The sequence below is a fragment of the Selenomonadales bacterium genome, assembly GCA_018335585.1.
Classification (GTDB): domain Bacteria; phylum Bacillota; class UBA994; order UBA994; family UBA994; genus UBA994.
The window spans coordinates 1-43,432 of sequence record JAGXRZ010000002.1; the positions used below are offsets into that span (position 1 = coordinate 1).

General features: G+C 56.3%; 40 protein-coding genes and 2 tRNA genes. 7 read left to right on the forward strand and 35 right to left on the reverse strand.

Annotation, left to right across the window (positions count from 1 at the left end):
- Positions 1 to 455 precede the first annotated feature (455 nt).
- The 9 genes from hutH to KGZ66_00450 form a co-directional block, all read right to left on the reverse strand.
- The gene (gene hutH / locus KGZ66_00410) at positions 456 to 1,997 is read right to left on the reverse strand and encodes a histidine ammonia-lyase (protein ID MBS3984059.1); all 1,542 of its coding nucleotides are present in this window, start codon (positions 1,995 to 1,997) and stop codon (positions 456 to 458) included.
- A 190-nt stretch (positions 1,998 to 2,187) separates the two neighbouring features.
- Positions 2,188 to 4,011, reverse strand: coding sequence for an ATP-dependent zinc metalloprotease FtsH (gene ftsH / locus KGZ66_00415; protein ID MBS3984060.1), 1,824 nt, complete (start codon positions 4,009 to 4,011; stop codon positions 2,188 to 2,190).
- Positions 4,012 to 4,116: 105 nt separating this feature from the next.
- Complete coding sequence (gene hpt / locus KGZ66_00420; protein ID MBS3984061.1) at positions 4,117 to 4,656, reverse strand: hypoxanthine phosphoribosyltransferase; 540 nt, start codon at positions 4,654 to 4,656, stop codon at positions 4,117 to 4,119.
- A complete protein-coding gene (tilS, locus tag KGZ66_00425) occupies positions 4,644 to 6,077 on the reverse strand; it encodes a tRNA lysidine(34) synthetase TilS (GenBank protein MBS3984062.1) in 1,434 nt (477 codons plus the stop codon). Before tilS ends, hpt begins: the two co-directional genes overlap by 13 nt.
- Before the next feature lie 60 nt (positions 6,078 to 6,137).
- The gene (gene spoIIE / locus KGZ66_00430) at positions 6,138 to 8,543 is read right to left on the reverse strand and encodes a stage II sporulation protein E (protein ID MBS3984063.1); all 2,406 of its coding nucleotides are present in this window, start codon (positions 8,541 to 8,543) and stop codon (positions 6,138 to 6,140) included.
- A gap of 140 nt (positions 8,544 to 8,683) precedes the next feature.
- Positions 8,684 to 9,916 (reverse strand): [FeFe] hydrogenase H-cluster maturation GTPase HydF, encoded by a 1,233-nt coding sequence (hydF, locus tag KGZ66_00435; protein MBS3984064.1) that lies wholly within the window; start codon positions 9,914 to 9,916, stop codon positions 8,684 to 8,686.
- Positions 9,913 to 10,989, reverse strand: coding sequence for a [FeFe] hydrogenase H-cluster radical SAM maturase HydE (hydE, locus tag KGZ66_00440; protein ID MBS3984065.1), 1,077 nt, complete (start codon positions 10,987 to 10,989; stop codon positions 9,913 to 9,915). The genes hydF and hydE overlap by 4 nt, the downstream gene beginning before the upstream one ends.
- Positions 10,982 to 12,337 carry a [FeFe] hydrogenase H-cluster radical SAM maturase HydG gene (hydG, locus tag KGZ66_00445; GenBank protein MBS3984066.1) on the reverse strand — a complete coding sequence of 452 codons (1,356 nt, stop codon included), beginning with the start codon at positions 12,335 to 12,337 and terminating at the stop codon, positions 10,982 to 10,984. The genes hydE and hydG overlap by 8 nt, the downstream gene beginning before the upstream one ends.
- 20 nt (positions 12,338 to 12,357) lie before the next feature.
- Positions 12,358 to 12,612: an iron-only hydrogenase system regulator gene (locus KGZ66_00450; GenBank protein ID MBS3984067.1), complete on the reverse strand. Its 255-nt coding sequence runs from the start codon at positions 12,610 to 12,612 to the stop codon at positions 12,358 to 12,360.
- 287 nt (positions 12,613 to 12,899) lie between these two features.
- On the opposite strand from KGZ66_00450, the gene KGZ66_00455 reads away from it, so the two are divergent.
- From KGZ66_00455 to KGZ66_00480, 6 genes are all read left to right on the forward strand, one after another.
- Complete coding sequence (locus KGZ66_00455) at positions 12,900 to 14,090, forward strand: DNA cytosine methyltransferase (protein MBS3984068.1); 1,191 nt, start codon at positions 12,900 to 12,902, stop codon at positions 14,088 to 14,090.
- Positions 14,091 to 14,144: 54 nt separating this feature from the next.
- Entirely contained in the window at positions 14,145 to 15,089 is a 945-nt protein-coding gene (locus KGZ66_00460; GenBank protein ID MBS3984069.1) for an HNH endonuclease, read from the forward strand.
- 85 nt (positions 15,090 to 15,174) lie between these two features.
- Entirely contained in the window at positions 15,175 to 15,510 is a 336-nt protein-coding gene (locus tag KGZ66_00465; protein MBS3984070.1) for a cupin domain-containing protein, read from the forward strand.
- Between the two features lie 323 nt (positions 15,511 to 15,833).
- Entirely contained in the window at positions 15,834 to 17,282 is a 1,449-nt protein-coding gene (locus KGZ66_00470; protein MBS3984071.1) for an Msr family ABC-F type ribosomal protection protein, read from the forward strand.
- A 198-nt stretch (positions 17,283 to 17,480) separates the two neighbouring features.
- Positions 17,481 to 18,083, forward strand: coding sequence for a hypothetical protein (locus KGZ66_00475; protein ID MBS3984072.1), 603 nt, complete (start codon positions 17,481 to 17,483; stop codon positions 18,081 to 18,083).
- Between the two features lie 4 nt (positions 18,084 to 18,087).
- A complete protein-coding gene (locus tag KGZ66_00480; GenBank protein MBS3984073.1) occupies positions 18,088 to 18,471 on the forward strand; it encodes an FtsX-like permease family protein in 384 nt (127 codons plus the stop codon).
- Here KGZ66_00480 and KGZ66_00485 read toward each other — a convergent pair.
- The 19 genes from KGZ66_00485 to spoVG form a co-directional block, all read right to left on the reverse strand.
- Positions 18,415 to 18,831 carry a nucleotidyl transferase AbiEii/AbiGii toxin family protein gene (locus tag KGZ66_00485; protein MBS3984074.1) on the reverse strand — a complete coding sequence of 139 codons (417 nt, stop codon included), beginning with the start codon at positions 18,829 to 18,831 and terminating at the stop codon, positions 18,415 to 18,417. The two genes, KGZ66_00480 and KGZ66_00485, sit on opposite strands and share 57 nt — an antisense overlap.
- Positions 18,832 to 19,014: 183 nt before the next feature.
- Positions 19,015 to 19,626, reverse strand: a complete 612-nt coding sequence (locus KGZ66_00490) for a type IV toxin-antitoxin system AbiEi family antitoxin domain-containing protein (protein ID MBS3984075.1) — start codon at positions 19,624 to 19,626, stop codon at positions 19,015 to 19,017.
- A 145-nt stretch (positions 19,627 to 19,771) separates the two neighbouring features.
- Positions 19,772 to 19,847 (reverse strand) — tRNA-Lys (locus tag KGZ66_00495).
- A gap of 5 nt (positions 19,848 to 19,852) precedes the next feature.
- Positions 19,853 to 19,929: transfer RNA gene (locus KGZ66_00500), tRNA-Met, on the reverse strand.
- 55 nt (positions 19,930 to 19,984) lie between these two features.
- Positions 19,985 to 20,353: a S1 RNA-binding domain-containing protein gene (locus tag KGZ66_00505; GenBank protein MBS3984076.1), complete on the reverse strand. Its 369-nt coding sequence runs from the start codon at positions 20,351 to 20,353 to the stop codon at positions 19,985 to 19,987.
- Between the two features lie 327 nt (positions 20,354 to 20,680).
- Complete coding sequence (locus KGZ66_00510; GenBank protein ID MBS3984077.1) at positions 20,681 to 21,046, reverse strand: septum formation initiator family protein; 366 nt, start codon at positions 21,044 to 21,046, stop codon at positions 20,681 to 20,683.
- A 28-nt stretch (positions 21,047 to 21,074) separates the two neighbouring features.
- Positions 21,075 to 21,491, reverse strand: a complete 417-nt coding sequence (locus KGZ66_00515; protein MBS3984078.1) for a hypothetical protein — start codon at positions 21,489 to 21,491, stop codon at positions 21,075 to 21,077.
- Positions 21,492 to 21,544: 53 nt separating this feature from the next.
- Positions 21,545 to 21,829, reverse strand: a complete 285-nt coding sequence (locus KGZ66_00520; protein ID MBS3984079.1) for a YabP/YqfC family sporulation protein — start codon at positions 21,827 to 21,829, stop codon at positions 21,545 to 21,547.
- 64 nt (positions 21,830 to 21,893) lie between these two features.
- Positions 21,894 to 22,859, reverse strand: a complete 966-nt coding sequence (locus tag KGZ66_00525) for a SpoIID/LytB domain-containing protein (GenBank protein MBS3984080.1) — start codon at positions 22,857 to 22,859, stop codon at positions 21,894 to 21,896.
- A 58-nt stretch (positions 22,860 to 22,917) separates the two neighbouring features.
- A complete protein-coding gene (locus KGZ66_00530; protein MBS3984081.1) occupies positions 22,918 to 23,175 on the reverse strand; it encodes an RNA-binding S4 domain-containing protein in 258 nt (85 codons plus the stop codon).
- Between the two features lie 57 nt (positions 23,176 to 23,232).
- On the reverse strand, positions 23,233 to 23,508 hold the full coding sequence (locus tag KGZ66_00535) for an HU family DNA-binding protein (GenBank protein MBS3984082.1): 276 nt from the start codon (positions 23,506 to 23,508) through the stop codon (positions 23,233 to 23,235).
- 84 nt (positions 23,509 to 23,592) lie between these two features.
- Positions 23,593 to 25,038, reverse strand: coding sequence for a nucleoside triphosphate pyrophosphohydrolase (gene mazG, locus KGZ66_00540; GenBank protein MBS3984083.1), 1,446 nt, complete (start codon positions 25,036 to 25,038; stop codon positions 23,593 to 23,595).
- A gap of 190 nt (positions 25,039 to 25,228) precedes the next feature.
- A complete protein-coding gene (spoVT, locus tag KGZ66_00545) occupies positions 25,229 to 25,822 on the reverse strand; it encodes a stage V sporulation protein T (protein ID MBS3984084.1) in 594 nt (197 codons plus the stop codon).
- Positions 25,823 to 25,862: 40 nt separating this feature from the next.
- Positions 25,863 to 26,831 carry a peptidylprolyl isomerase gene (locus tag KGZ66_00550; protein ID MBS3984085.1) on the reverse strand — a complete coding sequence of 323 codons (969 nt, stop codon included), beginning with the start codon at positions 26,829 to 26,831 and terminating at the stop codon, positions 25,863 to 25,865.
- A 131-nt stretch (positions 26,832 to 26,962) separates the two neighbouring features.
- Entirely contained in the window at positions 26,963 to 30,457 is a 3,495-nt protein-coding gene (gene mfd, locus KGZ66_00555) for a transcription-repair coupling factor (protein ID MBS3984086.1), read from the reverse strand.
- A gap of 82 nt (positions 30,458 to 30,539) precedes the next feature.
- The gene (pth, locus tag KGZ66_00560; GenBank protein ID MBS3984087.1) at positions 30,540 to 31,109 is read right to left on the reverse strand and encodes an aminoacyl-tRNA hydrolase; all 570 of its coding nucleotides are present in this window, start codon (positions 31,107 to 31,109) and stop codon (positions 30,540 to 30,542) included.
- A gap of 251 nt (positions 31,110 to 31,360) precedes the next feature.
- Entirely contained in the window at positions 31,361 to 32,308 is a 948-nt protein-coding gene (locus KGZ66_00565; GenBank protein MBS3984088.1) for a ribose-phosphate pyrophosphokinase, read from the reverse strand.
- Between the two features lie 37 nt (positions 32,309 to 32,345).
- Positions 32,346 to 33,743, reverse strand: a complete 1,398-nt coding sequence (gene glmU / locus KGZ66_00570) for a bifunctional UDP-N-acetylglucosamine diphosphorylase/glucosamine-1-phosphate N-acetyltransferase GlmU (protein MBS3984089.1) — start codon at positions 33,741 to 33,743, stop codon at positions 32,346 to 32,348.
- A gap of 129 nt (positions 33,744 to 33,872) precedes the next feature.
- Complete coding sequence (gene spoVG / locus KGZ66_00575) at positions 33,873 to 34,142, reverse strand: septation regulator SpoVG (GenBank protein ID MBS3984090.1); 270 nt, start codon at positions 34,140 to 34,142, stop codon at positions 33,873 to 33,875.
- A gap of 171 nt (positions 34,143 to 34,313) precedes the next feature.
- On the opposite strand from spoVG, the gene KGZ66_00580 reads away from it, so the two are divergent.
- On the forward strand, positions 34,314 to 34,844 hold the full coding sequence (locus KGZ66_00580; GenBank protein ID MBS3984091.1) for a hypothetical protein: 531 nt from the start codon (positions 34,314 to 34,316) through the stop codon (positions 34,842 to 34,844).
- Positions 34,845 to 34,903: 59 nt separating this feature from the next.
- Here KGZ66_00580 and KGZ66_00585 read toward each other — a convergent pair whose 3' ends face one another.
- The 7 genes from KGZ66_00585 to KGZ66_00615 all read right to left on the reverse strand — a co-directional run bounded on the left by KGZ66_00585 (position 34,904) and on the right by KGZ66_00615 (position 42,358).
- Complete coding sequence (locus tag KGZ66_00585; GenBank protein ID MBS3984092.1) at positions 34,904 to 35,653, reverse strand: nucleotidyltransferase family protein; 750 nt, start codon at positions 35,651 to 35,653, stop codon at positions 34,904 to 34,906.
- 14 nt (positions 35,654 to 35,667) lie between these two features.
- Positions 35,668 to 36,336 carry a GntR family transcriptional regulator gene (locus KGZ66_00590; GenBank protein MBS3984093.1) on the reverse strand — a complete coding sequence of 223 codons (669 nt, stop codon included), beginning with the start codon at positions 36,334 to 36,336 and terminating at the stop codon, positions 35,668 to 35,670.
- On the reverse strand, positions 36,333 to 37,172 hold the full coding sequence (gene ispE, locus KGZ66_00595; protein ID MBS3984094.1) for a 4-(cytidine 5'-diphospho)-2-C-methyl-D-erythritol kinase: 840 nt from the start codon (positions 37,170 to 37,172) through the stop codon (positions 36,333 to 36,335). Before ispE ends, KGZ66_00590 begins: the two co-directional genes overlap by 4 nt.
- Before the next feature lie 44 nt (positions 37,173 to 37,216).
- On the reverse strand, positions 37,217 to 39,823 hold the full coding sequence (gene cphA / locus KGZ66_00600; protein ID MBS3984095.1) for a cyanophycin synthetase: 2,607 nt from the start codon (positions 39,821 to 39,823) through the stop codon (positions 37,217 to 37,219).
- Complete coding sequence (locus KGZ66_00605) at positions 39,820 to 40,638, reverse strand: cyanophycinase (GenBank protein MBS3984096.1); 819 nt, start codon at positions 40,636 to 40,638, stop codon at positions 39,820 to 39,822. Before KGZ66_00605 ends, cphA begins: the two co-directional genes overlap by 4 nt.
- 129 nt (positions 40,639 to 40,767) lie before the next feature.
- Positions 40,768 to 41,031: a Veg family protein gene (locus KGZ66_00610; GenBank protein ID MBS3984097.1), complete on the reverse strand. Its 264-nt coding sequence runs from the start codon at positions 41,029 to 41,031 to the stop codon at positions 40,768 to 40,770.
- A gap of 145 nt (positions 41,032 to 41,176) precedes the next feature.
- On the reverse strand, positions 41,177 to 42,358 hold the full coding sequence (locus KGZ66_00615; GenBank protein ID MBS3984098.1) for an N-acetylmuramoyl-L-alanine amidase: 1,182 nt from the start codon (positions 42,356 to 42,358) through the stop codon (positions 41,177 to 41,179).
- Between the last annotated feature and the right edge of the window lie 1,074 nt (positions 42,359 to 43,432).

The following is a 43,432-nucleotide window of genomic DNA, read 5'->3' on the forward strand; positions in this document are numbered from 1 at the left end:
CCCCGGGGAGCTTGCACCTAACTCGCTATCACGCTAGATGCAATCTTGCCTTCTGCCGCACTGAAAGCATCGGCACTCCCATCGCTGCACTATTTCGGGGCTCAATACCTTCACCTTTCGATTTCGGCCTGCTAGCTTGCTTGCCTACGCTTAAACGCAGTGGTTACCCCTTGCGCTCCAAGGCTAGCTATGGGTGGTTAGCTATTCCTTTCCCAGCGGGATTCGCACCCGCTATGTAGTGCGACCTTGCTCGGTCGCTCCAGTGCTTAGTGCTCAGTGCTCAGTAGCTTACGGCGTACGGCTTACAGCGTACAGCTGAAAGCCACTCGCTGGCAAATTGAAAGACCTCTCCTCTAACGCCTAAAGCCTATAAGCTGAGTGCTGACCGCCGAGAGCCGATAGCCCTCTCCCCGCAGTTCACGATTCATGATTCATGATTCACGATTGCTCACAGCTCACTGCTCACTGCTCAACCTCACCAACTCGCCCGTGAAGCGCTCTACCTCTGCCTGTAGTTCACCGGACTGCAGGAGAGCGTAGGCGGCGTTAAGGTCGGGGTACAGGACGCGGTCTTCTTTAAGCGTAGGTACGACTCGCCGTAGGCAGTCGTAGGCTAGGCTGCTCGCGGGAGATAACTCGCCACCTGCCTGTAAGTCTATCGCCTGGCAGGCGGCCAATAACTCGATGCCTAGCACGCGCATAGTGTTCTCGGCAATTTGGCGCACTTTGCGGCAAGCCACCCCACCCATGCTCACATGATCCTCCTGATTAGCGCTTGAAGGAATGGAGTCCACACTCGCAGGGTGACTTAGTACTTTGTTCTCAGATACTAATGCCGCCGCTGTGTACTGAGTAATCATTAGGCCCGAGTTAAGGCCGCCGTGCCGTGTCAGGAAGGCAGGGAGTCCCGAAAGCTGCGGGTTAACCAGGCGCTCTATCCTGCGCTCGGAGATGTTCGCGAGTTCGGCCACAGCCAGCGCGAGGTAATCCGCGGCCAGCGCCAGAAATTCGCCGTGGAAATTGCCGCCGGAAATAACTTCGCCGTCGGCCGGGAAAACCAGTGGATTATCGGTCGCGGAGTTGCACTCGATAAGGAGAGTGTTGGCCACGTGCGCGAGCGCGTGCCAACACGCCCCATGCACCTGCGGGATACACCTTAGCGCGTATGCATCCTGCACACGCACCTCTCCCGGTAGGGTGACAAGCGTGCTGCCAAGCAGCAACGTGCGCATCACCTCGGCCGCCTGCGCTTGTGTCGGGTGCGGGCGCACGGCACAGAGGCGCGCGTCAAAAGCGGCGGTAATGCCGCGCAAAGCCTGGTGACTAAGGCTCGCGGTAATAAAGCTGGCTTTAAGGGCCGTAAGGGCATCCAAAACGGCGAGGCTAAGATTCGCGGCCATGGCCTGTGTGCCGTTAATTAGGGCGAGGCCTTCTTTGGCTGCCAAAGCGATAGGAGTTATGTTACGAGTAGCAAGTGCTTCCCGGCCCGACATGACTTGGCCGTCAACTTCTGCTTCGCCCTCGCCAATCATCACGAGCACAACGTGCGCTAAAGGCGCGAGGTCCCCGCTTGCCCCTAATGACCCTTGGGCGGGCACAATGGGGTGAACACCCGCATTGAGCATGGCCAGCAGGCTCTCGACTGTACTCATGCGCACGCCGGAAAATCCTTTCGCCAGCGCATTCGCGCGCAGCAGCATCAGCGCACGCACCGTCTCGGTCGGCAGAGGCGGCCCGACTCCGCAAGCGTGGCTGACGATAAGGTTGCGCTGTAGGGCAGCCGTCTGCTCACGACTGATGGACACTTCGGCAAACTTACCGAAGCCGGTCGTAATCCCATAGACCGGGCGGCCCTCTTGTACGTACGCGTCGACTAAGCGCCGCGCGGCATCAATGCGCTCTGGCGTGCCGGGGCCAAGCGACACCGGCGCGCGCTCGCGGCTGACGGCCCTAATCTCGGCGAGCGTCAGGGAATCTCCGGAAATAGTTACCTTCATAGCTACACCCCAGTCAAATGTGCGTGTTCTGTTCCTCTGTCCTAGCTAATTATAGCGAGGCAAGAGCAGGGGGGCAACCGACGGGGGAGACTTTTCACCACAGAGGCGCAGAGAACACAGAGAAAGGACGAACTACCGTTCTCCCTCTGTGCCCTCAGTGACTCTGTGGTGCATAATCCAGTTCTTCGCGTTAGGCTTCAACTAACGGTGGCAAGGAGCCAGTCTTGAGCAGCATCTCAAACTCTTCACCCTTGAGCGTCTCGCGCTCTAGCAGGGCGTTGACTATTAGGTCTAGTTTATCGCGATTGTTTTTTAGAATTTCCTCCGCCCGGTGGTAGCAGCGGTCAACGATGCGCCGCACCTCGCGGTCGATGCTGTGCGCGACGGTTTCGCTAAAGTTGCGGTGACGCGAGATGTCGCGCCCTAGGAACACCTGCTCTTCTTTCTCGCCGTAAGTGACGGGGCCTAGCTCTTCGCTCATGCCGTATTCCATAATCATGCGCCGCACCATGCGGGTGGACTTGTCGAGGTCGTCTTGTGCCCCGGTGGAAATCTCGTTAAACACCAGCTGTTCGGCCACACGACCGGCCAAGGCATAGGTGACGTTGTCTAGTATCTCTGTCTTGGTCATAACGAAGCGGTCTTCCGTCGGCAAAGAGATGACGTAACCGCCGGCCATGCCGCGCGGGATGATGCTGACGAGGTGCACAGGGTCGGAGCCCGGCGTGAGGTAGCGGCTTAGCGCGTGGCCTGCCTCGTGGTAGGCAAAGACCTTCTTCTCGTGCTCGGAAATTACGCGGGACTTCTTCTTTGGCCCGGCAATCACGCGGTGAATGGCTTCTTCGAGGTCTCCCATGGCGATAGTGCGCCTGTCCTGACGGGCGGCTAACAACGCGCCTTCGTTGACAAGGTTCTCGAGGTCGGCGGCGGTAAACCCTGGCGTTAGTCCAGCTAGCACCGCGAGCCTTACCTCGGGGGCTAGGGGTTTGTTGCGCGTATGCACCTTGAGGATGGCTTCGCGTTCCCTGACGTCAGGGCGACCAACAGTCACCTGCCGGTCGAAACGGCCGGGACGCAGTAAGGCGGGGTCGAGGATGTCGGGCCGGTTAGTGGCCGCCATGATGATAACCCCTTCGTTGCCCTCAAAGCCGTCCATTTCTACGAGCAGTTGGTTAAGCGTCTGTTCGCGCTCGTCATGCCCGCCGCCAAGCCCGGCGCCGCGCTGCCTGCCTACCGCATCAATCTCGTCGATAAACACGATTGCCGGCGCGCTCTTTTTTGCCTGGTCAAACGTGTCGCGGACGCGGGAGGCGCCCACACCCACAAACATCTCTACAAACTCGGAGCCGGAAATACTGAAGAAGGGAACGCCGGCTTCTCCCGCTACGGCTCTGGCCAGCCATGTCTTACCGGTACCCGGAGGCCCGTATAACATTACGCCTTTAGGTATACGAGCCCCAATTTCGCTAAATTTCTTAGGGTTCTTAAGGAACTGGACGATTTCGTCGAGTTCTTCTTTTACTTCTTCATACCCCGCCACATCGGCGAAAGTAATGCGTCTGCGGGCTTCGCTGTGCAGTTTTGCGCGCGATTTGCCAAAGCTCATTACTTTGTTGCCGCCGGACTGCGACTGCTGCATAAAGAAGTACCAAATGCCGGCGAATGCAGCAAACATCAGCCCATAGGACAGCAGGGTTGTCCACCACGGTGGTTCCGCAGGTGGGCGATAGCTGTACTGCGTATTAGCGCGCAGCAATGGAATGAGCTCCTCATCGTCAGGCGGGACGATGGTGCGATACTTTGTCCCATCTCTGAGTTCCCCCGTGACGGTGCTCCCTACCTGGTCGGCCGTGCGCACCTCGCCTGTCTCGACCAAGGCAAAGAACTCGCCATAGGTAAGCTCGCGCGGCGCTGCGGTGCGCGCGGCGAAATATTGAATTAGTGATAACCCGATGAGTATCACCAACAGATACATGCTGGCGGTTCTAAGATTTCGATTCAAATGTAAGCTCATCCTTCCGGTCAAAATACGTTTTACGCTATTTACCTTGGATTGGTTCGTTTATTTCGCATACCATAACTCAGCATATCTTATCACAGTGAACTATATTCTGTAAAACTATATTGAGCCTGACCCCTCCTGGTGGATGCAGATATCCGGCAGGTGGCGATAGCGCTGGTCCCAGTCTAGCCCGTATCCGACGACAAACAGGTCGTCTATCGTGAAACCGACGTAATCTGGGCGTATATTGACGCGCCTGCGGCTAGGCTTGTCTAGCAGAGCACAGGTCTTTAGGCTCATTGGGCGACGGGACTTAAGGTTCTCAATCAAGTAAGTGAGGGTAAGCCCTGTGTCCACAATGTCTTCCACCACCAGCACGTGTCTCCCCTCTACCGATTCATCGAGGTCCTTTAGGAATCTCACGACGCCGGAGGTGGAGGTAGACGACCCATAGCTTGAAACGGCGATAAAGTCCAGCACGACATCCGTAGAGATATGGCGGCACAGGTCGGCGGCAAACAGCGCCGCGCCGCGCAGCACTACTACCAGCAATACTTCTTGCCCGTGGTAGTCGCGGCTTACGGCTTCGCCCATCTCCTGCACTTTGGCGGCAATGTCTTGGCGCGGGATAAGCACGCGCAAATCTAGTTGTTGCATGTATTCTTCCCCCCATGCAGGTACGTTAACTTAAATACGTACCCTAATCTAGTTTCCGGCACGCGAAATTCCTCGGCAATGCGGAGCCCAGGCACCCACACCACCCTGCCGTCGGCGACGACGACAGGGAGCCTATCCCGCCAGGGCAAGGGAATCTCGGCCTCACTCATGGACCGCTTGAGCTTCTTATGTCCTGACGCTCCTAAAGGTATGTACGTGTCGCCGGGCCGGCGGTTTCGCACCTTAAGCAAATGATTTAATCCGGCAACATAAGCCACCGGGGCAGAGGGCGGCGGGTAGCCTGCCGGCAGATGCTCCACCGGCTCCGCCGTAAGCGTGCTGCCGTCCGGCAAAGTCACCTCGCCGGGCAGGGTCAGCTCTAGCTCAAAAGGCGTGTCCGGCTCGCGCCGCTCGCGATAGAACACAAGGCAGTCGCGCGTGCGCAGTGCGGTAATATGGCCCGGCAAGTGGATTCTGCGCCCGGTCTGGCTGTTAAGCAGCCTCCGGCACGCTTCAATATGCACGGTCTCTAGGTCACCCTCCCCCTCGCGCTCCTTTGCGTATGCCCACGCGAGCAGACGCGCTCCGAGCGCGCGATGGCAAGCGAGCAGAACATCCGCCCGCAACCCCGTGCCATAGGGCAACGACCGATACGACTCCTGCCAAGGCGAAGCTGCCTGCAGAGAGATATAGTCGTCGGCCGCGCGGGCGTGGTCCCCCACCCTAAGCAGGGCTCCCGCTACGTCACTGTTTATCCCGCTAAGCAGCGGCAAAACCTCGTGGCGCACCAGATTGCGGCGGTACTTGGTATCTAAGTTTGTGTAATCCTCCCTATATCCTTGCCCACGCTCCGCCAAAAAAGCCAGAATATCCACTCTGTCGACAGAGAGCAGAGGGCGAATAAGCGTAAGGCCAAAAAGTCCGCGCTCAAGCGGCTTCATGCCGGCAAGTCCCTGCAGGCCGGTGCCCCGAATCAGGTTAAGGAGTATTGTTTCGACTTGGTCCCCCTGATGGTGGGCCAACGCAATTTTATTCTGTCCTTGTTCGCGACAGATTGCGGCAAAGAAGCGAAAGCGCTCCGCACGCGCCGCCTGCTGCAGGGATTCATGACTCTCTTTGCGTCGCGCGGCTACGTCAACTTTGCCTATCATTACCGGGATTGCCAAGCGGGCGCACAAATCAGCCACAAAGTGCGCATCTTCATCTGCCGCTTGCCCTCGCAACCCGTGATTAAGATGCGCAACGGTTAGCTTAACAGCCAAGGGCGCGGCAAGTTCGCAGAGGCACAGCAACAAGGCGACTGAGTCTGCCCCGCCGGAGACTCCGACGAGCAGGTGGTCGCCATGGCTGATGATACTCTGCTCCGCGACAAACTGCCTTACCGCCTGCGCTACGTCCGCACGTGCTTTAGTCCTTTCCATATAACCTACTATAACACTAACCACGGGGTAGTAAAAGCGCGGATGAGGCCGCACGCGGCCTCATCCGACCAGAGGTATACTGACTGTCTTATCTAGGACTCGCAAGACGACTACCGTCATATCGTCGGGAATACTGCCGCCAAGGTTGTTTTTGGCGCGGTTGAGAATATACTCCGCTAGGTCTTGCGCTTTTTCCAGCGCGGCCTGCCTGAGAATGCGGCAGAGCCATTCTTCTTTGTCAGCAATGCCTTGCTGCCCCTCCAGGACGCCGTCTGACACCAAGACATAGATATCGCCGCGTTGGAAGGTCAGTTTCCTAGTCTCAACCTCTATGTTCGCCAAGATTCCGGCCGGCAACGAGTCTGCCCGAATCACCTCGACGCGGTCGCCGCGGCGCAGGTACGATGAGCTGGCGCCAATCTTCACGACTTCCACGTTCCCGTTGTAAAGGTCTACTAACGCCATATCTAGCGTGGCAAACGTCTCCGCATGTGACCTAAGAGATAGAACGGAGTTTATGGTCTGCACGGTAACTTCTTTGTCAAAACCGGCGCGCAGCATCTGCTCTAGCAAATTAACGACTGTGCGACTCTCCTGATGCGCCAGAGGGCCGTTGCCCATGCCGTCACTGACCATAAGGGCTAGTTTCCCGCCGATAATTTCCGTAACGCGGTAGCTGTCGCCCGAAATTTTAGGCGAGGCCGCCAGCTGCGCGATTCCCGTCTCGGTCGCCAGCACATGCGCTGTAGACAAGTGAACGGAGCACTTTGTCTTGCGCTGCAATGAGGCGCACCTTCCCTCGCGCGACACCTGCCTACCCACCAGGCTCGTGACCAAGGGCACGAGGACGGCAGCGCAGTGATTCTCGCCGTTGCCGCAGGCATGCTTGGTAATAGATACTCCTATTCTGCCGTTTTGGCTCTTTACTACTTCTACCTGTGGGGAGTAGATGCCCTGTGCGGCCAGCTCACGGATGATTCGTTCCTCGATATCGCGCAGATATTCCACACTTAAGTTAAGGTCTCGCGAGAGAGCGGCCATAATCTTGGCGACGCCCTGCAGCTGTATGCCCACTAAGCGGCGCGTGTCAGAGGCTCGCCTTTCCCAGTACAACCCCTGCCGGCACAACTCCGCGAGCGAGTTGACGCACCTAATTAGCTCACGCGGCCTTTGACATCGTCGTCGCAAGTGTGGGGGAAGGTGCTCCATGCTAATCTGACCGTGCGCATCGGTAAACGCTAAGAGCCCAAGCATATCCTGATAAGTCTTGTAGAATTCTTTGTCCCAGCACATTTGTTTGCCTTGGCACTCTTCACACACGTCGCAAGCGAGGCGCTCCATGAGTTTGTGTGCGGCCTCGGTTTGGTCGGGGCTGCGGCTTGCGTGTGCCGGTTCGCTAAACGTCTCGGACAGCTCGGTAAACACGGCACAAAGGTCGCTTAGCCTCTGTCCGGCTAACTGCTGCAGACGGGCAGAATACGTGGGTGCCGGGTCTGTCTCCTCGCGGGCCGCGAGCGGCAACAGCCGGTAAATCTTAGAGCAGGTGCCGCGGGCTGTTAAAACAAGTAGTATTCCGGCTACTCCCACCCCAAGTAGCATGCGCCAGATGTAATCTCGTCCGCCCATACTTGCCGCGGTCACGGCAGTAGCAGCGAAAAAGCCGAGGATTACGCCTGCTTTGCGCCATTCTCGCAGCGCCCCTCCGGCTAGTCCGGCGAAGGTGTACGCACCGACGAAAGACAGCGATAACGGATGGCCGAAGTAAGCGACGAACGGCACGGCTCCGCCTGCGGCTGCACCCCACGTGGCACCGCCTGTGTAGGCCGCGAGTAGCACGACGTAGTTTAGTGCTACGCCCCTGAGAGACATCCCACCGACATACACTCCGCCGAGTCCCAAAGCCAGAATGCCGCCTGTAATGGCTAAAGACAACATTTCTTCCGTCCGCCAGCTGCGGGTAGAACTTGCCGTCCCTACAATCTTGACGGCGTGAAAGAAGACTAAGGCTAACACCGCGGTGAGGCCCGCTTCCAGCAGGGTCACTATGCCCTCAAACAGTGTGGGTGTCTGCCACAAAAACAAAGGGATTCTAACGACTATCACCGCCAGGCCGGCAAAGCCCGCACGCAAGACGCTGCTGCGTGCCGCGACCATGGATTTTTCACAGGCGATATAGGCGAGAATGGTAGCCATAAACATCACTGTGGCCATAAAGCCGCCTCGCCACAGCACACCAAGGGTAAGAAACCCTCCTGTCAGCCATTCGCTGCCCGGCAAGGCCAGGCGCACAGCCGCGAGGAAACTAAGCGCAAATGGCGACAACTCCCCATAAACCTCGGCACGCGCGAGAAAGAAGCCCAAGGCCCACAGCGGTGCCATACGGCTTAGTCCCGCCCGCCAGGACTTTGGCAGAACAAGCATGTTGTTTACTGCCGCTACAGATGCCCGCATCGCGTTAGCCTGCAAATCTACACCCCCCGCAATTGCTTGTTGTGGGAATAGTGTAGAGGTGCGGCGGCGCGTAATCTGTCGCTTTGAGGCCTAGTTTTAGACAAAAATGACGACAAATTTGGCATGCATCTGGTAGTGTCCGCAAAGTACCCCTACTAGAAGTTGTAGGTGTGGGAGGTGGGAGAGAAAAATGTGTCGGATGGCTTTTTTGACATAAGCGGAGCCAAACTGCGCTGCAGGATGCCGCTAAAATGTGCCAGTAACACCCCGTAGTTTACGATGGGAACCCCCGCTTCTCTTGCTACCTCTAGCCGAGACAGCATCTCGCGGCGGTTTAGCATACAGGCGCCGCAGTGGACGACTAGCCGATACGCGGCAATGTCAGCGGTAAAGTTCGGGCCCATAGCCCACGTAAAGCGCAGTTCGCCGCCGGCCTTGCGCTCAAGCAGCCGCGGGACTTTAACGCGGCCGATATCGTCCTCCTGACTATGGTGAGTACACCCCTCCACAATTAACACGCGGTCCTGTGGCTGCAAGCCGTCGATGGCGCGAACTCCTTGCACCAAGACTGGCAAATCTCCTTTGTAACGGGCCATCAGGAGAGAAAAAGAGGTTAGGGGGACATCGCCAGGCAAGATTTGCGCCACCAGAGAAAAGACCTGGCTGTCGGTAATAACCAGCTCCGGCGGTTCACTTAAGCGAGCTAGCGCTGCGGCTAGTTCTGTTTCGCGGCAGACCAGCGCTATTTGGCCGCCGTCTAGGATGTCGCGCAAAACTTGCACCTGCGGGAGAATCAGCCTGCCCTGAGGCGCGGCTTTATCTATTGGGGTGACAAGTACTACCGCACCTTGGCCGGTCAGCAAATCGCGCACTAACGGCACTTCCGCGACTGCGCTCTTGAGTGCTGCCGCAATGCGTTCCCTGAGCGCACGCACACCTTGCCCGCTTAGGGCATTGACCGCCATTACAGGCGCGGTGCTCCCGATTAGAGTCTCGCTGCTTGGTTCGGTGTGACAGTTTACGACCACTAAGACATGCGTGCCGCGTTTATTTAGGCGCGCCAGCATTTCTTGTTCGAGAGGATAGAGCGCGTGCGTTTCTACCACTAACAATACTAAGTCTGCTTTGCGTAGCGCACGTTCCGTGAGTTTAACCCGCTCTCTGCCGAGAGCTGTCTCGTCGTCTAGCCCCGCCGTGTCTACAAGCACGACCGGCCCGTAGGGCAACAACTCCATGGATTTACTCACCGGGTCGGTGGTAGTGCCGGGGTGTGCCGATACGAGTGCCACGCTCTGCTCGCACAGCGCGTTAATTAGTGTAGATTTGCCTACGTTGCAGCGACCCACAAGGACAACATGCGGCCTTACCGCCTGCGGCGCCTTGTTCATGCTTGCGCCCCCTTCCGCAGGAGCCGTAACGCAGTGCCCCGCCCTTGACCGATAACTCTCCCGACGCTCCCGATGCGCCGGCCTAGGCAACCGCGGCAGTGTTCGAGCGTGTCGTCGATGCAGCGCTTGTTCTTGTACAGCTCGTATTGCGCCCGGTAAGGTGCGGGCGTAGCGTTAGGCATGACGATGTTCGCACCGCGCATCCACCCCTTTTCTCTGCCGTCTTCTTCTAGGGTAGACAGCGCCGTCGTCACCGGGATATGCACGTCGCGCAGCACCAGGCGCGCTACAGCAATCATTTTGTAGGTCATTAGGGTACTTCCGGGGAGGGCAGCGGCCAAAGGCGTGGCAGGATGGGGAACAAACGGGCCTACGCCAAACATATCTACGTCAAGTTCCCGCGCGAGGGCAATGTCGGCCGCGAGGTCTGCGACAGTCTGCCCGGGCAGACCGACGAGACAGCCGGAGCCTACTTCGTAGCCAAGCTCGCGCAAGTCGTTTAACTGCCGCACGCGGTCGGCAAGCGCGGACTCCGGATGGAACGCTCCGTAGAGCGTCTCATTAGCCGTTTCATGGCGAATAAGAAAGCGGTCTGCTCCCGCCTGCTTGAAGGCGCTAAGCTCAGACTTAGGCCGATAGCCGATGCTTAACGTAATAGCCATATCGAAGGAGTGCTCTTTAGACTCCTTCTTTATGGCTTGCAGCAGCCGGACTAGCCGCTCCTCAGTAAAGAAAGGGTCCTCACCCGACTGCAAGACCACCGTGCCGATACCGAGGCGCCCTAACCTTGCAACCGCTGCGAGGATTTGCTCCTCGGTCAAGCGATAGCGTGGCAGCTCCTTATTGTCGCGGCGCAATCCGCAGTAAAGGCAGTTGCAGCGGCATACGTTCGAGAACTCAAGCAACCCGCGCAGCCAAATCTCCTCGCCAACTTCCCGGCGACGCACCGTGTCTGCGGCTTGCCAGAGCAGCTCCAGTTCACTGTCGGCGGCAAGAGCAAGTAGCTCCGCGATTTCGGCAACGCTAAGTTCCCCGCCCGCATTCTCGGCACGCTCGATTAGTGTACTAGACATAGACATCACTCTCCCCGGCTAGCGCCTGTTTGAGCTTCTCGCGCGCGGCATGACGCATAGCGCCGACGGGAATGTCACTTAGCCAGCGTTCCCATTGTGCCTCGGCAGCTTCCCGCGTCGACGGGGAGGCAAACTGCAGGACAAATTCGGCCAGCGTCAGGAGCGCATTGGTCTGGCACATGTCCTTGATCTGCCCGTGCTCCACCAGATGCATAAACGTTGCACCGCGGCGCTCTTTGCGGTAACACCCGGTACAAAAGCTAGGCACGTATCCCCGCCTGATAATGCCCTCCACTACTTCGTCAAGCGAGCGGTGGTCTACCCCTTCAAACTGACGGCTGTCGGTCTCTCTGCCGTACCCGCCCGGTGCGGTAGATGATGCCGCGCTCATCTGCGACACGCCTACGTCTAGCAGGAAGTCACGCATCAAGGGAGCTTCGCGCGTGGAGAGAATAATGCCTGTGTACGGCAGTGCGAGGCGCAACACGGCGACAACGCGCGCAAACTGCTGGTCGTTCAATAGGTAGGTATCCGGCAGATGCGTGTTTTTGGCCGGGCGTAGGCGCGGCACGGAGACGGTGTGCGGGCCTAGGCCGTATTTTGACTTAAGTTCGCCGGCATGCGCGATTAAGCTTTGTACCTCTTGCCGATAGTCGTAGAGGCCAAACAACACGCCTAGGCCATAGTCCTCGATGCCGCCCTGTATTGCCCTGTCCATAGCCGTAAGGTGATAATGATAGTCGGCCTTTGGGCCGCGTGGGTGCATACGCTCATACGTGGGCAGGTGATACGTTTCCTGAAAGAGCTGGTATGTGCCGATGCCGGCCGCCTTAAGCTCACGATAATCCTCCACGGTGGTGGCGGCAATGTTGACGTTAACACGCCTAATCTCGCGCCCCGGACAGCCAGCGCGGTAGATGGTGTGAATGGACTCTAGCACGTAGGCGAGGGGTGCGCCGGCTGGGTCTTCTCCCGCCTCAAGCAGTAAGCGTTTATGCCCCATGTTGATGAGGAACTCTGTTTGCTCGGCGATTTCTGCTTGGCTGAGTTTCTTGCGCGTCAACTGCGTGTTCTCTTGTCTAAACGAGCAGTACAAACAGCCGTTAGTACACAGGTTAGAGATGTAAAGCGGCGCAAACAGCACCACGCGCGCGCCGTATAGCCTTTGCTTGACGCGCTTAGCGCTGGCAAAGAGGCTGTCGTCAAAAGACGCGGGAAGAGCTAGCAATTCTGCCGCTTCCTCAGCAGAAAGCCCTGCGCAGGCCTCGGCTTTGGCTAGGATATCCGCGACGCGACCTTTATCTGGGTAGGGCTGCTCATTTATGCCTATATGCACGGTTGTCTGCATGGTTGTCTCCCCTTCCCCGGTTACAGAGTCATGGCGGCTTTTACTTTTACGCCTTCTATGTTGCCAAGCTTCCCCGTCAGTGCCCCGATTTCGTCTGTCGTAGCGTCGACAATCAGCGCGATTACCGATAGCTCCCTCTCGCGATATGGCACGCCCATGCGGCCGACAATAACCTCGCCGTGCTCGCTTAACACTGCGTTGACGCGCTTTGCCGCGTCGCTGCGGCGCAACACCACTATGCCAATCACGGCAATGCGATTCTCCGATGCGTTCATGTACTATTCCTCCTCTGCATAAAGCAAAAAACCTGCTCGCGAAAGCAGGCGTCAACCACGCATTGGTTTTCCCCTGCCCTCAGACTGCTCCTTGGACTTAGGCCTTTAGTTTTGCCCACAGCATCAGGTCGCCCCTTTGCTTCAGGCAACTATATTTTACACCGTGTTAAGTACTTTGTGAAGGGCTTATCATGACCACGCACCGAGTTCCCTCAGAACCCTTGAGTGGAGAACAAATGTTTGATAAAATGAGCTCAGCGATGCTTTGGTGGTGAGGAGGGATGCCTGTGGCGACGGGTGCAATCAGTTTAGTTAGGGAAGATGAACTTGTGTACCAAGAGCGTGCCTCTGGCACGCTCTCGTCTAAGCGCCATCAGTTCGCCTTAATTGACTTGTTTTGCGGGGCGGGAGGAATGACGCTCGGCTTCACGGCAGGTCTTGGCCATGCCTTTAGACCGGTATGGGCAAATGACTTTAATAAGCATTGTGTGGCGACCTACAACCGAAACTTCGGCGAACACTGCGTCTTGGGGGACATCAATGACATTCTGGCCGACAACCGACATGAAATACCTCAAGCAGATGTCGTTATTGGTGGGCCGCCTTGCCAAGGGTTCAGCCTATTGAATAAAAACCGGCATGGCGATCCCCGCAATGAGCTGTGGAGGCCATTTCTTGAGGTGGTCAAGAGGTGCGGCGCAAAGGTTTTTGTTATTGAGAATGTGCCGCAGCTACTGCAGTCCGACGAATATAGCCGCATTGTGGAGGCTGCAGGGCAGTTAGGCTTTAGCGTCGTGTCGGACAAGCTATGCGCTGCGGATTATGGGGTGCCGCAAACGCGTGTACGAGCGGTCATAATTGGAGCCAAGTTAGACCCATCTGGCCTTTTCCCTCCTAGGAAGACCCATTTTAACCCTGCCAAGCGATTACAGAGCGAGCTGGCGTTCTTGTGGCCGGATGCATACTTGCCAACGGCCCAACCTTGGCGGAACGTCAGACATGCCATAGGCGATTTGCCGGATCCCCAGGGGACTGACCTTAGAGGGGATGAACCACCCCTAGACCTGCATTTTGGGCGGACTCCAACACAAATTAGCATCCAGAGATATATGGCGATTCCGGAGGAGGGGATGAATCGCTTCGATTTGCTGCGAGTAGCCCCTGAGCTTACCCCCGACTGCTGGATAAGAAAGGAATCTGGTGGGACAGACCTCTTTGGCAGGCTGTGGTGGGACAGACCCGCATTCACCATTCGCACTGAGTTCTTTAAGCCGGAGAAAGGGCGCTATCTCCACCCCGTGCAGCATCGGCCAATTACACACCGGGAAGCTGCCCGTCTTCAGAGCTTCCCCGACTCCTTTCGTTTTTCCGGCACAAAGACAGAGATTGCAAAGCAGATTGGTAACGCCGTCCCACCCTTGTTGGCAGCTAGAATCGCCGACATAGTATATGTGCTTCTCACACAGGAGCACGCTTAACTGAATCCCAGCGTAAGGGAGCGTGGCCGCTTGAAGAGGGTATGTTCGGAGGGTTTGCGACGAGAACTGCAGCAGTTGATGAGCAACTATGAAGATGAGTTGCGTGGGGACGAGTTGAGGCCCAAAGTGCTTTGCCTTGTCCACGTTTTGGTTAAGTTGCGGGAGCTCGGCAGTTCACTGTCTATTTCGGAGTCCGACCCCGAGCAGAATAGTGCCCGACATAGGATTCTCTCCTATTTTAGAAAGTATCCGCTCACCGTTATTGACGGCGATGAGCTGCTAATCATTTCTGGCATACAGGAATATGCACGACGCGTGCGGGAGCTAAGAGTCCAGTTTGGCTGGTTGATAGTCAGCGGATTGACTTTAAAGGAAATGCTTTCGGAGAATGAGTTTATCATTAGAGACCTGATTGTTAAGGATGTCAGGCCAAATCAGTATGTTTTAATGTCGCAAGTCCAGGACACTGAGGCGGCATTCAGATGGCACGTCGCCAATGAAATTCGTAAAAGTACAGGCCCTGTCAGGAACAAGCTGTTGCGGTACTTGCAGCATAACGTAGGAATGCCTGTTTCCGGCGAAGAACTCCGATACGTCTCCGGTGATAAAACGGAGTGGGCGAGGCGTATTCGAGAACTGAGAACGGAGTTCGGTTGGTCGGTCATAACAAAGCACACGGGACGCCCCGACCTGCCTATAGGTACCTACCTTCTAGAGTCCCTGAGGCAAAGCCCTGAACATGACCGAGTTATCTCGGATTTTGTCAGGGGCAGAGTGTTGAGGAGAGACAACTACCAGTGTACTGCGTGTGGTTGGAATAAAGACCTCTGGGACAGGTCAGACCCGAGACACCTAGAACTGCACCACAACAGCCCCCATGCGAGCGGCGGAGAAAATACCGAGGAGAACTTGGTCACACTCTGTACGTTATGCCACGACCAAGTACACAGGAGTGGTGCGCCGTCAGGGAATCGCACTCCGGCGCTGAGCACTTTGTGAAGACGAGAACGATGATTCATCGGCCACTTGCATTTGTCTCCCCATCATTGATACACTGCATGTAAGAGATTAGTGGAGGTGCCTTATGCCGAGGAAGATTCTCAAGAACATTGAGACCTCTAAAGTGCTTAGCATGAAAGACCTAGTGAGTTACCAGGATGGGCAAATCATCAGCAAAACGCTTATCCAGAACCAAAACCTAAGCATCACGCTCTTTGCGTTTGACAAGGGCGAGGAAATTAGCACGCATGCGTCCGGTGGCGACGCTTTGGTGCTGGTACTCGACGGCGTTGTAGAAGTGACAATTGCCGACGAAAAGCATAGGCTATCGGCAGGCGAAGCCATTGTCATGCCCGCAGAAGTGCCGCACGCGGTGCTTGCCGCAGAGAAGATGAAGTTTATGCTGACGGTGGCATTCTAGCCTGCCGAGTGTAATTTTCCAGGCGATTGACAGGAAATCAAAGGCATGCGAGAATGACTTTAAGTCTATGAAGGAGGCCTGCTGTAATCCATGAGTGGTAGACGCGCTAGATAAGCACACAACGACAAGGCCTAATCCACAGCAGTGGGCTTTTTGTTGTGCTTATTTTGCGCATAGTCATGGATACACTTGGTCGGCCGCTTTAGGCTAAGCCCTAGTGTTGCATGCTTATCGTAGAGCAGATCAAGGCCCGCTTCGTGCGTGAGCCCTGGTCTGCTTTTTTTGCGCTGTTCTAAGAGCCATGAAGATTGCAGGAGGTTCATATGGAACTTTTGATAAAGGCTAGTGACATTTATGTGGAATACCACGGGCGTGACGTACTGACCATAGATGAGCTTGAGATTCATGCCTTTGACCGGATTGGACTGGTAGGCGGCAATGGTGCCGGCAAGAGCACGCTTCTAAAGGTGTTGCTTGGAAGCATTACCCCCTCTGGCTGCAGGATTAACCGCCTCGGCAGGTTCGCCTATATTCCGCAGCTAGAAGACGCATGCCTGAGCGATGTAGACACAAGTGCACTAATGAGTCGGCTAGGCGTTTTGGAGCTGCAGCATGATGGACTGAGCGGAGGTGAGGAAACTCGTCAGAAGATCGCACAGGCGCTATCCGAACAGGTACATGGGATTCTGGCGGATGAACCCACGTGTCATCTCGACAGGTCAGGCATTGAATTCCTCATAGGGCAGCTTAAGCGCTTCTCGGGTGCCCTTGTCGTCATCAGCCATGATCGCTATTTCTTGGATCAGGTAGTGGACAAGATTTGGGAGCTAAAGGACGGGAGAATCACCGAGTACTGGGGTGGATATTCTGACTACCTGCAACAGAAAGAAGAAGAGCGGCAGCGCAAGTCCATGCAGTATGAGCTACTAACGACAGAACGGGACAGGCTAACTCGTGCAGCTGAAGAGAAACAGAAGCAAGCCCGAAAGATTGAGCAGAAGGCAAAGAGCACTGAAAGCGCCGGACGCATGGGGCATGAGAAAAGTGCGGGCAGCAAGCAAAAGACTCTCCATAATGCGGCCAAAAACATTGAACATCGCATAGCGAGTCTTGGGAATATACGGGCGCCCGAAGCACTAAAGACCGTTCGCTTCCGGCAGAGCAAGGCCTTGGAATTGCACAACCCCTACCCTATAATTGCATCTGACTTAAACAAGCAACTTGGCGAAAGATTGCTCTTCAAAGATGTAACGTTTCAGATCCCCCTCGGCGCAAAGGTGGCCTTTATAGGCGACAATGGGGTGGGAAAAACAGTGCTATTCAGAATGATTCTAAACCGTGAGGCGGGCATCTCAGTATCGCCCAAAGCGCAAATCGGTTACTTTGAGCAGCAGGGGTACAAAGTGAACCAAGAGCAGGTCGTCATGGAGTTTATGCAAGAGGACTGCGAATACCAGCATTCAGAAATACGTTCCGTGCTGGCGGCTATGGGATTCTCTCAGCAAGACATCCATAAACCCCTAGCAGTATTGAGTGGGGGTGAAATTATTAAGCTGCACCTAGCTAAGATGCTGCTTGGGAAGTACAACATTCTCTTAATGGATGAGCCGAGCAACTTTTTGGACCTGCCCAGTATGGAGGCGCTAGAGACAATGATGAAGCGCTACTCCGGCACCATTCTCTTTGTTTCCCATGACAAGCGACTTATAGAGAACGTCGCAGATATGGTGTATGAGATAACGGATGGGAAGTTGGTGCGGAGGGAGGTCTGATTGCCACATGCTAGTATAATGTCCTTGTGATACTAATAGACTTCCCTTATAATTGGCATGACTGGAGGAGAGTGAGTTGGGGTCGCCTACCTCTGCTTTGCCACAGGGCACCCTTGGGCGTTTGGAGTGGGGCTTCTCTCAGTTGCGGCGACACTTTTGCCTCTTTGGTGGCTACCCACCAAGACGGGGAATGTCGGCATGACGACTCTGAACATGCGCGGGCAGTGGTCGCTGGTGACGAAGCCTATCGTCGTGATTGATTTGCTTATTTACTTGGCCGGTTGCCTGGTGCCGTTGGTTGTCTGGACGCTGTTTGTAGTTAATACCCTGCGCGGGACGTTTCTCTTAGTGGCACTAGTAGAGATTGGCGCTTCGATAGGTGTTATGGTCGCAGCTCGCTTCGTGTCGCAGGCAAATCGGGCCCGAGATGTGGTGCTTGGGCTGCTGCTAATGGGCGTTACCTCTATCGCTCTAATTACGCAGACAACACCCACCATCATGGTTTTGGCCTACGTCGTCAGCAGTATCGGCGCGACGCTCTGGGATCCACACCACACCGATATGCTGTACGCGTCAGTCCCGGCGGCTGAGGCACGGCGGTTTTTTGGCTCCCTGGGCTCCACCAAGAAGCTTGTATCACTGGCCTCCCTCCCTATCGCCACGGCTATCCTAGAGGTTGACGGCCGGATAAACTACGGACTATCTGCTGGCTTTACGATACTGGCTCTAATCCTTTATAGTAGTCTGCTGGCAAACCGACTTACAGACCAAGGGCTAGAAGACATATCGAAAGGGGCATGATCCCATGTTGTGGCTAGGAGTCGTCTCCTTTAGGAACAACTTCAAGAAACACCTCTTAGGCATGATAGCGTTGGCTATGGCGGTTGTTGTCAGTAGCCTTGGCCTGTCTGCCGTTAACCTGATGATATTCGCGCTCTTTTATCTCGCGCTACGTGAGCGATCCTACGAGCTTGGCGTTATGCGAGCCATCGGCCACAGCAAGGCGTTAATGATGGCTGTGCTTGCAGGCGAGGGGTTAGTTATGGCAGCCGCGGCAGCGGGGTTGGGATTGGCCGTAGTGTGGGCAGTGTGCGCCGTCGTACCCCACCTTGCCGACAGGTTTACCCTGGCACTATACCTGCTCGGTAACAGAGCCCCACATCTTTTCCCTGCAACGCCAACATCCTAGCACTTCGGTCTCCTCAACTACTGCCTGCCATACGGGACGCAGGAACTTGTCGATGATAGCCATGACATCTTCTAGCAAAGGTTCCTCCAATTTCATTCGGCGCAGATATTGCCGCCATCGCAGCTGAATGTCTTTGTTTTGCGCCAATGCAATCACCCGTGTGAAACTATCACTTTCATAGGATGTTGCGCGATTCTGCAGCGTTTCGAAAATCGCTTGCTGAAGGGCACGGCCATCAAAGTCGCAAATGTTCGCCAGATAATAAATGTCGTGCATATCCTTCATTCGGCTAGTCAGTTCTAGCCGCTGTAGTAAAGCATCAAACTTCTCGGCAACAGTGCTTTCCAGAGAATATGTCATGACAGCAGGCGGGACAAAAGATAAACAATCCGCCCTTTAACACAAGATTGTCTCTAAATCTCGATGCTGCCAGCCGACGCAGGAACTCCTCCTGACAGAATAGCTGTAGATACAGCTGCAGCGGTTTCCTGGTTTCTTTGGATTTATGCTTCAGCCTCTCGATAACCGATGCACCTACATCCATCAGAGCCATACCCCTATCCGATTCTTTACTTTTTTCAGGACCCTGCGTTTTGTGGCGTGCTCCAGGAGACGAGGCACATTCTTCCTTACATCTGCGACATACCCTTGGACAGCCTTGTTATACGATTCTCGATCCATCTTGTGTTCGTAATAGACGCACTCGCAGATAAGCCTATCCCTGTCGAAAATCTTTAGTGTGCAACCTTCGTATTCCGCCGTCGTTACACCAAAGTTGAGATACTCCGACTTCATGTAATAAGGATGCACAAAAGGGTAATCAAGCTTGAATCGTGATTTAGAGGTATCTCTGTCGAATGCGAGTTCCCACACCAAAGGAGTCCGATCGGAGTATCGGTAATAGAAGAGCGCCGTGTGCATACATAGAACACCGTCGGGAAACAGTTGCGCTATTTGCATCGCTTCTGACACTTCGGTTGCCGACTCGTACAGTCGGTAGTAGCTAGGCTTTATGCGTTCGATAATGCGTTCGGCAAGCAGCTTGCGGATTCCATAAGTGGTATATCCAAGCGCAGCCAGATCCGAGGTTCGAAAGACTCCGCCGGACTGCAGTGCGAGAATTTCTAGTTGCTCTTTATGGACCATGTCATTCACCAACTTTCCGCACGCACATATAGTGTGCGGCAAAATTACAAAGTTGATTATAGCGGCAATGCCAATAATAGTCAATAGTCGGAACTGCCGGTCACAAACGCCAAAAGGCTCTCCGGGCGAAACCCCAGAGAGCCTTGATTTTACATGGTGCGCCAACAGGGACTCGAACCCCGGACCCACTGATTAAGAGTCAGTTGCTCTACCAACTGAGCTATTGGCGCGGGAATGGTGGCGGCGACTGGATTCGAACCAGTGACCTGGCGGGTATGAACCGCATGCTCTGGCCAACTGAGCTACGCCGCCTAGCGACAAGAGCTATTTTAGTACAAAATGCGCGCCAAAGCAACGGTAACTTTCGTTATTGGCCTGATTTTCTAAATGAAGTGCCGCGCCCACCGCGTTTAGCGTCAGTATGCTTGCGCAAATCGGTCTGGCGTTCTTCGCTGTCCTTAAGAAAGCGATTCATGCGCTCTTCAAAAGAAATAGAAGGACGACGTTTTGCCTGGCGAATGGAGAGGCCAATTTTGCCTTTGCTGTCAATGTTGATGACTTTGACGACAATCTTCTCGCGCAGCTTAAGGTGCTCATTGATGTCCTTAACATATGCGTCAGCTACTTCTGAGATATGCACGAGACCAGTTTCGCCTGTCTCCAGCTCGACAAAAGCACCAAAACTAGTAATGCCGGTGACAATACCACTCAAAATGGTGCCTACTCCCAATGCCATGAAAAACTTATTCCTCCTAGAATTGATTGTGTACCTTCAGTATTATACGGAACAAGGCGTGCAAATGTCAATGCATGTAGAGGCCGTCGGCCGTGAGCGGTGGACTGGGGCAATCACGAATCAGGAATCGTGAATCATGAACTGCAATGACGGGAGTGGCTCTCCGCTTTCCGCCCTCCGCTGTACGCCGTACGCCGTAAGCAATCATGAATCATGAATCAGGAATCGTGAACAAGGAAGGGGCACCGGGCACCCCTCCCGTTTCCCCTAAGTGCGAAGTGCCAAGTGCAAAGTGCTAGTGAAGCAAAAAGCTCCGTCCCTTTTGCTTCACTCACTGGGGCCGCGGGGGGTTACGAAAATGGGTGAGAAAATCTTGTCCTGTGGCAAGAGTAGGCCGAGGCGCTCGCGCGCTTCGCGCTCAATGTAGGCGTCGGTACTCTGGCGTGCAATTTCGCGCTGTAGACGAGCAGACTCCTGCTGCAACGCTGCCACTTGGGCGCGCAACTCGGCTTCGGCGCGGCGAAGCTGAAGCATTTCTATTTCTTGGTTAACATACACGACCATAAAGTAGGCCACGATGGCACACAAGCAACACAAAACCCAAGGCACCCGCCTGCGCTGCTTGCGCTTAGCTTTTAACGGTTGCCTAACGGGGAACGACACGATTTTCGGCAGGGCATGTGTGCTTGACATAGCCATCCTCCGCAACTAGGTAAGTGTATTACTTCTCTAGTTCGCGGGCTTTTCCTGCTATGCGCGAGAATATTTTTGCTTTCTGCGCCATGCCTAACAGGACACGTAAAAAACGAACCACGCGCAAGAGAGGCCATGCCATTACCCCTCCCAACACGTCCGCGATGGCGGCAAGAGCCGTGACAACCACGCGCAGCAGTTTGGCTGATAAGCCCAGGGCGGCCAAGCCTAGGCGCCTGACATAATGCCCGATGGCCAGCTGCTCTGCGCCTACGCCGACGGCTAGCGCCAAGCCCATATAAGCCCGAACACCGGCGGAACTTGCCAAGAGATACTGAAAAGCAAGTAGGGCACATACTCCCCAAAAAATGAGGTCGAGTAGCGCCGCCAAGTACTTCCCGGGGTTAAATATGACAGAGACGACCCTATACAGGTCAATGGCCACCCCGAGTACGACGCCGAGCGTAAGAATTTCCGCGAGACGAGCGACTTGTTCCTCTACGAGAAAATCCGTTCAAGCCACCCCCGCCCTTTGCCCTTGCCGGTTCTCAGGCGGTCGTCGAGATAGTCGATGCTCCTTACCGCGCCGTCTACGACCATGCGCCCCTGATCGACGCTGATTTCCTTGATGTTTAAATCCTCGCCGCGAATGGCCATCATGCCAAGGTCGGTCTCAACTACAATCTCGTCCTCGTCAAACTTCTCGACATGCACCACGCCCTCTACTACCGCTTGCTCGCGGTTAGTAAGCAATACCCGGTGATTATAGGTTTCTTCGGCCATGGTTCCCCCTCCTTGCTTCCTTACCCTCTCATGTATATTCAGGCAAAGGAGGAGACATGTCTGGCTAATCCCAAATTTGCGCGAGCTCAGCCTTAGGGAAGTAGTGCTTGACGATTTCTGCGTAGGCATCACCGCGCTCGGCTCTCGCCTTCGTGCCCCACTGGCAAAGGCCAACGCCGTGCCCATAGCCACTGCCGCGAAAAGTAATGCGGTCACCCGCTACGCTTACTTCCTGCCATTTGGTCGACCTAAGCCTGGTGCTGCCAATGGCGATGCGAAATGCAGGTGCCGAAACCTGAGCCCGTCCGATACGCACCGTTACGGCGCGGCCGGCGCGGTCTTTCTTCAAGACTTTAATTTCCGTGAAGTCCCCTGGGGTCTGCCCGATTTGCCTAAGCGCCTGCACTACCTCCGCGCGCGTAAAGGTCACGCTAAAGGTTCGCTCTTCTGCGGGTGTATACTGCGGACATATGTCAGTGACAGGGGTAATAAAAGGTGTGGGGAACTCGCGAAAAGCTAGCCCGTCGGCGGCGGTGCTGGTGTGCCCGTCGCAATAGGCGTGAAACCAGGTACGCACAAACTCGCCGCGATAGCTGAGCACTCTGCCGCGAGTCTTTTGCACGGCCTGCCGTACGTTGTCGTTAATGCGCTCGGCGTTATAGGCCTGAAACTCCTCGATGTTGGTCGAGGCATGGGCGTTGCGATTTGGCACCCCACCCTGGCGCGCAATTTTGTCCAAGGTAAACGTCCTCGCCACAATGGCCTGTGCGGCTAGAGCTTCTATGTGCCAAGTCGGTACCATCTCGGCGGCGACGACACCCAGCAAGTACTCCTCAAAAGGCATGCTTACGATCTGTCCTGTTTCATGCATATACACGCGAATAGTAGGTTCCTGCCTGTCGGCGGCACGAATGGCCTCGGGAATTCTTACCCCTTCTTGACGGCGCAGCATAGGACAGGCAGTTAAAGCTAGCGACGTTATCACTGCCAGAGCGAGCAACCCCAACAACGGTTTCTTAGTGTGCAGCAAAAAAGTTCCCTCCTTGCTTTCACTCCTAGTATCCGCAAGGAGGCACGCTACAACTCGTCTAGAGCACCTTCACTTCCTCTATTATCTCGTACATCAGGGAGGCGTCGGCTTTACGTGCGGAGTCCTCAATTTGCAGGACGCGCGCCTTGATGATGCGGCTGCCGAAATGCAGCGTGATGACGTCCCCTACTTTCACGTCGTGCGCAGGTTTGGCAACTCTACCGTTTACCTCAATGCGACCTGCCTCGCTGACGTCCTTCGCTAACGTGCGGCGCTTGATTAGGCGCGAAACCTTTAGGTACTTATCTAGCCTCATCTGCTTCCAAACTCCCCAAATGCAGTGCAGGTTCGCGTACGAACCTGCACATTTGCTTTATTTGTCTACTGCTTCTTTAAGCGTCTTAAATGGCCTGAAACTTGGCACTTTGCTTGCCGGTACAATCAACTTCTCTTGTGTCTTCGGGTTGCGCCCTTCGCGCTCGCTGCGGTGCTTTACTGAGAAAGTGCCAAACTCGGCGATGGCAACTTTTTCTCCTGCCACTAGGGCCTCGCTCATGCTGTCAAAGACCGCATTTACCACTACCTCGATATCCTTCTTGGTAAAATCCGTGCGCTGTTTAACTACGTCGATGAGTTGAGACTTATTCATGCCAATTTCCTCCCTTAAGAAATATTCGGGTTATGGCTACTTCTGCAGCCTACCACGCTTCTCCTGCTTCTCCGAAGGATTTTTCTAGAATCCTCTGCGTTTGACCTCATCCCATAGCTTATCCAGTGCTTCTAATCCACATGCCGCAGGGTTAAGGCCTTGCTCCCGAGCTAAACGCGCTACCTCGTCGAATCTATGCTTAAAGCGGCGCGAAGCTTCCCGCAGAGCCGTCTCCGGTTCAACTTTAAGGAAACGGCAGACGTTGACTAGCGAAAACAGCGCGTCGCCCGCCTCGCCTGCAATCTCAGCCTGCTTGTGGCTATCGATTGCGCCTTCGAGTTCTCGTAGTTCTTCCCAAAGTTTACTCCAGGCTCCGTCAATGTTTGGCCAGTCAAAGCCCACCTGCTTGGCCTTGTGCTGCAGCTTGTAGGCCTCTGCTAGTGCCGGAAGCCCTTTAGGAATGCCAGCCAGCAAACCCTCCTGCGCTCTGGCCTCCCTTTCACCCTGTTTAATGAGCTGCCAGTTTGCCAGCACTTCATCGGCGCCGCTTACCTGCAGGCCGTCAAACACATGCGGATGACGCCGAATCAATTTGCGGGAAATTGCTTCAATGCAGTCCACTAGGTCGAAACGGTTCTCACGGTGAGCAATGTGCGCGTGAAAGACTACTTGTAACAGCAGGTCTCCAAGTTCCTCGGCTAAGGCCTCGGAGTCGTCGTTGTCAATCGCCTCAAGCACCTCATAGGCCTCTTCAATGAGATAGGGCCGCAAACTAAGGTGGGTTTGTTCGCGATCCCAGGGACAGCCCTGCTCTCCCTGCAGTATATCCATCAGACGCGCAAACGCCTCCATGGCGGAGCCAAGGTGGTGGGCGTCCTGGCAGGGTGGTATGTAGACGGTATCCTCATGTGTGAACTCCCGGTGGTCAAGCTCGGCCAAGGCGACATCAACTCTCACCGCAGCAGCTTGCCCTGCTGCACGCACGACGGACACGCAGTGCTCGGGCGGATAGACCAGAAGCAACTTGAGTTTAAGCTCACTCGCCGTAAACCTGTCGAAGACTTGGGTAATCAATGTCCCCCACTGTGGGTTAAGCGAGAGGCTGTCCTCTAGGGCGTCGAGCGCGACGAGGCCGCGGGTGGGGTCAAGCTCAAGTTCGCCGCATACCGCCTCCAGGCTACTTATGGCCGGTAGGATGCGGATGCTTCTAGCGCACGCTTCTGCTCCCCGCCTAATAAGCGGCACGGTAGCCTCCGCCACCAAGGGACTTCCCGGCACCGCGTATACTACCTCACCGGGCAAGGCTAACACCGTGTCAGCTATACGTCGGTAAACTGCTGCAAAGTCGCTCTCACGCGTATAGAGGGCATCACAGGTCGAGAAATTAACCCCTGCCTCTCGCAGCGCGGCCACCGTTCCGTGCCGACTAGTGCGCAAGACGACGGTGACATTTGGTTTAGTTAAGAGCTCCCACGCACTCCGACTAATAGAGCCGGGGTCGCCCGGCCCTAGACCTACCACATAAATCATGCTGCACCTCTCACTCGTGGGACATGCGTTCGCTTCGAGCGGACGTGCCAGAGGCACGTCCCTACACCGAGTACCGCGTTACAAACGTGGCGTTACGCACGGTCCGGCGTTTGCGCAAGAAGAGTATAGCATACATGGCAAACAAAAGAGAGAGCCTGCAATGCTTGCAGCACTCTCTCGCGAAGAGCTCTTAATCCTGCATTTGCTTGGCGAGAAATCCTGCAGCGGTATCTACCAGTTTGCTTTCCATTTCACCCATGCTCATCCTAGGTTCCCGGCTACACAGTACTACCGCTCCTAACGGGTGCCCATCCGCAACGATCGGGGCAATTACTTGCGCGGTTAAGCGGCACTCTCCTTCGGGGTGAGCGATAGCACAGCTAGCACACGTGCTCCCCGGCTCTGCGTTTACCACGATGCCGCGCCTGTCTTCCATAGCTTGCTCCGCTAACTGGCCCACAGGCTGGTTCAAGAACTCCTTCTTGGGCGCGCCTGCCACTGCAATAACTGTGTCGCGGTCGGTAATAACTGCGATATGCCCTGTGGATTCGTAGAGCGAGTCTGCGTACTCCTTGGCGAAATCTCCTAATTCTCCGATGGGAGAATACTTTTTGAGAATGATCTCGCCATCGCGGTCCACGTATATCTCTAAGGGGTCACCTTCTCTGATTCTCAGAGTGCGACGAATCTCCTTAGGTATGACAACGCGACCGAGGTCATCAATGCGTCGCACGATACCAGTGGCCTTCAAAGCATAACCTCCCTTACTGTCTGCACAGCCCATGCCTATTATTTGGCACGTCGGTTGCTTTTATGCGAGTCGGTTAACGGATGAAAATGAAAACCCGGTAGCGGCGCCTAAGCTCTGTTAGGTGGTTCTCCCACAAGTTCGCTTCTCTCTCTTCCCTGAGTCGTTCGCGCACAAGCTCCTGCACTTCGGCAAAGACACGCTCGCGCGGCGGCAGTTTCCCCTCGAGCCTAATGATGTGGTACCCTTGGGCCGTTTGGACGACCGAGCTTAGGTCGTTAATCTCCGCTAAGGCCCAAGCCGCCGTTTCAAAGGCTTCCGGAAACTCTCCTCGCCGGCGCCAGTTGAGGTCTCCACCAAGTTCGGCGGACACGCCGTCGCGCGACCAGCGCCGGGCCAGCGCCGCAAAATCTCCGCCGGCCCGGATGTTTCGCAGTAGCTCTTCGGCCTGCGCTCTCTCGGCCACGAGAATGTGTCGCAGGCGAATCATCTCCGGCAAGCCAAAGGCCTGACGGTTAACATCGAAATACGCGCGCGCGTCGGCATCGCTGACGGTTATGTCCTCCGCCATTTGACTGCGCAAGCGATAAAGGACTAAGGCGTCCGCCACATACCTGTCGAAGTCGGCGACACTAAGTCCGAGTTCGGCCAGCGCAGCCTGAAAGGCCGTGGGGTCATTGCCGAAGTGCTGCTCCTTAATCCAAGCCCGCACTGTGTTTACGTGGGCGGCGCTTTCTTCGCCTGTTACTGCCACGCCGCGCTCGGCAGCTTCACGCAGGAGAAATCTCTCCACGATAAGTTGTTCGAGAATGCTCTGGGCTCTCTCTTTAGCATAGTCCTTATCCTCTCTGCCTGTACCTCGCGCATGCAAGTTGTAGGCAAATTGCACGTGGCTTTGTTTTTCGGATAGCTCGCGGCGCGAGATAAACCCGTCGGCGTAGGCCACATAGAAGCGACTGACGGCAAACCACGCCGCCGCTACCAAGAGCAGCAGCCCTAGGGCTACGCCTATCCATATCGTTGCCCTGCTGTATCTTTGCACCATTATCACCCTTCCCTCTACGTGAAACCCCAAATCCACTCTTGCTTCTTGCTTGTTTCCTATTGCCTCTTGTATGCTAGCAGCCCCACTTGCTACTGGGCACTGAGCACTGGGCACTGGGCACCCTTCCCAGATCACGCCAACAGCCTAAGCGCCTTAGTTAACCGCTGTACTTGTGCTGCCAGTTCGCCGTGCCCGCGCCAGAGCAGCGCATGCCCCTTGTGGTTCTCTACGGCTATCTCCTTATATTCCTGGAAAGCCCGCATAATGGCGCTCGCGTCAATCCGCGTGGCGGGTGAAAGCTTAAGCGTAATCGCTTGGTCGGTGCCTACTATACTCATGACGCCTAATTTCCCCGCGATAAGCTTTAAGCGGGCGACGTTAAGTAGGTTGTTTACCGGCTCGCTAGGCTCCCCATAGCGGTCAATCAGCTCATCTACCACATCGTCTAGCTCTGCTTCACTGTTTGCTGCGGCCACACGCTTGTACATTTCGATTTTTTGGCGCGAATCGCGGATGTACCGGCCTGGGAAGAACGCGTCTACCGGGAGCTTAATCTCCACTTCTACCGGTTTGACCGGCGTTATGCCGCGCAAGTTCTGAATTTCTTCTTCGAGCATCTGACAGTACAAGTCAAAGCCAACCGAGGCCATAAAGCCGTGCTGTTCCGGACCTAGGAGATTGCCCGCGCCGCGGATTTCTAGGTCCCGCAGGGCAATCTTAAACCCGGCACCTAACTGCGTAAACTCCCTAAGCGCGCTTAGTCGCTTCTCGGCCACTTCGGTTAAGTTCTTCTCCGGATGATAAGTAAGGTAGCTGTATCCTACGCGCGTAGCCCGCCCTACGCGCCCGCGTAGCTGATAGAGCTGCGCTAGGCCGAACTTATCCGCGTCCTCCACAATTATGGTGTTCACATTAGGGATGTCTAGCCCGGACTCAATGATGGTCGTACTTAATAGGATGTCATACTCACCCTCGAGGAAGTCAAGGAAAATGCGCTCTAGTTTCTCTTCCCCCATCTGACCGTGACCGATGGCAATGCGGGCATTTGGCACCAGGTTTTGCAGATGTGCGGCTACACTCTTAATCGTACGCACTCTGTTGTGGACGTAATACACTTGCCCGCCTCGCTCAAGCTCCCTTTCAATCGCGTGTTTTATCGCGCTGTCGTGGTATTCGCACACGTACGTCTGCACGGGATAACGGTCCTCAGGCGGGGTCTCGATTACGCTCACATCCCTAAGCCCCACCATGGCCATATGTAGCGTGCGCGGAATCGGGGTAGCTGACAGCGTCAGGACATCTACGTCGTGCTTAAGCATCTTTACTTTTTCTTTGTGTTGCACACCAAAGCGCTGTTCCTCGTCGATAATCAGGAGGCCTAGGTCTTTAAACCGCACGTCGGCGCCAAGTAAGCGGTGTGTGCCGATAGCTAGGTCGACCGCCCCGGCAGCAATGCGTTTGGCTGTCTGCTTGTTGTCCTTGGTACCTTTAAAGCGGCTAAGTACAGCTACTTCAATGGGGAAACCGGCAAAGCGCTCGCGAAAAGTGTGAAAATGCTGCTCCGCAAGAATGGTCGTAGGCACAAGCACCGCCACTTGTTTTCCGTCTAGGATAGCCTTAAAGGCGGCGCGCACAGCCACCTCGGTCTTGCCGTAGCCGACGTCCCCGCAGAGGAGTCGCTCCATGACCTTAGGCGTCTCCATATCTCGCTTGACTTCTTCGATGCTGCGCAGTTGGTCCGGAGTCTCGACGTAGGGGAAATTGTCTTCCATTTCCTTTTGCCAAGGTTTGTCGGGGCCAAATGCATACCCGGGGACTGAGGCGCGCCCGGCATAGAGAGCAACGAGCTCCGCAGCCATCTTCTGCACAGATTCCTTGACTCTTACCTTAGTTTTGGCCCACTCGGTATTGCCAAGCGAGTGCACTTTGGGTTCCTTGCCCTCGGCCCCCACGTATTTCTGCATTAAGTGCATTTGGTCGGTGGGGACATAGAGTTTGTCTTCCCCGCTGTAGTTTATCTCAATGTAATCCCTCTCTACCCCGCCGACCTGCAAGCTGCGTATTCCTAAGTATTTGCCGATGCCGTGGTGTACGTGCACGACGTAATCTCCGGGGACTAGGTCGCGATGCGACAAGAGACGCGCCCCTTCGGCCGCCGCCTTCGGCTGGCGCCGCCTGCGGGCTCGTGTCTTGCCCGAGACATCTCCCTCGGCTAGAATGAACAACTTGGCGTCAGGAAGCTCAAGCCCTTCTTCTAGCTCCGCGCTGATGACAGCAAATACCCCACGCGGCGGCAATGTGTTCTCTGCCCAGAGTACCGCCTCGATGTCGGCCTCCCGCAGTTGCCGCACCAGTTCACTTTGCCGCTGTGGCGAACTAGCCGCGAGCAACAGCCGATACCCCGACTGCGTGAGCCGGCGGATGTCCTTGCGCAAGAGGTCGAGCTGGCCCCAGTAGCTCGGGGGAGTCTTCTGCAAGACGGCCAGTTGTGCGTTTATGCGAAAACGCGCCGGCCGCTTGGGCAAGGTGGCTAACAACACCGTTGGGAAGCGCTCTAGGGCGTGGATTAGCTCGAAATCTTGCAGAAAGGCTTTATGCTGCGCGGGAAGAATTTGCCCGCCCATTAGCATAGCCGCGTACTGCTCTTTTAGGTCACGCGCCGCACCTTCGGCTTTTTCGATGAGCCGGGTCGGCTCGTCTAGCACCACTACCGTATCGGCCGGCAGGTAATCCAACATGGTGGCTGCGTCGTCAAGGAAGAAAGGCCAGTACCGCATTCTCCCCGGAAACGAGACGCCGTTTTGCAGCCGCTCGCAGTCCTGCTCGATATTCTTTTTCAGCAGCCGCCCGCGCTCGACATCAAGGGAGGCTGAAGCTGTCTTAAGCGATGCTCGAATTTTCTCAAGACCTGCTTTAGTCTGGCTCTCCGGCCAAAACACCTCTACGGCAGGCGGCAAAATAACGCTAGCTTTGTTTAACTGCGAGCGCTGTGTCGTTAAATCGTAGACTCGGATGGAGTCGACTGTGTCCCCAAAGAACTCCAGCCGCACAGGCTCTTGGCCGCTGAGAGGAAAGACATCGACAATGCCCCCGCGCACCGCACACTGCCCCATCGTCTCTACCAGTTCGACACGCTCATATCCGCTGTTGATTAGGCGCAGCACAAGCTCGTCTCTACGCATAGTCTGCCCCACGGAGACGTTTAAGCAATGAGCGCGAAAGAGGTTAGGCGGCACCAAGCGGACAAGCAACGCATCCCATGTAGTTATAACTACCGCCGGGCGCTCGCCGCTCACAAGGCGCGCTAAGAGAGCTAGGCGCTGCCCTAAAAGCTCCGGACTCTGCGCCGTGAGGCCGTAGAGCAAGGCCTCTTCGGCTGGAAAGAGAGCTACGTCAAGCCCGGGCAGCATGCGCTCGAGGTCGGCGCGCAGGCGCTCCGCATGCGAGGCCAAGGGAGCCACGATGAGGAGCGGCACTTTCCACTGCGTTCGCGCCGTCGCCAGTAACAACGCCTTGCCGAGCTGTGTGGCTCCGCTCACATACAGATGGCGATGACCTTCCTTTACGGCGCGCGCGAAATCGTACCAGCTGTCGCTCTCGATGTACTCATTAATGATGTGCTGCACTGCTACCCCTCCAGATTAGCCGCCATTTCAAGCTTCATAAGCCCTAGCTTCTCCGCTAGGGCGTAGTGCGCTTGCAGGCGCGCTATTTTGCACAACTATTATGTCGATTAGCCGCTGTCTCTACCCCATACAGCACAAATGTTTCCACCGCTTCTATGGCACGCTCCACGGTGCGCGCGAACAACGCCTTCTCGTCCTCGCTAAAGCGCTCCAACACATAGTCTTCGGTAGAAACGCCTAAGGGCGGCCTGCCTATGCCAACCCGCAAGCGCGCGAACTCAGTCGTGCCAAGGCAGTCGGCAATGCTTTGCAGGCCCTTCTGCCCACCCGCGCCGCCTTGGGCGCGGATACGCAGGCTGCCTAGCGGCAAATCAAGGTCATCGCTAATCACTAGCATGTCACTTAGGTCGATGTCTAGCCTCGCTACCGCAGCCTTAACGGCCTGCCCCGAGCGATTCATAAAGGTCAGCGGTTGCTGCAAGTAGACGCCGACACCGCAAATCTTGCCGCGCCCAAGCAGCGACTGGTGCGTGTTCATACTTACACGCACACCATGTTTGGCGGCGAGCGCGGCTAGCACAGCAAACCCGGCATTGTGGCGCGTGCCGGAATACTCACTGCCCGGGTTTCCTAGACCGACGATTAGTTTCAAGGGGGCACCTCCGTTTCGTGGAGGGGCTACCAGCCGCCGGCCGCCGGCCGCCAGGAGTAGGGAGCGTGCTCCGTGCTTCGTGCTTCGTGCTCCGTAGCTGATGGCATACGGCGCACAGCTTACAGCGGAAAGCGGAAAGCCGCTCCGCCGTTGCAGTTCATGATTCACGATTCACGATTCATGATTGCCCCGCTCACAGTTCACAGCTCACAGCTCACAGCTCACAGCTGGCGGCTGGCGGCTCACGGCCCTTAATCAAACAACTTACTTACCGATAAATCCTCATAGATGCGCAGTATGGCGTCTCCAAACAACGGGGCCACGGGGAGCACGGTAAATTTGGCAATCTGCTTGTCCGCGGGGAGAGGGATAGTGTCCGTGATTACCACTTCCGTTACCGGTGATGCCGCAAGGCGAGTCACTGCCGGCCCGGACAAGACGGCGTGCGTGCAACAGGCATAAACTTCGCTAGCACCGTGCGCAAGCAGCGCTTCTGCCCCTAAAGTGATTGTGCCGGCCGTATCGATAATGTCGTCAATCATAATGACGCGCTTGCCACGTATGCGCCCGATAATGTTCATAACTTCGGCGACATTAGGCTCGGGGCGCCGCTTGTCAATGATGGCGATATCTACCCCAAGGCGGTTGGCCAAATCGCGCGCGCGCGTCACGCCGCCAAGGTCAGGCGATACGACAACCATATCCTGCAGGCCTTTACTTTTGAAGTACTCGGCTAAGATAGGGACACCCGGCAGATGATCCACCGGAATGTCAAAAAACCCTTGGATTTGCCCGGCATGCAAGTCCATGGCCAATACGCGGTCTACTCCCGCTGTGGTCAATAAGTTGGCTGTAAGCTTGGCGGTAATAGGGTCTCTGGCCCTGGTCTTCCGGTCTTGTCTGGCGTAACCGTAATAGGGAATAACCGCCGTAATCCGGCGCGCCGAAGCGCGGCGCAGGGCGTCAATCATAATCAGGAGTTCCATTAGGTGCTCGTTAACGGGGGTCGAGGTGGGCTGCACGACAAATATATCCGCGCCGCGCACGCTCTCTTCAATCCGCACATGCACTTCGCCGTCGCTAAACCGCATTACCTGCCCCTGCCCTAAGGGTATCCCTAGATGTTCAGCAATTTGTTTGGCCAAGGCGGGGTTAGCATTGCCGGTGAAGATCTTAAGTCGTCTGTCAGGATATGCGATCAATCTGCCCACTCCTCACTACGCTACGCACTGTATTCTAGCACAAACTTTCGCCCGGTGAAACTTCCGTGGTCTTGCGCCGCTTGGCCCAGCCTTCTTTGTTTTCCTGTCGCGCGCGGCCTACCGCCAAAGCACCGGCCGGAACATCGCGCGTAATCGTGGAGCCCGCGGCCACAAAGGCTTCTTCCCCAATATTAACCGGGGCCACCAAGTTGGCGTTACACCCCACAAAAGCGTCGTCGCCTATCGTCGTCGCATGCTTTTTTTGCCCATCGTAGTTGACAACGATGACTCCGGCCCCGAGGTTGGCGCGTTTGCCAATCTCCGCGTCACCTACATAAGCGAGGTGAGGTACCTTAGCCCCCTCGCCAAGCGTAGATTTCTTTATCTCGACAAAATTACCGACGCGCACAGCTTCGCCGAGCTCGCTTTGCGGGCGCAGGTGGGCAAACGGCCCGACGCGCGCGCCGCGCCCGATACAGGATTCTGTCACCACCGAGTGCACTACGCTCGCGCCGTCATCGATGGTGCTGTCACTAATTATGCTGCTCGGGCCGATTTCGCAGTTGCGGCCGATACGCGTGCGTCCTTTAAGCAATGTGTGAGGCCAAATGACGGTATCCTCTAAGATCTCGACATCCGCCGCGATATATGTAGTCTGCGGCGCAATAATAGTCACCCCACGCTGCATTAACTCGAGTTGTTTGCGCTCTTGCCAAGCTTCCTCTGCCTTTGCCAACCAGATGCGGTCGTTAATGCCGATGGTTTCTTCCCACTGCGGCGTCTCTAAGGTGCCGATGTGACCCTGTTTAAGGAGCTCGGCAAAAACGTCGGTAAGCAGATACTCTCCTTGTGCGTTGGCGTTGTTTAGTTTGGCCAGCGCAGGCCACAGGTAGCGAGCAGAAAAGCAGTAGAAGCCGGCGTTTACTTCTTGAATGGCCAGCTCCTGCTCCGTAGCATCGCGTTCTTCGACAATACCGACAAACCTGCCTTGGCTATCGCGTTTGATGCGCCCGAGCCCGCGCGTATCCTTGGGTCGTCCGGTCAAAATTGTTGCCAAGGCGCCAAGGCTGTGGTGTGTGTCCAGCAGGCGCGTTAGGGTGGCAGGAGTAATCAGCGGGGCATCGCCGCACAACACTAAGACTGTGCCGGCAAACTCCCCAAGCACCGGCTCGGCCCGCTGGCAGGCATGACCCGTGCCTAAGCGCTCCGCCTGTACGACAAAAGAGCACCCGGGCCCGGCTGCCTCGCGCACGACATCGGCATCTTTGCCTACAACCACGACTATCCTCTCTGCTTTGGCGGCTGTCGCCGCCCTGACCACATGGCGCACGATAGGCACTCCCGCCACTTTGTGCGCTGTCTTAACCAACTGACTTCGCATGCGCTTGCCCTCGCCGGCAGCCAAAATAACGGCGGCAATGTCATAACCCATAGCGCCCCTCCTCGAGTCAAGGTAACTACTGTCGCCTCCATTATACTGCAGAGCAAGCAAAAGACAAGGCGCAACCTTAGGGTAGGCTGCGCTAAATGGCGGCTTCTTAACTTATGTATCTCTTGGCAGTTACGAGACTACTCTCTCCAACTCCCGGCGATAGGCCTCCAGCACTTCGCTCTGGATTCTCTCGCGCGTCGTAGAGTTGATAGGATGCGCTATGTCGCGGAATTCCCCAGCCGGAGTCTTCCGACTTGGCATCGCTACAAACAGCCCGTTGTTGCCGTCGACAACGCGCACGTCGTGGATGACGAAAGCGTTTTCGATGGTAATCGAAACTATAGCCTTCATACGTCCTTCGTTGCTGACCTTGCGGATACGCACATCAGTAATATTCATGGTCTCACCGCCTTTCTCCACGCTGTCCATTTATTGCCTCAATTCTACCTCCACGCAAGATTTCCTTCTTTTTTGCGCAAAGTTTTGTGATTTTGTGCTATCCCGCGCATATCCCCCTGCTGTTGGCACACACTACTAGCGGTTCCCAAAACAATTTGAGGAGTGGTTAGCATGCAGAGGACAGTAATCGGTCTGTTCAGCACAGAAAGTGAAGCCGAGCGTGCGGTGCGCGCGCTGCGTGACAGCGGCTTCACCGAGCAGGAGATCTCCCTTATCTCCAAAGACAGAGGTCAAGGGAAGACGACAGGCGGCGGGCGCGGCGGCGGTATGGGCCGCGACACCCAGACGTCGATGCGGCAAGACAACATCAGTGACGGCGTTACCTCGGGTGCGGCTTGGGGCGGGTTGGCAGGGCTAGCCCTCGGTGCCGGCGCTATAGCCATCCCGGGACTTGGCCCCATCGTCGCCGCCGGCCCTATAGCCGCCGCTCTCACAGGCGCCGCAACCGGTGGACTGGCGGGGGGGTTGCTTGACTGGGGCATTCCCGAAACACGCGGACGCCAACTGCAGGAAGAAGTCCGTCAGGGCAAAATTCTAGCCGTACTTAGGTGCAGTGACAACAAAGTGGACCGGGCCTCAACCATACTGCGCGAAAACGGTGCGCGCGACGTAGAATCGCATTCCGCCACTACCCGTAGATAATGGTCGCAAAAGGGCTGCTCTGCTTTAGGCGGAACAGCCCTCTTCTTTAGTCACAAACCTTACGCCCCCGCCAGAATGCGGCGCGCAATGTCTAGGTCGCTGTCTTTGTCAATGTCTGTACCAATCTCAGGGTATGGACAGACTACAGCGACGCACTTGCACTCTAAGAGCTCCGACATGCGCGCTTCGACTTCAGCAATGGAGAGCTGTCCGGCCAAAAGCTTAAACAAGAACCGGAGCCCGATCAGCGAGCCTAGGCCCAAGACGCTCTTGCGCAAGGCCACAAACTCCCGCATCCGACTGCCGACGCGCTCGGCGACGGCTGCATTGACTACGCTCAGATTCCCCCCGGTAAAAGTGCCTTCGCGCAGCGTCGCGTAAGTACGCTTGACGCCGGGATATTGGCGTTCGTTGGTCTCCTTGCTGATAATGGGGTAGAAGAAGTCGCCTTCTCTGTCGGCTATACTCGTTAAGTAGCTGTCGAGCACGGGCGTGGTGAGCATGGGTATGTCTGAGGTCACGACAACTACGCGCTCGCTTCCCGGCAGGGCGCGCACTGCCGTCAGGCAGTTAGCCACCATGTCGCCGCTGTCCTCGATTAAAGTGACGCGAGGCCCTCTGTAGTGCACTAGGTCGGCGACAGGACCTACCGCGACGATTGTCTGTATCAACTTAGAACCGAGCAACGCCTCGAGTACGTGCGCAAACATAGGCTTGCTCCCAATGGGGATCAGCGCCTTGTTACTAGCTCCATGCCGACGCGCAAACTCGTCGTGATGAGACCCACCGGCGAGAATAATTGCATTCATAGCAGCCCTCCTGTCTACGCCTTGCGCTCTTTGACCCAGTCCATCAGTGAATGCTCGGCATTCTCGATGTGTTCTCTAGCGAGCGCCTGCGCGAGTGAGCTGTTGCGGTCAGAAATAGCCTCGACAATGCTCTTATGTTCTTGAAACACTGCCTTTATCCTGCCCGGTGTAGACAGGGATGAGCGCCGAAAGCGGGCGATTTGCTCGCGCAAGTTGCTAATAATCTGCGACAGGCGGCTGTTGCGGGTAGCGGCAAAGAGCAAGGCGTGGAACTCCTCGTCTAATTCTACCATGCGTTCGATGGTCCCCTGCTGCTCACACGTCCCAATCTCCACCAAAACGCGTTCGAGTTGCTCTAACTCCTCCGGCACAATGCGCTCGGCGGCAAGGCCAGCCGCTAAGGATTCGAGGGCGGCACGCACTTCAAAAGTCTCGGCGATATCGCGAATGCTCAGGTCGGAAACGTATGCGCCGCGTCGCGCCACCATGCTTACGAGCCCCTCAAGCTCTAGCTTGCGTATGGCCTCGCGCACGGGCGTACGGCTCACGCCCATGTCTTCGGCTAGCTGCAGCTCCATCAGCCGCTCTCCCGGCTTGAGAGCCCCCGAAATAATCGCCGCGCGCAGGTGCTCAAAGACAATATCGCGCAGCGGCTTGTAGTTTTCGAGTTTAATGGGAATCAAATGACCTCACACTCCTTAACTGCGGTAGCTCGGCTGTACTCTAGGCGCGTCATGGTACGCGCAAGAAACTCACAGTAACCGTCGCCTAGCGACAAAACGCCGACCGGAGGCGACGCGTAAAACCCACACACCGCCGAGCCGCTGCCGCAAAGCAGGACTCTCTTAGCTCCGTCTAATCTGAGCACCTGATAGATATCGGCGAGCGGCGGCAAAAGCTCCTGCGCCGCCTGCTCGAGGTCATTATAATACCCGTCGTCCCCACAAACTTCGCGGGTGCCTGTATGGGGACGCCACGCCGCATACACCTCGGCCGTAGACAGGCCGGCGTAGGGCTTTATAATCCGTAGCCACCACTGTCTGGCATCCGGCAACGCTTCAAGCTGCTCACCCCGTCCGCGCGCACGCGCCGTGCCGCCGGCAAGAAAAAAGGGGACATCCGAGCCTAGTCGCGCTGCTAACAGCCCCAGTTCCTCCGTACTTAGGGGGTTGTGGTGTAACTGGTTTAGCCCAAGCAAGACCGCTGCGGCATTGCTGCTCCCGCCGCCTAGCCCCGCTTGCACGGGGATGCGTTTGGTGAGCCAAAGCGTAGCACCGGGAACGCGTCCTAAGCGGGCAAAAAAAGCCTGCGCAGCTTGGTAGCAGAGGTTCCCTTCCCCAGACGGCAAGTGCGGGGGGGCATGGAGGCGCAGGTCTTCATTAGAAAGTGCAATAGTTACTTCGTCGCAGAGGTCCATCGACTGCAGGATTGTGTCTACTTCGTGGTAGCCGTCTGCCCTCTTTCCGAGAACTTTCAGGCGCAAGTTTATTTTGGCGGGGGAAAGGAGCCTTACAGCCACAACATACACCTCTCCCCCATTTTAATACACCGGCGCTCACATTTCTAGTGGAGCAATGGCGCGCCAAACTCCTCGGCTAGAGAGCTGAGATGGTCTAGCGTAGCCGGCAGCGACTCATAGAACACCACTACCAGGTCGTCGGATTTGGCGCTAGCTAAGCTCTCGCGCAGGGCCTGCCTTTCGTCAAGCACGACGGCTATATCGGCCGCAGCACCGCCTGCCGAGGCTCCGGCCTGAAGCAGTGCCGCTACCTCGCCCGGCTTACGCCCGCGCAAATCCTTGTCTTCTTTAATGCGGAGAGAATCAAACCTTTCGCCGGCAGTTTGCCCTAGCTTGACAATGCTCTCATCTGTGCGGTCGCCGGGAGCACAGACGACCCCGAGCAAGCGACCGCGACACAGCCCACGCGCTAACTCCGTCACATATTCGAGACCCTTGACGTTATGCCCGTAATCAACCAGTACCGAGGCGTGCGCAACTTTGATGAGATTCTGCCGCCCGGGGTTGTGAGCTAGATCCGGCTGAAACGCTGTAAGTGTCTCTCTGCATGCGTCTAGAGGCACGCCTATGCTGTAGAGGGCCGCAAGCGCCGCCGCGCAGTTTTCTAGGTTGTGGCGAGCCTTGCCGCCAAAGACGAGCGGCACGACGTTTACGTCTAAGGTGAGCAAAAGCTCCCCCGCCTGCACCACGCAAAACGAGCCGCTGTCGACGAAGACCGCACAGCCGCCTCGCGCTAAGTGTTCGTCGAGCAGTGCGCTTCGCTCCTTGCCGAACAGCACCATTTCCCGCCCGGAGCGCAGGCCCGCCCGCAGGCTGTATTCGTTCTCGGCGTTTACAACCACCTTCCCACCGGGGCGCACGGCTTCGGCTACGAGTGCTTTGACGTGGCAGAGCTCGTCGAGATCCCGCACTCCGTCTTGGCCTAGATGGTCTTCCGTGACGTTAGTGACCACGGCGACGTCGGCAAGATTATAGCCGAGGCCGCCGCGAATAATCCCGCCCCGCGCTACCTCCAAAGCTACTGCCTGCACGAGCGGGTCGCCGAGCAACACGCCTGCACTCCACGGACCGGTCGTATCCCCGCTGACGAGCAGGCGGTCGTTGATGTAGATGCCGGCCGACGTTGCATACCCTACGTAGGAATAGGCGCGGCGAAGCCCGGCCGCAATCAGGCGCGTGGTCGTGGTCTTGCCGTTAGTGCCGGTTACGGTAATGAGCGGCACTTCTGTTCTTTGCCCCGGCGGGAAAATCATGTCTACGATAGCACCGGCTACGTCGCGCGTTTGTCCTTCTGAGGGATATAGGTGCATGCGAATGCCCGGCGCGGCATTAACCTCTATAATCGCGCCCTGCGTGAGCGGGCAGGCGATGTCCGGCATTACTAAGTCGATGCCGGCGATATCGAGCCCAATCAGTCGCGCCACTCTCTCCGTCAGTTCGGCGACGCTCTGATGCACAAGGGCAGTGACATCAGTCGCGGTGCCGCCGGTGCTCAGATTAGCGCTCCCGCGCAAAAACACCGCCTCGCCGCGGGCAGGAACGGTTGTCGGCGCATGCCCTTGCTTGCGCAAGACGCCGAGAGCCAGTTCGTCGATGGCCATGCGTGTTAGGGGCTTCTCGTGCTTTTCGCCTCGCCGCGGGTCTTGATTAGCGATTGCGACTAGCTCCTCGACAGAGTGGCGCCCGTCGCCTACCACATGCGCGGGAGTGCGCTCGGAGGCAGCTACGAGCTTCCCCCCTACGACGAGCACCCGGTAGTGCCTGCCGACAATGTACTCCTCTACGATTAGCTTACTGCTGTGCCGTCTGGCCAAGGCAAAGGCTTCGATTACGTCTGCTTCGGAGTTGACGTTAAGACTCACGCCGCGCCCCTGATTGCCGTCACTGGGTTTGATGGCGACCGGCTTGCCTATCGTGCGCCACGCTTCGATGGCCTCCGGCAGTGTGGCAACAGCATAGCCAAAGGGCACTGGTACACCGGCTTTGGCTAGAATGTACTTGGTCATGGTTTTGTCGGCGGCGATATCTACGGCGATACACGACGTGTCGTGCCCAACTGTCGCCTGCACGCGCCGCGCGAAACAGCCGGTTCCCAGCTGCAGCAGGCTTTCTAGTCCTAGGCGGCGAACGGAAATCCCTCGCTGTGCGGCCGCACACGCAATCGCGGACGTGCTTGGCCCGAGCTGCCCGGCAGTGATCTGCGAGCGAATAGGCTCTAGCTTGCTTGCCAGCTCAAACTCCCGGTTATCCAGGCAAGCCGCGATTAGATCAACGGCGAGAGCAGTGAGCGGCGCCACAGCCTCCGGACACGCATGCTCTACTACCACGGCATACAGAGAACCGTCGCCTATCTGCCGCGTCTGGCCAAAGTTCTTGGCCGCGCCCACGCTCGCCTGCAGCTCAAGGAAAACATGTTCCAGAACATGGCCAAAGTACGTGCCAGACCTAAGGCGCGCGGCAAACCCCCCGGGCTTACCTGCACAGCGGTGGTCTCTGAGCCCCGGCAGTAGCTGTTCGAGCCGCTCGGCAAAGCCTGCGTACTCCGCGCTTTCGCGCTCGGTTAAGGATCCTAGGTCAACCGTAATCTTGGACACGGGAAAGTGCGCGTAAATGTTTCTTCCCTCGAAAACTTTAATGTCTTGAACTTTCATAACTTTACCTTTCCGAAGGAAGGCTTTCTCGTCATCAGGTCAAAAGAGTACCCTGCGGGCAGGATGTGCAGCGTAACATCCGTAAGCGCTAAGGGTTCGTCTGCAGAGGTGTCAGATACCGTGCTGTGCGTTAAAGTGCGCCCATCTAAGACCGTGACGCAGCCTGAGCCCACTACTGTAAACCTCCCACTAGTCGACACTTCAATTGCGGTGTCTTCGTCAATGCCTAGTCCCATTACATATGGGTTCTGTGCCATCGCGCCTAGGAGCCTGCCGATTCTTCCCCGCTGCGCAAAGTGCTGGTCAATGACCACTTGGCTGATGAGTCCAAGACCGGGTGCTAAGCGCAGGGAGTCCTGTTTAGGTTCCGCCTGACCCATACCTGCCACGATCATAATGTCGCTCATGACAGAAGCGCCGGCGCTGGTTCCCGCGATGACCGCTCCGCGCCGACTTACTTTCTTTAGTTCATCGTCGAGCGCAGTTCCGCCCACCAGGCTCGTAATGCGGAGTTGATCGCCTCCGGTAAAGTACACGCCCGTAGCCTTTTCTACGAGGGCTACGCTCCTTTTGTCATTAGCCTGTTCGCGGTCGGCAACATGCAGCAGGCGAACTTTCCCTGCTCCCAAGCGGCTAAACAGCTCTTCGTAGCGGTGTCCCGCCTCACCGGGACGCTCTGTAGCGGCAGTTACCACCGCGATAACCGCTTGACTCGCTCCGGCGAGAGTTATAAAGCGGCGCAGGATGGTACACTTACCTTCCTTGTCTTCGGCCCCGCCAATGACAAAGAGATACCCCTCGATGTCTTTGACCACTTTTCCAATCTCCTTTTGTCATCTAGTCTAGAGTTGCCCTTGACCGCAGGTGATATACCGCACACAAAAGCCACTCCGCGAATTGAGAAATTCACGGAGTGGCTTTAGAAACATATGGGGTGAATTTGCCTAACCTCGCAAGTTCACTACTCGTTGCTCAGGTCCGATAGACAGCTCTACTGATTGGGTTAAGACATCGGCATAACTGACGGAGATACGGCTGACACAGTGCTGCTCTCCCATCCGCACGAGGAAATGAGAGGTGTACGTGCTCTCGATAATGCCTTCGCGTACTGTCGCCTTGCGTCGGCCTCGGTTGGCCCTTAACCAAACCTTTTCCCCGATGTGCAGTTCAAGGTCGCGGCGAATGTCCGCAATGACATTGCTATTCACAAAAACCCACCTTCCCTGCTTGTCTAGCATGATTATACCAAGACAAGCAGGCGGTGTCAACCGGAAGTTAATTATTATAGCAACGCCACTAGGCACTGTCAAGCAAAATTTCGCGCACTTAAACGGACAGTGATAATGTCACGCCCTACGCCTCGAAGTAGCGCGCCAAAGCGCGACAGAGCGCCTGCGCAGCTTTTTGTTGCGTAGCTTCTTTGGCTAAGAACAGCTCCTCCGCCGGATGCGTAAGAAACCCAATTTCGACGACAACGGCCGGCACCTCCGGTTGCGTGCGCAGCACGTAGAACGCCGCCTGCTTAACGCCGCGGTCACGCAGTTTCAGTGCGGCGATGAGCTCGTTGTGCACTAGGCGCGCTAAGTCTCGGCCCTGGGTGTTCTCCGCGGAGTGATAGGTCTCCGTACCGCAGACCTCACTGCGTTCGTGAGCGTTAAAGTGCACGCTCAGAAAGGCCTCGGCCCCGCCTTGCCGCGCGCGGTTGACGCGCTCCGCCAATGATAGCGATTGGTCATTTGGCCTAATGTCGAGAACTTCCACCTGCAGCTCCCGCAGTTCTGCCGCTAATCTATCTACCACTTGCCGGGCGAGGTCCTTTTCTAGGTAACCGGCAGGCCCGATTGCGCCGGGCTGCTGTCCGCCGTGCCCCGCGTCAAGCGCGATGCGGCGCCCTCTGAGTCGATGCGGACTGGCTTCCCACTCGAACTTGACGCCCTGCTCCCCTCTTTTGCTCGCCACGTGGCCACCCCGCACGTCGACTTTGACCGCGACATGGCCTTCGGGCGTTCGCTCCATAGTTACGGCGCGTAGTGCGGCCGGCCACCCCGTTCCTTCGAGGCAAAGACCTTGCGCTGAGGGCAACGCGGTAGTGCGTTGGTTCCCGCTCCAACTGAACACGAGGGAGTTGTGCGCAAACTGCAGGCCGAGCAGGCGCCCAAGCGACAGGTTCAGGTGTAGCGTGCCGTCCACAAAGCGTACACTGCCCAAGAAGGCCTCCGCCAAAGACTCTAGGCACACGTATAACTTCCCCTCGTAGACTAGCGTCTCGCGTGCCAATATGACCTTCTCGCCGTTTAGCGCGGCGCCCTTTTCATTTACGGGCACGACGAAGAGATTATTTCGCCATGTCACGACCGCCGGACTGTCGTTCCCTGCCCACACCGTGTTGCCACCTAGAGCGCGAAAGACCTCGCTCAGCTGTGCGTAGAGCGCACCTTGGTCATACTCAAGCAAAGCATAGTCACTCGGCGGCTGGCCGTTAACGACTATGGCTGCCCTTGTTGTTTTCACCCCCAAAGCTTTCCCTGACAACACAAACACTCCCCCTCATAGCAGTGTATGAACGGGAGTGCGACATTGCGCCTGCGGGTGTGCTACTTTGTGAAATGCGTCGTAACCGTCAAGTGGCCGACCTTACCCACACACTACGTTAGGGCCTCCATACCCATGATCTATTGTCACCGACACCCAGTTCATAGGACGTTGCACCACGATTCCAAACTTCCCATACGCTTTCGGTCTCAGTCGTATGCCTCACAGACAGATTGAGTTGCATAAAGAGAACAGTCGCACTGAAGCCGCTTTCAAACTCATCCATCTCGGACGTTGACTTCTTCTGCCCTGCATGTGGTCCTATTGAGTTCCCTGTCCACGCTGCATGAGGCGCGGCGGCAAGGGTCTCAATGTAACCAGCGGCTGTAGCGTTGGCATTCAATTGACGGGCATAGAACTTGTTCTCGGTCCCTATGCGGACCCACACCCATGTATCTCCATTGTCTTGGTACTGCTCGATGACATACTCTTCGAGGCGGTAATCGTACTGTGTCTGACACGCTCTCTGTCGGAATACCGTATCGTTCCCTGACACTGGCAGGGTCCATGTGAAGCCCGTACCAGAACCAAGTTGACGCCCACGGGTCACTTCCCCAGCACCGTCCCACACCCCAAGTGTTACTGCTAACGCAATTTGTCCCGCAGCAGACGGCGTAAGTTGACCGAGGATTGCCGTGAAGCGTGGCCGAAACTACTGGTTCGGGTGGCCACTGCTAGAGTTAGGCATATCGGGGGCTTTGCCCCCGAACCCCCAAGGTTTACCGCTTTGGTTTTCCAGAGGGATGAAGAAAGGACGATGCAACGCATCATCCCTCTGCTAAACCTCCGACGCCGCTCAGGTTGCTCCTCAGCATTGCCCTACCCTGTGTCGGAGTAAAAGCCTAAGTTAGTTCTCCTTGTATCACTCGCTTTACCATGTGATCGTCAATTATACGTTGCCGGTTCTGTGAGGCGTACATTAGGCAATGTGTGCAGAGCTTGTTAATTACCCGTGCCGACCCGCCTGAGAAACGGTAGATTTCATCAACGGCGTTCGCGGTAAAGATGTCCCTCGTC

Excerpts from the sequence above, each read along its gene's own strand:
- hutH (MBS3984059.1), bottom strand. The coding sequence starts at position 1,997 with ATGAAGGTAACTATTTCCGGAGATTCCCTGACGCTCGCCGAGATTAGG.
- ftsH (MBS3984060.1), bottom strand. The coding sequence starts at position 4,011 with ATGAGCTTACATTTGAATCGAAATCTTAGAACCGCCAGCATGTATCTG.
- hpt (MBS3984061.1), bottom strand. The coding sequence starts at position 4,656 with ATGCAACAACTAGATTTGCGCGTGCTTATCCCGCGCCAAGACATTGCC.
- tilS (MBS3984062.1), bottom strand. The coding sequence starts at position 6,077 with ATGGAAAGGACTAAAGCACGTGCGGACGTAGCGCAGGCGGTAAGGCAG.
- hydF (MBS3984064.1), bottom strand. The coding sequence starts at position 9,916 with ATGAACAAGGCGCCGCAGGCGGTAAGGCCGCATGTTGTCCTTGTGGGT.
- hydE (MBS3984065.1), bottom strand. The coding sequence starts at position 10,989 with ATGTCTAGTACACTAATCGAGCGTGCCGAGAATGCGGGCGGGGAACTT.
- hydG (MBS3984066.1), bottom strand. The coding sequence starts at position 12,337 with ATGCAGACAACCGTGCATATAGGCATAAATGAGCAGCCCTACCCAGAT.
- KGZ66_00450 (MBS3984067.1), bottom strand. The coding sequence starts at position 12,612 with ATGAACGCATCGGAGAATCGCATTGCCGTGATTGGCATAGTGGTGTTG.
- KGZ66_00465 (MBS3984070.1), top strand. The coding sequence starts at position 15,175 with ATGCCGAGGAAGATTCTCAAGAACATTGAGACCTCTAAAGTGCTTAGC.
- KGZ66_00470 (MBS3984071.1), top strand. The coding sequence starts at position 15,834 with ATGGAACTTTTGATAAAGGCTAGTGACATTTATGTGGAATACCACGGG.
- KGZ66_00475 (MBS3984072.1), top strand. The coding sequence starts at position 17,481 with ATGACGACTCTGAACATGCGCGGGCAGTGGTCGCTGGTGACGAAGCCT.
- KGZ66_00480 (MBS3984073.1), top strand. The coding sequence starts at position 18,088 with ATGTTGTGGCTAGGAGTCGTCTCCTTTAGGAACAACTTCAAGAAACAC.
- KGZ66_00485 (MBS3984074.1), bottom strand. The coding sequence starts at position 18,831 with ATGACATATTCTCTGGAAAGCACTGTTGCCGAGAAGTTTGATGCTTTA.
- KGZ66_00505 (MBS3984076.1), bottom strand. The coding sequence starts at position 20,353 with ATGGCATTGGGAGTAGGCACCATTTTGAGTGGTATTGTCACCGGCATT.
- KGZ66_00510 (MBS3984077.1), bottom strand. The coding sequence starts at position 21,046 with ATGTCAAGCACACATGCCCTGCCGAAAATCGTGTCGTTCCCCGTTAGG.
- KGZ66_00520 (MBS3984079.1), bottom strand. The coding sequence starts at position 21,829 with ATGGCCGAAGAAACCTATAATCACCGGGTATTGCTTACTAACCGCGAG.
- KGZ66_00530 (MBS3984081.1), bottom strand. The coding sequence starts at position 23,175 with ATGAGGCTAGATAAGTACCTAAAGGTTTCGCGCCTAATCAAGCGCCGC.
- KGZ66_00535 (MBS3984082.1), bottom strand. The coding sequence starts at position 23,508 with ATGAATAAGTCTCAACTCATCGACGTAGTTAAACAGCGCACGGATTTT.
- mazG (MBS3984083.1), bottom strand. The coding sequence starts at position 25,038 with ATGATTTATGTGGTAGGTCTAGGGCCGGGCGACCCCGGCTCTATTAGT.
- spoVT (MBS3984084.1), bottom strand. The coding sequence starts at position 25,822 with ATGGGCTGTGCAGACAGTAAGGGAGGTTATGCTTTGAAGGCCACTGGT.
- KGZ66_00550 (MBS3984085.1), bottom strand. The coding sequence starts at position 26,831 with ATGGTGCAAAGATACAGCAGGGCAACGATATGGATAGGCGTAGCCCTA.
- glmU (MBS3984089.1), bottom strand. The coding sequence starts at position 33,743 with ATGGGTTATGACATTGCCGCCGTTATTTTGGCTGCCGGCGAGGGCAAG.
- spoVG (MBS3984090.1), bottom strand. The coding sequence starts at position 34,142 with ATGAATATTACTGATGTGCGTATCCGCAAGGTCAGCAACGAAGGACGT.
- KGZ66_00580 (MBS3984091.1), top strand. The coding sequence starts at position 34,314 with ATGCAGAGGACAGTAATCGGTCTGTTCAGCACAGAAAGTGAAGCCGAG.
- KGZ66_00585 (MBS3984092.1), bottom strand. The coding sequence starts at position 35,653 with ATGAATGCAATTATTCTCGCCGGTGGGTCTCATCACGACGAGTTTGCG.
- cphA (MBS3984095.1), bottom strand. The coding sequence starts at position 39,823 with ATGAAAGTTCAAGACATTAAAGTTTTCGAGGGAAGAAACATTTACGCG.